The sequence below is a fragment of the Paenibacillus tyrphae genome (assembly GCF_024158745.1).
GTDB classification, from domain to species: domain Bacteria; phylum Bacillota; class Bacilli; order Paenibacillales; family NBRC-103111; genus Paenibacillus_G; species Paenibacillus_G tyrfis_A.
The window spans coordinates 1-57,343 of the sequence record NZ_JAMZAW010000022.1; the positions used below are offsets into that span (position 1 = coordinate 1).

Genomic DNA, 57,343 nt, shown 5'->3' on the forward strand with positions numbered 1-57,343 from the left:
CTCGCCCGCCTCCGGGGTAAGCTGCGTCGAAGATGGCGTCATCAAGCCGATTCACGGCTGCATTCACGACGCGAACGAGGTGATTTTCGGGAATGTCTTCTTCTAAGTCCATTGGCAAACAAGTTGATCCATGGTATATTGAATGTACAAAGAAACCGTCTCCTTTTGTAGTGGTTGGGTGGTACCTCCATTTTAACAAGGAACGGTTTCTTTTTGTATTCTTTGATACAAAAAAAAGTGTCCCTCAGCCATTTTCATGGCTTTTGGGACGGCCTCTTCAGCTTGTTGAGAAAGTGGTCAACTGAGATAATAGAGGTTACGAGGGGGTGGGGTATCCACTTCCGACCGATGCCCCACCCCGCAAAGTGAAGTTGAATCAGGGAAGCTCAGTCCGAGTACTTTGCGGGGACCCCGGTTCTCGGGAAATTTGATTGAAGCTGCTTGTTAGCGGACATTTCCCGAAGACAAAGGCGGCCGCTATCGCTTCTCCAGTGGATACCCCACCTCCGTTTGCATCTCTATTTTTGTAAAAGCCTACCTTCTCAACACTCTCCAAGGGCCCCTTTTTAGGGCCTGGCTTTTTTTCTGCGCGTTTTACAGCCTACTCTTCCTTCCCCAACTAGTGGCCTTCCGCCTCCCAATAACCGAGCGCTTCGCCGACGCGTACCTTGCTGCCGACATCCAGACCGTCGCGAAACGCGAAAGCTTCCTTCTCGATCAGCAGTACAACCGTCGAACCGAATTCGAAGAAGGCCAACTCCTCTCCCCGGTCCAACCGGACGCGCAGCGGCTCCGTATACCGAATGCTGCTGACGTTCATCGCTCCCACCTTGACGACCGTCGTCATTCCGAACCGGTGCCTGATGCAGGTAATCAGCCGTTCATTGCGGCTCAATACCTTGGGCATATGCCGCAGGCTGCGCTCGTGAACCGGATAGACCGATCCCGGGATGCGGCGCGTGGCGGTCACCTCTCCGGCGACCGGGGAATGGACGCGATGGTAGTCGGCCGGGCTCAAGTACAGGACGATAAAATAACCGCTGCGGTACCGGTCCTTCGTGGTCAAATCATGGAGCAGCTCGTCCAAGCCGTATTCTTGACCCTTGACGATAAAACGCAGCTTGTCGTTCATCGAACCGATACCGGTGACGGTTCCGTCCACGGGGCTAACCAACGAAGCGGCGTCGGGATCGACGGGCCGCAGCCCGGCTTTTAACCGACGAATAAAAAAGTCGTTCAACGACTCGTAAGCATCCAGCGGACGTTCGGCTTCCTCGACCCGGATGCCGTACGTTTTCGCAAAGCGCCGGATGAGCCGGCGGCTAGCTTTCGACCTGGTGAACGAACCGATTCGCTCGGACAGCCATTTGTGTGACGACAGCTCGGTTAGCAAACGAAATAATTGCCGATTCACTTTGTTCATCGCCAGCCTTCATTATAATAAATACGCGAACGAGACGAATTATAAAGGCGGCGGGCGGCTGCATCAATGACGAATTTCCTATCGTTACGATAGGCTTGCCGAATGAACGAATGGATGATTCAAAACAGCCCGGAGACGGTATCCCAATAGTAGCGGACCGGCAGCGCAATGCAGAGCAGCGTCAGGATGTAGCGGAATCCGGTTTCCATGAACGAACCCGTTTCGATCGCCATAAATTTCGGCAGCAGCCGGAATTTGAGCTTGATCGGCCACAGCAGCTCGACTCCCTGCTCGTTGAACAAATCGATGAAAGCATGGGACGCGTAAGCAAGCAGAAGGCTCCAGAACAGCGGTTCCGGAAGCGGCAGCAGCAGCGCGGCAATGCCGCACAGGAACAAGACGGAGTGCGTCAGCGTCCGGTGCCGGACGTCCATGAGCCGCAGCACGAAGGACAGCGGAAAAAATACTTTTGCCATCGTCGATCCCGGTTTGTCGATATCGGCCAAAGGCCCTGCCAAGCAGCCAAGCAGAAGCGCAGCGGCGGTGTCCCAGGACAGAAGCGGCACTTGGAAGTGCAGCAGCACCCCTTCCGCGGCCAGCAAACCGGCGACGCTGTGCGTTTTTTGCAGCATTCTTAGATCCTCCTCGTTATTCTGTGTTGTCGCGGCCCGGTCAAGAGCTTTCCCATTATACCAAACATATGATCGCATTTCTACATCTCTCACAACCGGATACAAATCCGTTCGCTGGCAGACCCGTTTTTCTGTTCCTCCCGCGCCTTCCTTTCGCAATTGTTAAGAAACCGTTAGCGCATGCGGTCCAAAACGCCGGGACAAGCTAATTTTTATCTAACCGAAATATGCTAATCTTTTTTTGCCCGGACATGAGGAATTTGTCGAATTTGAATCGTCTATGATAGAGGACACGCAACAATGCCCAACTTGGAGCTTCGTGCTGTCCCGTGCACTATTTCATCAGGAGGCTGCTTTATGCAAAAATTCATGCTGGTGCTCGCCGTTGTATTCGCCGTCAACTTTACCGCCGCAGGCTCGACGCCTGCTACGCGCGCGGACAACAGCGGCCTCGTTACCGCGCACCGCGGCAGCTCGCATGCCGCGCCCGAGAACACGGCGAGCTCAATTCGCCAAGCGATCAAGGACGGCGCAGGCTATGCCGAGCTTGACGTTCAGGAGACGGCGGACGGGGTGATCGTGCTGATGCACGACGACAGCGCCAAACGGACAACCGGAATCAACAAGCCCATGTGGGAAATCCCGTACGGCGAGCTGCGCCAAGCGAGCGCCGGGGATTGGTTTCACCCGCAATTTCGCCAAGAACGCGTCCCGACATTGGAAGACATCATCGAGATCGCCCAAGGCAAAATCAAGCTCAACATCGAGCTTAAAAATAACGGTCATCAAAAACGGCTGGCCGAGGAAACCGTCAACATTATCGAGCGCCGCAAATTCACGGCCGACTGTACGGTAACGTCGTTCGATCCAGCGCTTTTACGCAAAGTAAAGCAGCTCAATGCAAGCATCCGAACCGGCTTGATCGTAGGCCAGAAATCCGCAAACCGCGAAGCGCTCTTTACGGACCGTAACTACGAAGTGCTCAGCGCCGCTTATCCTTTGGTCGACGAAGAGTTTATGCGTCTCGCCGCGCAGCATCGCAAGCAAGTGTTCGTCTGGACCGTCAACGACAAAAAGACGATGAACCGCATGCTGAAGCTTGGCGTCGACAGCATCATCACGAACGAGCCCGCACAGTTGGTCGAGCTTCTGCGCCAACGCCGCGCCAAGTCCTGACTCCCGGAAAACGTCAAAACCCGCCTTACCGCAGTCCGTCCGGACCCGAAGGCGGGTTTGTTTTGTTCTTAGGCTTCCGACGTGGTTATGTCACGCTCTTGCGAATGACGAATTCGTTCTCCAGCATCGTCCAGATGCCGGGATCCTCCATACCGAGTCTCCACAAAGCGAGGCCCTGGATGCCCAGACGATGGGCAAGCTGCATTTTCGACCGGATGCTGGCCGCATTTTCAAACCAAACCTCGTGCTTATTGCCGGACTCATCCGTATAAGCGAACATCGGCGTCTGCGTTTTCTCGTCGAAGATGACTTCTTTGTTATATTTTTTCGCTAAATTCATCGCCATGGAATAGGTCGCATACGTGTTGCGCCCCGTCGTCAAATTGAAATCGAAGCCGAACACCGATACGGCAGCCGTAATTTTGGAGGCGGGCATTTTCGTTAACGCATATTTGACCACGCTTTCCATCCAGCCGATCGAGACGACAGGCCCCGGACCGCTTCCCGGCCAGCCATGCTCGTTGTACAGCATTAACACGAGCTCGTCGACCGCCTGGCCCAGCACGGAATAGTTGAACGGCGCGGAGAACGGGTTCGTCGGTTCGTCTGAGGTGCGCGAAGGCGTATCGACGGAATAAAAATACCCGTGATCGTGCAAAGCTTTGCCGAGCTCCCGGTAGAAGGCCGAAAGGCGCTCCCTGTCATCGTAACGGACATCCTCGAAGTCAATGTTGACCCCGTCGAAGTTGTAACGCTGGATCAGCGCGATCACGTTCGAGATGAACGCCTTGCGCGTATCCGGTGTCGCCAGCATCCCGTGGATGACTTCCTTGTTGACCTCCTGATGCCCTCTTTCGTACAACAAATTATGTACCGTCGGCAGCATTTTCACATTATGGCGATGTCCGTAATCCACGACCTGCCGCATGTAGGCGTCGGTGAACGTTGCCGGAAATTTCTCAATTTCCGTCGGACTGGCCCGGTTGATGCGAAAATGAAACATGCCCACGGCGGACAACTGCGCGGTATGCTCCACAAACACTTGATGCGAGCTGGGAAGCGTCGGTCCTTCCCTTTCCGTGTAAAAGCCCAGTACCTGCTGCACCGGGCGTTCCCCGCCGTGAGGAACGACCCGGACGAGGTCCCGGAGTACCCAGCCAATCCGTCCGTCGTACAGCCGCACCTGCACCCAGTCGCCTTCGATTCCCGTCACCGGCAGCCTGGCTCCCCGGTCCATCTGGTCGATGAGCGGCGAGGTCGTTCCCGGATATTTGCGGATATTCACCGTATTCACGTTGACAATGGCCTCCGTATAGACGGGAATACGCAGCCTTTGTCCGACCTGCAAAGCCGTTGACGTCAATCCGTTCAGAATCATGATCGCTTGGTACGTCGTCCCGAACCTCTGAGCGATCAAATAGAGCGAATCGCCGGCCTTCACCGTGTAAGTCCTTTGCCCGGAAACCGGAATGGTCAACGTCTGCCCCACATAAATGATATTCGAGGTTAACCCGTTCGCTTCCATCACCGCGTCTACCGTAACCCCGAACCTTTGGGCAATCGAATAGAGGGAATCCCCCCGCTGAACGATATATGTAATCATGGTCTTCTCCTTTGCGAAGCATGTTACTACTATTCGTATTCAGCCAAGGGACGCAATACGATCGGTGCGCATAATTTTTTTGAATGGTTAAATAAATCCGCCGTTGACGCGCAGCGTCTAGCCGGTGATCCATTGGGACTTGTCGCTGACCAGCAGTTCAACCGTATCGACAATGTCTTCGGGTTCCCCCGGAATTTTGTTTACCCTCTGGGGAATCCGTCAACACAAAGACGCATCAAGGGCCGGCTCCAGGTAAGAGGGAAAAAATAGCTCTCCGGGACGAATCAGGCTGCCGACATCACGGCGGCCTGATTGCTTTTTCCCGCCGGTTTACGAGCGGTGGCCGCGTCAATTAGTAAAAAAGCCCGGCATTATGGTATCGGGCTCAAAGTATTGAGAGAGTGGGCTTTTACAAAAATAGAGAAACATACGGAGGTGGGGTATCCACTGGAGAAGCGATAGCGGCCGCCTTTGTCTTCGGGAAATGTCCGCTACTAAGCGGCTTCCAATCAAATTTCCCGAAGACAAGAGCGGTCGGAAGTGGATACCCCCCCCCCCCTCGTAACCTCTATAATCCCGTTTGACCACTTTCTCAACAAGCTCAGCCCGGCACCTCAAAGGTACCGGGCTTCGTTTACCGCGCAATGCAATATGCTTCCTGCTCGCTTACATTCGTCGGCAGGCGATTAGTTTTTCCGGGAAGTTAACTTAGCTTGCGTAAACAGCAGCAAATAATCGTAGCCGCCCGCTTTGGAATCCGTGCCGGACATGTTGAACCCGCCGAACGGATGCACGCCGACCAAGGCGCCGGTACACTTGCGGTTGATGTACAGATTGCCGCAGTGCATCGTTTCCAGCGCTTCCTCAATCCGCTCTTCGTCCGAGGAGAAGAATGCGCCCGTCAAGCCGAATTCGGTGTCGTTGTACATCGCAATCGCTTCTTTCCAGTCCTTCGCTTTGCCGATGGCGAGCACCGGTCCGAAAATCTCCTCTTGCATAATCCGCGCTTTGCCGTCCACGTCGGCAAATACCGTCGGCTCGATATAATAGCCGTTGCCTTCCGCCTTGCCGCCGCCGGCAAGCAGCTTGCCTTCCGTCTTGCCGATCTCGATGTAATTCAAAATTTTATCGTAGGAGCCTTGATCGATGACCGGTCCTACCGGCGCATTGGTTTCCGGCAGCCCGACTTGCAGGGCTTTCGTCAATTCGACGACTTTCTCGACCACTTCGTCGTAAACGGACTCGACGATAAACGCGCGCGAGCCGGCGGAGCATTTCTGGCCTTGGAAGCCGAAGGCCGAAGCGACAATAGATTGGGCCGCCGCTTGAAGATCGGCCGTTTCGTCGACGACAATTCCGTCTTTTCCGCCCATCTCCGCAATGACGCGCTTGATCCAGATTTGTCCCGGAGCTGTCTCCGCCGCCAAACGGTTGATGCGCAGCCCGATTTCCTTGGAGCCGGTGAAGCTGACGAAGCGCGTTTTCGGATGCGTCGTCAAATAATCTCCCACTTCCGCGCCGCTGCCCGGAATATAGTTAATGACGCCGGCAGGCAGCCCCACTTCTTCCATCAACGCCACGAATTTATGAGCGATGACCGGCGTCGTTGACGCAGGCTTGAGCAGAACGGTGTTGCCGGATACGACGGCGGCCGTCGTCATGCCTACGCAAATCGCCAGCGGGAAGTTCCACGGAGGAATTACGACACCGACGCCAAGCGGAATGTACGTCAGGTTGTTTGTCTCGCCCGCGATTTTCGTCAGAGGCTGGGTTTCGTTGATGCGGCTCAGGCGCAGCATTTCCCGGGCATAAAACTCGATGAAGTCGATCGCTTCCGCGGTATCCGCATCGGCTTCCGCATAGTTTTTGCCGGATTCCAGAATCATCAGCGCGGAAAACTCGTGCTTGCGCTGACGCATCAGCTCCGCCGCTTTAAACAAATAGTTCGCGCGCTCCGCAGCCGGAACTCGTTTCCACGATTCGAACGCCTGCAAAGCAGTCTGCATCGCCTCTTCGGCCAAGGCCTGGTCGGCTTTGCTGACGCGGCCGATCACTTGATCCTTGTCTCCCGGGTTAATCGATACGATGCGCGCATCGGTCATCACTTTTTTGCTGCCGATATGCAGCGGGTAATCCCGGCCAAGCTCGGCCTTGACCTTGGCGATTGCGGCTTCCATCGCTTTCTTGTTCTCTTCCGTGCTGAAATCCGTAAAGGGCTCATTTACAAACGGGCTTACATTCATCAATGTATTCATTGGATTAGTCCCCTCTCAATTCATAAGAATGGATTATTTAAACATATTTTTCAGCACAAACCATACATTCGCCGGACGTTCCGCCAACCGCCGCATGAAGTAACCGAACCAATCGATGCCGTACGGAACGTAGACACGCACCTTGTAGCCTTCTGCGACCAAACGGTTTTGCAGTTCTTCACAAATCCCGTAAAGCATCTGGAACTCGAAGCGGTCGTTCGGGATGCCGTGCTCTTTAACAATTTGCTTGGTAAACTCGATCATGTTCTCGTCATGGCTGGCGACCGCCGTATAGTTTCCGTTCAGCAGGTGCATCTTGATGATCTTCTTGTAGTTCTCGTCGACATCTTTCTTTTCCGGGAAGGCCACCTTCGGAGACTCCTTATAGGCTCCCTTCACCAGGCGCAGATTCGCCCGCAGCTCGTTCAAATCCTTGATATCCTGCTCCGTGCGGAACAAGTACGCCTGAATGACAATGCCGACGTTGTCGTAGGTCTGACGAAGCTCGCGGTAAATATCGAGCGACACTTGACAGTGGGCGTAATCCTCCATATCGATCCGCACGAAATTACCATATTCCCGGGCTCTGTCCAAAATTCTGCGCATGTTGTTCGTGCACAGTCCTTTGTCGATATCCAACCCGAGCGAAGTCATCTTCAGGGAAAGGTTGGAGTGAACGCCGGATTCCGCGATCGCGTCCAAGGTTCGCAGACACATTTCGGTCGATTCCATGGCCTCGGCCTCGCTGGAAATAAATTCGCCCAAATGGTCCAACGTGACGACCCGGCCCGACTGATTCAGTTTACGGACCACCTCAATCGACTGCTTGATCGTTTCGCCTGCGACGAAGCGAGACGCGCCGAAGCGCAAGCCGTACTTTTTCGCCAACTGATTCGCGGAGCGACTCTTTCCTATCGCCTGAAACATATTCCGCATGAGCACTTCCATGGACACCCGAATCCTCCTTCTGAACCATACATTGTTGTCATATGAAAGCGTTATCTGTATTTACACTATACAATCAAAAGACGATGTTGTACACACATTTAACAATAATTTTGTTTGTTTTTAATTATATTGTCTATTTTTGAACACTCTTAGGCTTAATTCGAAAATAAATCCCTACGCCGAGCATGGTTAAAAGCCCGCCGGCCGCCTGAAGCCAGGTAGGCTGTTCGTTCAATAACAGATACGCCAAAATGATCGCCAATACCGGTTCACCGATGACCGCCATGGACACCGTTGTCGCACTCACATAGGCCAAAAGCCAATTGAACAGCATCTGTCCCATCACGGTAGGGATCAGCGCCAGCAGCACAAAAATGCCCCAGTCCGTCAGCGTATAATCGGTAAGTGTATAATGATTGAACACATTAAACACAAACAACAGCAATGCGGCAATGATAAAAACAAACAGGCTGTACAGCATGGACGGAATTTGTTTCATCAGCTTTTGCCCCGCCATCAAATAGAGCGAGTAACTAAGCGCTCCCGCAATCGACAGCATATCGCCGTAGAGAGCTTGCCCGGAGAAGCCGATATCCCCCCAGCCGATCAGCACCGACCCGACCAGTGCGACGATCAAGCTGGCGACGCCTTGAGCGGAAGTCCGCTCTTTAAATAAGAAGAAGGAGCCGATCATAATAAAAACGGGCTGCAGCGTCAACAATATCATGGAGCTGGCAACGGAAGTATGCTTTAGCGACTCCATCCAGAAAAGAAAGTGCAGGCCAAGAAACAAGCCGGACACCACCAGCAGCAAGCTGCCCTTAAAGCTCCAGGAAAACCGGCCGGCTCCCGTTTGCTTCCACGGCCTGAACGGAAGCAGCAGCACAATCGTGAACAAAAGTCGGTACATGCCCATGATCGAGGCCGGAGCTGACGACCACTTAATAAAGATGGAAGATAACGCCACGGAGAATACCCCGACAAACAGCAAGGCATACGGCGATACGGGCAGGCCGCCGCGTTTCGTCGTTACGGCCGGTTGTGACAGCGATTCTTCTAAAGAAGGAGCCATCAATGAACCCCAAGGTAAGCCTTGACCACGTTATCGTCCGCAAGCAGGTTGGCGGCGCTGTCTTCCATCGTAATGGAGCCCGTTTCCAGCACATAGCCGCGATGCGCCAATTTGAGCGCCGCCTTCGCATTCTGCTCGACCAGCAAAATCGTCGTGCCTCGCTGTTGGTTGATCTGTTTGATGATCTTCATAATGTCGATGACGATGATCGGGGCAAGCCCCATGGAAGGCTCGTCGAGCATCAGCAGCTTAGGCTCCGACATGAGAGCCCGGCCGATGGCCAGCATCTGCTGCTCCCCGCCGCTTAACGTTCCCGCCATTTGCTTGCGGCGCTCGGCCAGCCGGGGGAACATTTGAAAGACCATGTCCAAATTTTGCGCCAGCTTCGCCTTGTCCCTTTTCTTGATGAAAAATCCGAGCTCCAGGTTTTCCGTCACTGTGAGACCGCCGAACACCCTGCGCCCCTCCGGCACGTGCACGACGCCCATTTCTACGATCGCATGAGGTTCTTTTTTCGTCAGGTCTTCGCCCATAAAAGCAACGCTGCCTTGAGCCGGACGGATCAGCCCGGATATCGTCTTCAGAATTGTGCTTTTGCCGGCACCGTTGGCCCCGAGCAGCGCGACGATTTCACCCTGCTTCACCGTAAAATCGACACCGCGGACCGCCTGAATTTTGCCGTAAAAGGTTTCTATGCGCTTCACATCGAGAATGGTGCTCATCCCGCCTCATCCTCCTCTTCTTTGCCCAGATACGCTTCGATCACCCGGGGATCGTTCAGCACGTCCTGCGGCGTGCCTTCCGCCAGTTTTTGCCCGTAATTCAGCACCATAATGTGATCGGAAACTTTGTTAATCAGCCCCATATCGTGCTCGATCAAGACGACGGGAATGCGGTAAGCTTCGCGGATTCGTCCGATCAGCCCGATCAGATCCTGCTTTTCGCTAAAGTTGAAGCCTGCCGCCGGCTCGTCCAGAAAAAGAATTTTCGGCTGGATCGCCAAGGCGCGCGCAATTTCCAGATAACGCTGGGCGCCGTAAGGCAGGTTCTTGGCAAGCCGGTCGGTGTACGCTTCAATCCCGACAAAACGGATGCACTCCTCGGCCACCTGCCGAATCCAGGCTTCCTCCTTGCGGTGACCGGGCGTGCGCAACAGCGCTCCCACCAGCCCTTGCTTCGTTCTGGAGTGCATACCGGCCATCACGTTCTCCAGCACGGTCAGGTTCGGAAATACGCGCAGGTTCTGAAAGGTGCGCGCCATGCCCATCGACGTAATCTGGCTCGGCTTCTTCCCGACGATATTCACGCCGTCGAATAAAATTTCGCCGCGCGTCGGCCGGTAAAAGCCCGTAATCATGTTGAACAAAGACGTTTTCCCGGCCCCGTTCGGCCCGATGACGCTCATCACGGCATTGTCCGGAATGTCAAAGCTCAGATTGTTGACGGCCGTCAATCCGCCGAATTGGAGATGCAAATTGGAAATTCGCATGTTCGCCATTTAACTCACCTCGGATTGCTTATTCTTTACCCCGGCTCTCGGGAACGAGTCCTTGCGGGCGGAAAATCATCAGGATCACCAGCGCGACCCCGAAGACAAGGAAACGGTAACGGTCGATATCCACATCCAAATGAATGAGCTTATTCAGATCCCGAAGCGACTCGGGAAGCACGATGACGATGATCGCGCCGATCACGACGCCGGAAATCCGGCCCAGACCGCCCAGGATCACGGCCAGCAAAATCATGACCGACTGCATGAAGTTGAAGCTTTCGGGCGCAATTGCCGTCATTTTGACCGCAAACACCGCACCGGCCAGTCCGCCGAAAAAAGCTCCTACCGAATAAGCGGCCAGCTTGCTGCGCACCCGGTTAATGCCCATCGCTTCCGCCGCGTCCTCATCCTCCCGGATGTATGCCCAAGAGCGCCCGATTCTCGATTGCCCGAGCCGCTTGGAAGCCACGATCGCAATGACCGCCAAAATCAATATCGCCCAATAGCAGTACGTCAGGTTGTTGATCGTAATGCCCATAAAGGTCGTCGGGGCGGGAAACGGACTCAGGATGCCGTAGATCCCGGAGGCCCCGCCGGTAAATTCGAGATTTTTGGCCGATATTTTCACAATTTCGCCGAAGCCCAGCGTGACGATCGCCAAGTAGTCGCTGCGCAGCCGGAGGGTCGGAGCCCCGATAATGAGGCCGGCCACGGCGGCGAATATCCCGCTAAGCGCAAGGGCCAGGAAAAAATTCATGTGAAACTGCGTCATGAAAATGCCCGTCGTATAGGCGCCGACCGCAAAAAACGCGGAATACCCGAGGTCGAGCAGCCCGGCGTAGCCGACAACGACATTCAGTCCGAGCCCCAGAACGATATAGAACACGGCGAGAAAGCCGACGTCCAGCCAATAAGGTCCGGCGAAGAAAGGGAAAAATGCCGCCAGCACCATCAGCGCCGCGAGCGCTGAGGATTTGGCATTGAGCTTCGGACGATTTAAAACAACGGTTTGCTTCGTCGCATTTTCCATACGCTACATCCTCTCCGTCACTTTTTGGCCTAAAATGCCTGTCGGTTTGACAACCAGCAGGGCGATGAGAATAAAGAATGCAAAGACATCTTTCCATTCGCCGCCGAATTGGTACGTGCCTACCGTCTCCAGCACGCCCAGCATCAAGCCGCCGAGCATCGCCCCGCGAATGTTGCCGATTCCGCCGATGACGGCCGCCGTAAAGGCCTTCATGCCAAAAATAAAGCCCATCGTAAACGTAAGGCTGCCGTAATAACTCGCATTCATCATGCCGGCGGCAGCGGCCAGGAAGGAGCCGACGAAGAACGTCAACGAAATCACTTTCGTCACGTTGATGCCGACCAGGCTGCTGGCCGTCTGATCGATCGCAATCGCCCGCATCGCCTTGCCGTAAATCGTCCGGTGGACGAACAGCTGCAAAGCAACCATTAATATCGCCGAGACGGCGATGATTCCGATCTGGGCATACGTAATTTTCGCGCCGAGCAGCGAGAACCCGGTCGTCGGCAGCGTCACGGGCATGATATACGGCTTGGCGCCATAAGCCGCCATAATCGTATTTTCAAGCACCAGCGACATGCCGACCGCGGTAATCAATATCGATAAACGGGGAGCCTTCAGCAGCGGCCTGTAGGCGATCCGTTCGATTCCCATCCCCAAAAATCCGGTGACGATCATGGCAATCAAAAAAGCCAATCCCATCCCCAGCAAGCTTTCCCCCGTACCGGTCAGCTTGGCCAATACCGTGTAGCCGACGAAAGCGCCGACCATAAACAAATCGCCATGCGCAAAATTAAGCAGTTTGATGATGCCGTATACCATCGAATAACCAAGCGCGATTAAGGCATAAAAGGAACCTACGATCAAAGCGTTAATCAACTGCTGCACAAAAATGTCGGTGGTAAGATGAAATTCCATCGGACCGCTCCTTTTTGAAAAGATACGCGGCACGATCTTCACATGCCGCGCGTTGAAGTTCAAGGTTCAAGCTTACTTCGAAGGAGCAAATGTGCCTTCTTTGACTTGCAGTACGACAAAGTTTGACTTCGTCAACGTGCCCTGCGGAGTGAAGGAAACTTGTCCGGTGAGCGTTTTTACATCGGATTTGGCCAATGCTTCGGTAATCGCCTTTTTGTCCGTAGAGCCCGCCCGCTTGATGGCATCGGCCATCACCTTGATTCCGTCGTATTGCAGAGCGGAGTACGGACCCGGCTCCTGGGAGAACTTGCCTTTATAATCATCGATGAACTTCTTGGCATCCGGCAGGAATTCCGCCGTCGGACTGTTGGTGATGAACGTGCCTTCAGCCGCAGATTTACCGGCAATGTCGATCAGCATCTTGTCGTTCGCTCCGTCGCCGACTCCGATGATGCCGGAAACGCCTTGCTGCTTGAACTGCTTGATGAACAGGCCTCCGCCCTTGTAGTACGCCGTCCAGTATGTCGCGTCGGGCTGTGCTTGCTTCAGCTTGGATACCAGCGAGGAGAAGTCCGTTTCGTCCGGGTTCACGGCGTCGAATACGACGACTTTCGCGCCCGCGCTCTCCACCTGCTTCTTCGTCACTTCCGCCAAGTCTTTGGCGAAAGCGGAGTTATCGTGAATAATCGCAATTTTTTTCGCTTGTTTTTGGTTGACCATATACTCCGTCGCCATTTGCGCCTGGTGCACCCCGGTGCCGTTGATCATGAAAATTTCCGGAAATTTCTGATCGGCGATTTTTTGCGAGTTGGCCGCCGTAATGACCGTCGGAATGCCGTTTTGATGGAACACGCCGGTGGCCGGGATCGCGGCGCCGGAGCAATAGCCGCCGACGACGGCGGTTACGCCTTCGGATACGAGTTTGTTGGCGGCAGCCGTAGCGGTCTGCGGATCGCAAGCGTCGTCCTGGGCGACAAGCTTGATTTTGCTGCCGTTAATCCCGCCGGCGGCGTTGATCTCGTTGGCCGCCAATTCCGCAGCCTGTTTCATGTCTTGGCCCATTTTGGCCTCGTTGCCGCTTAACGCGAACATCATCCCGATTTTAATTTCCTTGCCCGAGGCCGACCCTTCCGTCGAACCCGTCGCAGACTTCGCTGCGTCAGGATTCCCTCCGCATGCCGTAAGCGCTAACATTCCCAAGATAACGGTTGCAATTCCAATTGAAGTTTGTTTTTTCATCGTTTTAGACGACCTCCCGAGATTTTATCTTTATGAAGTAACCGCTTTCACCAAACCTTTTGCAACGAATACGCTTTTCTTTTTATTTACCGTATACTTCGTCAGGTCGGTCGTGTTCGTTTCGCGACAATTCGCGCCGCGAACGAAGCGGATAAATCAACAATGGGGCAATAACCATGAATGGACAGTTGACAGCAGCATATTCAATAGACGGAGTGTAATGATTTCTTACGCGCATGGAGTTTCGAATCTGATGAATGGACGTTTAACTAATCTTGTTGGATCGCCGCCGTCATTCGGACGGCATGAGGAGCCTAAGCCGATGGGTTAAAGATGTGAACCGTTTACAAAAACTTGACCTTTTGTTTGTGAAAAGACATCGTTCCACAAAATGTGTTATTTTCGCCCCTTTGCAGTGTTAAATTTGTTTACACAGCCGATTATACACACGCGTTGTCCTTTTGTACATACTTTTGACAAAAAAAGTTTCGACGCTTGTTTTTATGTTCAAAAATGAACATATTAACCATGAAAAATAATCCAAAAGACCGCTTGCCTTTAGTTGTAACCGGTTGTTTTTCATGTTAAATTTAATTATAAAACTCATGCGAGGCCGCCTATGTTCAATGCTGAACAATTACCTATTCATCGACAACTGCATATGCTTCCTCTTCATTCGACAATCGGCGAAATTTCGACACGCCTGCGTCAGGACGCCGCCGTCTGCATCCTGAAGAATAACGGCGCTTACTTGTTTACCGCCGGGGACCTCTGGCTTTTCGAGCACGGGCACGAGAACACGATCGACGAATTGCCCGGAAGCCCGAATCTGCTATCATCCGTTCTCCCCTATTCGGAGGCTGCCGCCGGGAACTATGAAAGCTTCATGCGGCTGCCTGCCGCGACCCAGCGGCCTGTCGTCTTCCGGGAAGCGGACGGAACCGTAGTCGGCTACAGCTATATGGCCGAGCTGCTGACCTTCGTTTATAAAGAACGGGAGCGGCTTGCCTCTTACTTCTTCACGCTGGCCGAAACGGTAACCGATGCGGTCACGGTCGTCGACCAAACCGGCACGGTAATCTGCTGGAATACCGTCGCCGAAGAGACGTACGGCATCGCTAAGAAGGATATATTGGGGAGACGCATCGGCGAGCATTTCAAGCCGGAAGCGCTTATGGTGCTCCGGATGCTGGACGAAGGCCGGATGATCCGCAATACGTATCACCGACCGCGTCCCGGCAATCACGTGCTCGTTAACGCTTCTCCCGTTGTGGATTATAACGGCCATATTATCGGCGGGATTGCCACGGAGCAGGACATCACCCAATTGGTCCGTCTGAACGACGAGCTTTCTTCGACTCATATGGCGCGCTTCGACGAACAGGCGAGCCAAGAGGACCCCTTTTCCTTCATCAAGGGCAAAGGCGAGCTCATCGGCAATGCGATCCGGTTGGCGCGAAAAGTGGCCGGGGCCGAAAATCCTTTGCTGGTCATCGGGGAAGCCGGGGTGGGCAAGGAACAGCTCGCCCAAGTGATCCATCAAGCCAGCCCGCGGGCCGACAAGCCGTTTATTACGCTGCATTGCGGTTCCGTTCCGGCCGGATTGCTGGAAACGGAGCTTTTCGGCTTTCAGGGGGGCGCTTTCTCGGGAAATCAGACCGGCAGCGCCGGGAAATTGGAACTGGCCGATCAAGGCACGCTGTTCCTGAACGAGATCGACCGGCTGCCGCCCGACATTCAAGCGAAGCTGTCGCAGTATATTCAGACGCAAACGGTCGTCCGGACAGGAGGAACCGTGCCCACTCCGGTACATGCCCGCATCATCGCGGCGACCGATCAGGATCTCCAGAAGATGGTCGAAAAGCAGCTGTTCCGGTCCGATCTATATTACGCGCTGAACGTCATTTCCATCGCGCTGCCTGCGCTTCGCGAACGAAAGGAAGACATCCCTTCGCTGGTTCAAACGTTCGTCAGACAATTTGCGCTGCAGTATCAAAAGCCGGTTCCGCAGCTTGATCCCGAGGTCATGCTTGCGTTCTACAATTACGATTGGCCCGGTAATATTAACGAGCTGATGAGCGTCGTGGAGCGATGCCTGATTCTCAGCGAAAACGAACGCATTACGATGACCAATCTCCCTCCGCATTTGCAAAAGGAGCAGCCGCAGCTGGACAAGCCCAAGGCGGAGCAGCCCGACCAGCAATTGCGAATATTGAAAACGCGGAATACCGAGGAAGAGGAAAAATCGTTAATCGAAGACGCCTTGGCCAAGACGCTCGGCAACAAGAGCGCCGCAGCCAAGCTGCTGGGCATTTCCCGGGGAACCCTGTACAACAAAATGAAGGAGCTTCATTTGGGATAACCCGGCCGTCGGCTGAAAAATAAACGCGGCAACTCCGAGGGCATGACGATGCCGCCCTGCGGGGTGCCGCTTTTGCCGTTTTTGCGTCAGGCTTGACCTTCCTGCTTGCACAGGACAGAGCCGAGCCTGAGCCAGGTAGCGCCTTCTTCAATCGCGACTTCAAAATCGCCGGACATGCCCATCGACAGGTGCCGGATTTCGTATCCAAGCGCCCCCGCCTCGTTCAGCTCGTCGCGAAGCTGCCGCAGTCCGCGGAATACGGGCCGGGCCGCTTCGGCATCCCGGTCCAGCGGAGCCATCGTCATCAAGCCGACCACCTGCACGGCGTCCAGGCTGGACACCTGCCGCGCGAACGGAACAAGCTCCTCCGGCGGCAGGCCGTATTTGCTCTCCTCCCCGGACACGTTCACTTGAATGAAGCAGCGGACCGGTTCGCCTAAGGCGTCCGCTTTTCGCTGCATTTCCGTCGCCAGCGACATCCGGTCCAACGAATGGATATACGCGAACTTGCCGACGACGTCCTTCACTTTGTTTGTCTGCAGATGGCCAATAAAATGCCAGATGCCTCGGCCTCCCAGCGCCTCCCACTTCGGCTGCGCGTGCTGCCAGCGGTTTTCGCCGATGTGCGCCATCCCGAGCTGCAGCATCTTCGACGTCAAATCGGCGGCCCCATATTTCGTAACGGCGACGATCCCGACATCCTCCCGGCGCCGCCCGGCGAGAAGGCATGCAGCCTGAATGCGGCGTTCGACCGCGGCTAAATTAGATGATATGGTGTCCATCGCCCGCCCCTCCTTCTTCTTGGATTCCATCGACCGAATGCACCGCTAATCCGCGAAATACGCCTTGGCCCGGTACAGCCCTTCCGCCAGCCGGTCGACTTCCTCTTCCGTATTGTAGGCAAAAAAGCTCGCCCTGGCGGTTGCTTGCGCCCCGAGCCGTCTCATCAGCGGCTGGCAGCAATGATGCCCCGCCCGTACGGCCACCCCGTACGCATCCAGCGCTGTCGCCAAGTCGTGCGGGTGGATGCCGTCCAGATTAAAGGTCACCATCCCGATGCGCCCCGTCGTCGGGCCATAGATGGTCAGGCCTTCGATCCGCTTCATCCGGGCGACGGCATAAGCGGTCAGCTCCAGATCGTGCTTCTCGATCGCATCCATGCCGATTTGCTCCAAGACCTCGATCGCCGCGCCCAGGCCGACCGCTCCGGCAATGATCGGCGTGCCCGCTTCGAACTTACACGGCGCCTCCTTCCACGTCGCTTCCCGCAGATCGACATGACCGATCATTTCGCCGCCGAATTCGACCGGCTCCATCGCCGACAGCAGCGCCCGTTTCCCGTACAGTACGCCGATGCCGGTCGGACCGCACATCTTATGCCCGGAGAACGCATAGAAGTCGCAATCCAGCTCCTGCACGTCCACTTTCCTGTGAGCGACCGCCTGCGCTCCGTCGACGAGCAGCTTCGCCCCGCGCCGGTGCGCAATCTCGGCGATCCCCTTGACCGGATTGACGGCGCCGAGCACGTTGGAGATATGAGAGACAGCGACGATTTTCGTTCTTGAGGTAACCGTTCTTGCCACGTCCTCAAGCGAGAGAGTGCCGTCCTCCTGCAGCGGAATATAGTTCAATATCGCCCCTGTCGCCTTGGCCGCCTGCTGCCACGGGATGAGATTGGCGTGATGCTCCATCGGGGTAAGGACGATCTCGTCCCCTTCCCTGCATATCGCCCTCGCGTAACCGGCGGCGACCAGATTAATGCTCGCCGTCGTCCCGCGGGTAAAGACGATCTCTGCCTCCGAGGCGGCATTCACAAAACGCGCAACCTTGGCGCGCGCCCCCTCGTACGCCTCGGTCGCCCGAGAGCCGAGGGTGTGTACCCCGCGATGCACGTTCGCGTTGTCCCATTCGTAGAAGCGCTTCAGCGCTTCGATGACTTGAACCGGCTTCTGCGCCGAAGCCGCGCTGTCCAGATACGTCAGCGGATACCCGTTCACCTGCTGCTTCAATATTGGAAACCATTCGCGCAAGGCCGAAACGTTCATCCGGCTCCCCTCCTTTTTCTTTAAAAAATCGCGTTCGCTTCGACGATGACCTTGACCTCGCGCAGCGTCAAATCCTCCGGTCCCTTCACCGGAAGCCCGACCTCCAGATGGTCGGCGATATAAGCGATATGCCGCTCGCCGATCACTTCCCCGGGAAGCAGAATCGGGATGCCCGGCGGGTAAACGTAGATCGATTCCGCGATGATGCGGCCGGCCGATTCCCGAAACGGAATTTTCTCCGTATCCCCGTAGAACGCATCCCGCGGCGTTAACGAGAGCTGGGGGATATCCGGCAGACGGATGTCGCGCTCCGCCGCTTGGCGGCCGCTGCCCCGCTCCTTGGCAAGCTCCTCCAGCGACCGCAGCAGCACGGCAATCGATTCCTCCGTGTCCGCCGGGGTAATCAGGCACAGGATGTTGTACAGGTCGCTTAGCTCCACCTCCAGATTATGCCGGTCCCGCAGCCGGTTTTCCGCTTCGTACCCGGTCATGCCGAGCCCCCGCACATGGATCGTCAGCTTGGTCGGGTCGAAATCGTATGCCGTCTCCGTCCACAAAATCTCTTGGCCGAAGCAGAACAGCCCGGGAATCTCGTTAATCCTCAGCCTAGCCTCCTGGGCCAGCCGAATGGTCCGTTCGGCCATTTCCCTCCCGTGTGTGGCGAGATTTTTACGGGCGGCATCAAGCGATGCGAGCAGGATGTACGAGGTCGACGTCGTGGTCAGCATGCTGAAGAGCGTCTGCGCCCGCTTGACCGAGACGAGTCCTTCCCGCACATGCAGCAGGGAGCTCTGCGTCAGCGAGCCGCCCAGCTTGTGCATGCTGGTCGCCGCCATATCGGCTCCCGCCTGCATTGCCGACATGGGCAGCTTGTCGTGAAAATGGAGCAGCGCTCCGTGCGCTTCGTCCACCAGCACCGGAATGCGGTAGCGGTGGGCCGTCTCGACCATCGCCTGCAGATTCGTGCAGACGCCGAAATAGGTCGGATTGATGACGAGCACCGCTTTGGCGTCCGGATGCATCTCGATCGCCTTTTTCACCGAGCGGACGGAAATCCCGTGGTCGATCCCCAGCTTCTTGTCCCGCTCCGGGGACACGAACACCGGCTTGGCCCCGGAAAAAATAATGGCGGACAAAATCGACTTATGCAGATTGCGCGGTACGATGATTTTGTCCCCCGGTCCGCAGACGGTCATGATCATGGTCATAATGGCGCCGCTGGTTCCCTGCACCGAGAACAGCGTATACTCCGCCCCGAAGGCAAGCGCCGCCAAACGCTGCGCTTCCCCGATGACACCCGTCGGCTGGTGCAAATCGTCCAGCGGCGCAATGTTGATCAGATCGATGGACAAGGCGTTGTCGCCGATAAACGATTTAAAGCCGCTTTCCATCCCCTCCCCTTTTTTGTGCCCGGGGATATGAAATTGGTGCGGCTGCCTTTGCGCATGCTCCAGCAAGGCGGAAAATAGCGGCGTGCGCTGATGGTCGATCATGCAGATTCCCTTTCTTTCTCTCTGGATGTATACTTACGGAGTCCAGTATAAGCCTGCCAAATCTATCGTTCAATTCAATTATTTGTATCATAATCATAGCTTGAACCTATCATTTAACCCTCTTTGTGTACCGCAGCAGCCTTGCCGTCCGGGCGTCGTTTGACCTTACGATCGTTATTGCAGTATCATGGTATATTGTAATTAAAAGAATAGGGTTAATCGGAATGAATGGAGGAATACAGATGAGCCGTATCGCGAAAAACTTAACGGATCTGATCGGGAATACCCCGCTGCTGGAATTGTCCAATTATCATAAAAAGCAAGAATTAAAAGCCACCCTGCTGGCCAAGCTGGAATTTTTCAACCCGGCCGGGAGCGTCAAAGACCGGATCGGCTATGCCATGATCATCGACGCGGAAGAAAGAGGACTCATTCGCCCGCAGGAGTCCGTCATCATCGAGCCGACAAGCGGCAATACCGGCATCGCCCTCGCTTCCGTAGCGGCTGCCCGGGGCTATAAGCTGATCCTGACCATGCCGGATACGATGAGCCGGGAACGGATCAATCTGCTCAAGGCGCTCGGCGCCGAGGTCGTGCTGACGCCGGGCGGCGAAGGGATGCTAGGCGCGATCCGCAAAGCGGACGAGCTGGCGGCGGAAACTCCGCATTCGTTCATCCCCCAGCAGTTTAATAACTTGGCCAATCCGGCGATCCACCGGAAGACGACAGCGGAGGAAATATGGGCAGACACGGACGGCAAAGTCGATATTTTTGTCGCAGGCGTCGGGACCGGCGGAACGGTGACGGGCGTCGGCGAAGTGCTGAAGCGTCACAATCCGGCCGTACGCATCGTTGCGGTGGAGCCGCACGATTCGCCCGTGCTGTCCGGCGGCAAGCCGGGGCCTAACCGCATCCAGGGGCTGGGCGCCGGCTTCGTGCCGGAAGTGTTCGACCGGGCCGTCATCGACGAGATCGTCAAGGTACGCACGGACGACGCCTACCGGACCTCCAGGCTGCTGGGGCAGCAGGAAGGACTGCTGGTCGGCATGTCGTCGGGCGCCGCGGCCTTTGCCGCTACGGAGCTGGCGATCCGGCCCGAGAATGAGGGGAAAACGATCGTCGTGCTGCTGCCGGATTCGGGCGAGCGGTACTTGTCGACCGACCTGTATCAGGAAGAATAGCTGCGCATAATAAAGAAGACGTACGCGGAACGATCGCCAAGGCGATTGCGGTTCCTGCGCACGTCTTTTTTTAATATCAAAAGGCCTATTTGATAACAAGAACGGGAATCCGGGCATGCTGCACGACATGATGGCTCACGCTTCCGAGCACCCATTCGTTAAGGCCGGACAAGCCTCGGCTTCCGATCACGATGAGATCCGCCCCGATCTCCCCTGCATAATCCAGAACGGAGTCCGCAGGCTGACCTTGCAGCAAACTGGCTTTCGCGTTCGGAAGCCCGGCGATTTCCCGGTTCGCTTGGTCGATGAGAGATTGCGCATGCTGTATGTACTCTTCTTCATAGCTTCGCGGAGGAGATACGACCGCTTCGCCGAAGACGACAACGGGATGATGCAGCACATGGACGACCTCAAGCTTGGCGTTCGACTCTCCCGCCAGCTCTTTCGCTTTGGCCAAGGCTCTTTGGGACAGCTCGGAACCGTCGTAAGCAACCAATATACTTGTAAACATGGCAACCATCCTTTCGGAAATCGATAGCAGGCAACATAACAAGTATAGCACACCTGACGGACAAATTAGAAAAGCTTGTCCCAGCGCCGTCATCGGCATGACAACAGAGCCGGTAACCAGCCCAGCGGGAAACCCCCTCTATAATTCCGACTATTCCAAAATGATTTGTATGGTAAGCACAGACCTCTTGTTCTATAATGGATTCAGACCACGATACAAGCTTGCATTTTACACACGGGAAGGGGCTTTTTCGATTGACAGACCTCGCCAGGCACATTCAAGGGCAGGAAAAACTCGTGCCCGATTTTCACGAGCATTTAAAAGTCATTTTACTCGGGACCGGATCGCCGCGGGCGGTCTACGGGGTCGCCAAACCAGGGGTGGCCGTGCTCGTCGGCAGCAAAGTATTTCTCGTCGATTGCGGAGCGGGAACCGTCGGCCAGCTGCTTCTGGCCGGGATCATGCCCCAGCGCATTTCGGACGTGCTGTTCACGCATCACCACAGCGATCACAACTCCGGCTTTTTCGACGTGTTCATCAGCAGTTGGAGAACGCATGTCGTCCCGGGCGCCGTCTACGAGAACCGCACCGTTCCGATGCAGGTGTACGGTCCGGTAACGACCCGGGACATTATCGGTAAAATGGAGGCGTCGTTCGCCTTCGACGTCGATCTGCGAATCAATTACAACAAATCCGCCTTCGACGGCTCGCGAATCGAGTATCACGAATGCAACGAAGGCGTCGTATACGATCGGGACGGCATCCGGATTACGGCCTTTGAGGTCGACCATCGTCCGGTATACCCGGCCGTCGCCTACAAATTCGAATACAACGGGCAAGCGGCCGTCATCTCGGGAGACACCGTTCCGGTAAACAATATGGTTCGTTACGCCCAAGGAGCCGACCTGCTCGTTCACGAGGCTTACAACAAGGAATGGCTAGACGCCCTGATTGCCATGTACCCGGAGCAGGCGACAGGCCTCGGCAATCCGGCGAAATACCATACGACGACGCTGCAAGCGGCCGAAATCGCCCGTCAGGCGAACGTCAAGCATCTGCTGCTCACCCACCACATTCCGGCTCCGGCCAAAACGCCGGAAGCGGAAGCGGCCTACATCCGGGGCATGAGCGAGATTTATCGCGGACCGATTACGGTGGGCCGGGATTTGATGGAGGTGGATCTGGGCGAGCTCTTGCGAAAGCCCGAATAAATGCGGTGCCGTTTTCAAGCGCGCTTTAAAATGCCTTGCCTTCTCAGCTCGCGGATCATTTGCAAGGCCCGCTGCTTGTAGGAATGCTTCTTCACGGCCTGCAGTCCGGCTTTGCGGATCCGCTCGCGCTGTTCGGGATGATTTAAATAGTAGCGGACCAGCCTCATTGTTTGCTGAGGCGAGGAGGAGACGGCCAGATGTTCGCCGGGCTTAAACAATCGTCTGATCTCCGGCGTATCGCTAGTGAGAAGAAAGCCACCCGAACCGAGAATTTCATACGTGCGCTGCGTCACCTGGGTGAGCTTGTTTTGCAATCCGATATTAATTTTTGCCGAGCTGTATACTTGGTTTGCTTTGGGATAGGGCAAGTACCCGTGAATCCAGCTTTTGGGGATGTCGGCGCCGAGAAACCGCTTCATTTCTCCCCATTTTCTCCCCCAAAAATCGATGCGAATCTTCTGCCGGACAAGAGGGCTGATTAATTTGCGGAGCGATTGCTTGCGGTAATGCTTCGGATATTTGACCAGATTCCGGGGATACGCGTTGGCGACAACGGCGATGCTGCACCGGTATTCGCTGCGGGCTTTGACGGGCCTGTGCACCTTGGGGTGGTAACCGAAATCCAAGTGTGCGGACCGGATGCCCATCCTCCGGTAATCCTTCACTCGGGAACGGCAGATGGTAAACACAAAATCCGGCTTCACGGCCCGGATATACGGAAGGGTAAAATATTCCGTATGGGTCGGGTCCTCTGTCGCCCAATACACATGCGGAATTCCCGATCTGCCGACATATTTTCGAATCCACTTCCGGTTGTGCTGCCTGTGCTCAGGGGTCCACCCGAGGGAGACAATGAGATGAGGCCGGAAACGGGCAATCTGCGTTTGAAGGCTCCTTGGGGTCAGGGGACCGGATATTTTTACCTGATGTCCCGCGTCGCGGAAGCCGTTCGGGAGACCGTGAATCCACATCGGATGGCTTTCCAAAAATAATACGCGCATAGTCTGCTCACCTCTTATGGTCGAAATTGGCAGCGAAATGATGCCTTCGATAGGGTACCGAATGTAAAGCCGTTCCGCTTTAAGCCCCGGATGACAGCGGGCAAAGCCTCAAGTGACCTTTTATTGAAATCGTGAAAAAGAATGACGGCCCGCCGCTTGAATCGGCTGCCCTCGAGCACCTTGCGTACGATCGTACCGGCGGTCGGCGGCGGCTTTACCGCATCGTCCGAATCGACGTTCCAGTCAAAATGCCGGTAGCCTGCCTCTCGCATCCTCTTCACCAGAAGAGGCATCAGCCTCCTGCCTCCATATTTCCGGCTTACCCGGTTATTGGTTCCTCCGGGAAAACGAAGAATGGCCGCCGGTCTCTTCCCCGTAACGCGCACCAGAAACGATTCCAGCCGGCGGAAATCTCTTACATAATCGTCTACCGAACGGTAAATCAAGCGGTAATCGTGCGAAAAGGAATGATTGCCGATCGCGTGGCCTTCCCGTACCATTCTCCTGTACAGCCGGATAGCGTACCTCGCCCGATTGCCGACGACAAAAAAAGTCGCCTTCACCCGATGTTGGCGGAGCAGGTCAAGAATAACGCCGGTATTGCGGAACGGCCCGTCGTCAAACGTAAGAAAAGCGACCCTGCTTCTCCCGCTTTTCTCCATCTATTGCTCCCCCCTTTAATGAGAAAACAGGATCAGCGGTTTCCAATAATGCCGCGCCGCCGCAGCACACTTAACAACAACCTCGCCCGGTGCGTATAGCTATGCTTCGCAATCGCCTTTCGGCCCTGCCGCCGGATGCGCTCCCGTCCCGCGGCATCCTTCAGGTAACGGCGTACCGCCCGGACGGTTTGCGCCGGTGAAGAAGTCACGGCAACCTCGTATCCCGGCTTCAGCAGCTTTCGGACCCCCGGCGTATCGCAGGTAAGCAAAAATGCTCCCGAGCCCGCAATTTCGTAGGTGCGCTGCGTGACCATGTCCCGGTAATTTTGCAGACCGAGGACGATTTTCGCCGAGCTGTAGACCTTGCTTGCGTCCTTGTACGGCAAATAGCCGTGAATCCACTGACGCGGAATGCGCCGCCCCAGATAAGGCTTCATTTTATCCCAGTCCCGTCCGTAAAAATCGACGCGGAATCCGCGCTGCAGCAAGGGGCGGAGGAGCATCCGGATCGCCTCCCGGCGAAAATGTCCCGGAGCCTTCTGCAGAACCGACGGATAGGCGTTAGCCACGACCGCAATATCGCACGCATATTTTTTCGAAGGCTTCACCCGGCGATGAAGGCTGGGATGAAACCCGAAATCCAGATGAGCGGCGGCAATTCCTAGCTTGCGGAATTTCCGGGCCGTTTTGGCGGAAATCGTAAAGACGTAGTCGGGCCGCATTCTCCGGATGAGCGGAAGAGTGAACGCCTTCGTAAAATGAGGATCTTCCGTAGACCAATAAACGAGCGGAATCCGCGCGGCCTTGGCGTATTTTCGCATCCATATTTGTTTATTTTTGGTATGGTCTGGCCCCCATCCGACGTTGACGATCAGATTCGGACGGAAGGAAGCCAGGATGGCGGGAATGCGGCGCTTCGTCAGCGGTCCGGACATCCGTACGGTATGTCCCAGATCGCGCAGTCCATCCGGCAGACCTCTGGACCAGATCGTTCCGTTCTCGAAAAAGAGGATTCTCATACTCGGGCTCCTTTCGTTGACATCCGTCATGACAGACGCACGGTCAGGCTGTCCCCCCTGTGGAATATAGTATTGGTATAAGGAGGGATTCCGTGAAAAACCGCGACCAAGCGATTTATAAAATCGAAACCAAGCAAAAACGGGTTGCCTTGACGTTCGATATCGGATGGGGCAGCAAAGTACCGGGTCCGGTGCTCGGTATTTTGCGGAAAAAGAAAGTGGCTCAGGCTACCTTTTTCCTTTCCGCTCCATGGGCTGCCCGCCACCCCCGCCTTGCCCGCGCCATCCGCTCCAGAGGCTATGAGATCGGCTCCCATGGAGACCTGCATGTCAACTATACCGGGCATGGGAACCGGTGGATTCACCGGCAGGTGAAAAAGGCGGAGGGCGTCATCCGGAAGGCAACCGGGGTGAAGCCCGTTCTGTTCCGGCCGCCCAACGGCGATTTGAATGCCCGCGTCGTAAGAAAGCTGCGAAGGCTCGGGTACCTGACGATTCATTGGAGCGTGGATTCGCTGGATTGGAAGAAGCCGGGAGTGAATGCCATCGTACGGCGGGTGCTGAACGCCGTGGGACCGGGAGACATCGTCCTGATGCATGCGAGCGATTCCGCCAGCCAAACGGCGAAGGCCTTGCCGAAAATTATCGACCGCTTACGTGCGAGAGGCTACCGGCTGCTTACCGTATCCAACCTTCTTGCGGGCCGGCCCCGCGTCCATTCCGCAGCCCGGTCCCGCCCCGGCCGCGCTGTAGAATCCCGCGTTTCCTCAACACGCGCAAAATATACTGCGCACGATGCACGTAGGCGTGCGGAGCGGCAGCACGCACCGCGGAGCGGCGTATGCGCTCGCAGGCCCCGGGCTGCCGGGCGTATTTCCGGATCAGGCTTCGCGTCATCTTCTCGGAAGAAGTGACGAGAAGATCGCGGCCGGGGCGAAACCATCGGCGTATTTCGGGCGTGTCGTTTGTAACGATAAGCCCTCCCGAAGCCAGAATTTCATAAGTGCGCTGGGTGAGGCGGTCCCCCGCATTTTGCGGACAAATGACAAACTTGACCGAGCTATATACCTTGTTCGCTTCCGGATAAGGGATACATCCGCAGATCGATTCTTGGGGGAGGCGCGTCCGGAAAAAGCCTCGCATCTTGTTCCAATAGCGTCCGTACAATGCAACGTCAAGGCCGTTCGCCAAAAACGGGTTGACCAGCGTGCGGAGAGACTTGAACCGGAAATGGCCCGGTTTTTGCCGGTAAAGCTGTATATAGCCGTTGGCCACGAGAGCCGCGGTACTCCGGTACTTCTTGACGGCAGGAACTCGCTTATGGATGCCGGGATCGTAACCGAAATCCAGATGGGCGGCCGGAATGCGCATTTTTTGGTATTCTTTCAGCGTAGGCCGATGAATGGTAAAGACAAAGTCGGGCTTTATCCGCCGAACCAAAGGTCTGGAAAACTTCCGGTGATACCCAGGGTCTTCCGTCGCCCAATAAACGAGGGGAACTCCGGACTTCCGGACAGCCTTTGAAATCCGCAGCTGCTTTTTAGCCGTATCATTGGCCGGCGTCCATCCCATGACGATGACAAGATGGGGGCGGAAGAGGTCGATTGCCTGTGTCGTGTTTGCGTTCGGGAAATAAGTTTTGACCTGATGACCAAGCTGCCGAAACCCGTTAGGCAAACCGTGCACCCACATCGGATGATCTTCCAAAAATAAAATCCGCAAGCGATGCCCCCCTTTCAGGAAGAACGTATTCCTATCTATGCTATGTAGCACAAGTGCCGGGGTCATGTGCGAACGCCCTTTGGCGCAAAAAAACGCAACCCAAATTTGAACAACGCAAAAATGCCGGCCTCTCCTGATTGAACGGAGAAAACCGGCATTTTTCATGATTTATTCGACCCTACGCGGACAGCGCCGCGCGGATCAGCTTTCTTTCAACTTCCGCACTTCCTCGATGCTCGGATAAAAATCCGGGCTCGCGCTCAGCAGCCAGTTGCGGTGCTGCTTCGCCGTTTCATCCTGCTCCGGCTCGCCGTACGGCCACTCTTCCCCGATGCCGACCGCATAATCCTTCATCAGCATGAGCAGTGCGGCGCTCCATTGACGCGTGCCGCTGATCGTCGGCACAAGCGGGTAATACTCGTCATGAGCGGCGCGGATGAGCGCATGCGACACTTCCTGCAGCAGCGGCGGAACCTCCGCCTCGTCCAGCTTCTCGACGATCTCGGGCGGCAGTTGGACCTCGTCCGTCGAAGCGTACTGCTCGTACACCTCCGGCGTCACGAGCCCCTTTTCCTTGGCCGCCCACAGCTTCACGCGGTCCAGCGCAGGCTTGTAAACGGCCGGAACGGAAATGGTCAGCTCCGGCTTCGGGGTGTCCAAGTCGACGACGAACGATTCGTTGAACTTGTACAGCTTCGCATTGCCGCGGACGCCAAGCCAGCGGAGCGCCAGCAGCGCGTGCGTCCGAACCTTTGGCTCGATGGCGACGTTCCGGCAGACGCGGCGCAGCAGCTTTTCGCTTCGCGTGTCGGGCAACATGCAGAGCAGGCGCACCGCCGAGAGCGCCGAGTCCTTGTCCTCGAGCCACCACTGCAGCTGCTCGTAAATCGTATCGACCGGCGCTTCCAGCAGCCAGTCCAATTGAATCGGACGCGCCGCGTACTCTTCCAGCGTCAGCATGCCGCGGCTGTGCAGCGATTCCGCGCCGTACTTCGCGACCAAATCCTCATAGGCTCGCTCCGCGTCCTCCGCAATTTCCGTGAACGCCAGCTGGTCCTTTTCGGGGATGCCGTTGAATTGCACGATCCGGCGCAGCCATTCGGCCAAAGCGCGCGGATTTTGCTGCCACATCATGAAGACGAAGGTCAGCAGGTCGCGGTCGAAATCCAGTCCCGGCTGCAAGGCGAAGCGGGCGAGCGTCGTGCGGATCTCTTCCTCCCGGCGCATCAAACTCAGCGAAAGAATGAGTCCGTTCCACGCGTTTCCGTTGAATTCGTTTTCTTTTATAGCCCGATAAAAGCAAAAGGCGGCCGCTCCGTACGATTCCATCTGAAGATGATGGCGGCCATACCCGGTAAGTTCGTCGTTTCGACTCATGTTCTACCCCCGTGAAAATATGGATATCCCCAATATACTGGGAAACGGGCGCAGACTCAAGTTTTTTTGCAAAAGTTAACCGATCTCAATCGCGGCAGCTCGCAAACAGACCTCCGGACCTTCGGGCAAACAGATCTGCAGACGCGTCACAAACCGAATTCTCCGGTGTATCATCAAGACGTCGCCATCGATCGAAAGATCTGAGATTCGCCGCGCCGGTCGGGATTCCCAGCACATGCCTTGGCCGAACAAGAAAGGAGCATTTCACCATGCAGCAAACCACCATAAATAACATGGCTAGAGCCCCAAAATGGAACGCTTTCGAACGCTTCACCAAGAGAGCCGTATGGCCTGCTTACGCCGGCTGCGTCTGGGCGCTCATCTATGCGGTGTTCGTCCGGTTCTATCAAGCGGCGGAATCGTCACGAGAGCCCTTTTTCTGGCCGGTATCATCGCCATTAACCTGCCGGCGCAGCACTGGGGTTCGTGTGTGCTATCGCCTTTGATTTTGTCGATAAAATAAGCTTTTAACCGCCTGCAACGCCGGGAAAACGCCGCTGCCGAAAAAGCAGCTGCTTTCTTGTCCGCCTTTGCCGCACAAGGTTTTCACAGCAAATTTGGCATTGACAACGAAAACAAGCCCGGATTATGATACATATGATTGATATTCCTAGTATTTCCATCGAAATTATTAATCATCGACCAGTCCACTGGAGAGACATGATTGTGCCATGCCTTCGAAGCTTTTTCGCTTCGGCATCTGGTGCATTGATGTCTTTTTTTATGACCTTATTTATTTCATCTGCGGAGGGATTAGCATGTCGCTGGACAACATCGAAATCGACGAGCAATGGTTAAAGGAAATCGCCGAATTTCCCTTGGTGGAAGCGCTGTTCGGCCGCCGTTCCCGGCGTTTTTTCCGGGGAGCGGAAATTCCGGACGGAGCGCTCGCCTACAAATCCGAGCACGAGCCGCTGCCGAATCCGACCGGGCTCGAAGGCGTATTCGTCTCGTACACGCCGCCTCATTTCAAAGACATGCGCGCCGCCGTGGCACATATCGCGCAGTATGTGTACGACCCATTCGGCAAATTCCCGGCGACGGTGCCGTCCGTGTACTCGCTGATGTATTTGCAGACGCATCATCTCGATTTGGACTATTACGACAAGTTTTTCGGGCCGCACTCGTAGTTGCGCACCCATGCGGAGCATCTGGAGAAGCGGTACGGCATCAAGCGATAAAGCTCCCCAAAAACAAAACAAAAACTGCCCCCCTCCGAGCGCACACCGAATGAGCGCCAGGCTCCTTGAGGGGGCAGCCCATAATTTTATTCTGGGAAAATTTTGCAAAAACCACCGTTTTGCCTTATGATCAATAAGTATCATTCGACCATATCCATTCGGGAGGGACACGAATCATGTCGTCAACCCGTCTGCTTATTTTGGGCGTTCTGCTTAAACGTCAACCGATTCACGGATACGATGTGCGCAAGGAGCTGGAAATTTGGCATGCTGGCAAATGGGCGAACATCGCATACGGGTCCATCTATTTTGCGCTGAATAAAATGGCTTCCGAAGGGCTTGCGGAAACGGCCTCCTCCGAGAAAATCATCGAAAATAAAAAAGGGCCTGCCCGAATCGCTTACCAAGTAACCGAGAAGGGAAAGCAGGAATTCGAGCGGCTGCTGGACAAGGCCATATGGGAATACAAGCCGGAGTTCGATTCGTTCCACATCGCACTGATGTTCATGAACCGCATTTCCAAGGATCATCTGCTCGGCGCCTTCCGTCATCGGATCAACCTGCTCCGCGCCGATATCGAGAGCTTTAAAGCTACCGCCGATTTCAACCTTTTTCCCGCCAATACTCCTCATTATTTAAGCGAAAATTTGCGGCTCTTCTCGGCGCGGCTGGAAGCCGAGCTGCAGTGGATCGAAGGCATGGTCGGCAAACTCGAGCAAGGCTTGCTGTTCTGAACCGGACCGAACTTATTTGTGCTCATTTATACAATATTGCATAATCCGTTGTATTCCTTATCGAAACGATCGAAAAGGAACGGATGCGATGCCTTTTCATCTGCAGCAAGTGCAGGACGCCGGATAGCTCCCCGCAGCCGGCGTCCTAAAAACCCGCGTTTACGCATGACCCTGCTGCATCGTCAGCCGGCCGCAGCGATTTTCCGCCGGCCGGCGGCTTGAATCCTCACGGACATGAAAGCGGCGATGAAGCAAGTCAATCCCGCCAACATAAACGGCAGCGTGTAGCTGCCCAGCCAGTCGCGCAAAACGCCCGCCGAATAAGCGGCCGTCGACGCGCCGATCTGGTGGGCGACCACAACCCAACCGAAAATCATACCCGCGCGCTCCTTGCCGAAAGCATCCGTCGTAAGCTTCACGGTCGGCGGGACGGTCGCGATCCAATCGAGGCCGTAAAACACGGCGAACACAAGCAGATGCGTCGGACCCAGCCCCAGCGCCTGCGGCAGGTAAATAAGCGAAAGGCCCCGGAGCGCGTAATACCAGAACAGTAACCATCGGTTGTCGAAACGGTCGGAGAGCCAACCCGACAGCGTAGTGCCCACCAGATCAAAAACGCCCATCAGCGCGAGAAGTCCGGCCCCGGTCACCATTGAGATATCGAAATCGCCGCAGGCGGGGATCAAGTGTGTCCCGATCAAGCCGTTCGTCGTGAAGCCGCAAAAAAAGAACGTGCCCGCCAGCAGCCAAAAGGTTAAGCTGCGGGAAGCCAATCGAAGCGAGATCAGCGGCTCCAGAAACAAGTTTCCGCGAAACGGGCTCGGCTTCACCAACTGTTCCTCGCCATAAGGCGCGGCGCCCACGTCATACGGATGATTTCGCATCCAGATCACGACAACCGGCAGCAATACCAGCAGGACGGCCACGGCCGCATAGGCGGAATACCGCCAGCCGAGCTCCTCCGTGATTTTGGCAAGCAGAGGCAGGAACAGCAGCTGCCCCGTAGCCGCGCTTGCGGTAAGCATCCCCACGACCAGCCCTTTTCGTTTGACAAACCACCGGTTGGCTACCGTGACGCCAAGCACGTTGGCGAGGGTACCCGTCCCGATGCCCGCCACGATGCCCCATACCAGCTCAAACTGCCATAAGGAACTCATAAAAGGGGTCAATGACAGGCTCACGGCCAGCAGCAGCAGCGAGATCGCCATCGTCCGGCGAATGCCCAGCTTTTCCATCCATGCCGCCGCAAAAGGTCCGATTAAGCCGTACAAGAGAATATTGGTCGCTACGACCGTCGATATATCGGAGCGGCTCCAGCCAAACTCTTCTTGAAAAGGCAGCATAAAAAGGCTCGGCACGGAGCGGATTCCCGCCGATACCAGCAAGGTTACGAACACGATTAGGACGACGACCCACCCATAATACATTTTGGATGGTTCCGATCCGCTTTTCATCATCATTCCCCCTCCTTGTCAACAAAAATGCGTTTTATCGCCAGCCCCTTTGCAGGGTATTATTACGATACGACAATTCGCAGCATCGGTAAAATTGAAATTATCGAACCAATCCATTGATTTTTATGATAGTATGGAACCAGACCTAACCGTAAGGCTGGTGTAATCATGGAAATACGTCATTTTATCACCTTCAAAAAAATTATCGAATGCGGCAGCTTCACCCAAGCGGCCGAGCAATTGGGATACACCCAATCCACCGTCACCTCGCACATTCAAGCGCTGGAAGCCCATTTGGGCGCCCCTTTGTTCGAACGGCTGGGACGAAAAATTCGCCTGACGGAAACCGGAAGCCGCCTTTTGCAGTATTCGCAGGAAATGCTGAAAACGTATGAGAAAATCGAAAATATGGCTAACGAAACGGGAGAGTTGAAAGGTGAGCTGCGGATTGCCGCTCCGGAATCGCTGACCGTCTATCGCCTGGAGCCGGTTTTAAGAGAGTATCGAAAACGATTCCCGCACGTCAGCATCAAGCTGAGCAACGCGACGTGCGGAGCCAACAAAAGAGCGCTGCTGAGCGGGGACGCGGATGTCGCCTTTCTCATCGTTCCGGAGCTTCAGGAGAGCGATCTGGTCGTGCATCCGTTAGCGGAAGAGCCGATTGTTATCATCGGAAGTCCCGATCATCCGATCACCACCTTGGACAGCCGTTATCATAACCGGACGCTGGAGGAATGCCTCATTGCCAACGAGCGGGAATGCAGCTACCGGACGATGTTTGAAGAGTATTTGCGAGACAGACACATTACCCCCTCGCACATTATGGAGCTCTGGAGTATCGAAGCGATGAAGCGCTGCGTCGCCAGCGGCTTAGGCTTCGCCTGCCTGCCCCTGCTGGCCGTAATGGAAGAGCTGCGCGACCATAAACTCAGGCTCATTCCGTTCGAAGGAAGCTTCAGAAAGGTGTTCTCCCAAATGATTTATCATAAAAACAAATGGCTTTCCCCGGCCTTGGCCGCGTTTATCGAAATCACGCTGAAACATGCGAAGGATTGGTCCTACGAAGAGTATGCAGGTTAAAGCCGTGCACGCAAGCTCAAAAGCCTCATACCGGTGATACCGCCGGGCATGAGGCTTTTTGCATTTTATGTCATATCAAGCTTTGTGCGAAAATCCCGAGCCGGTGCCGGGGCTTCCCGCTTGCTCCAATTCCCGTTCGCGGCGCAAAATGTCTTCCATCGACGTATTCAGCGCAGCCAGCGGACCGGGGAAATGATTTTTGTAATAGGCCACATCCATGATCACGAGTAGGAGGAGCATAGCGGCGAGCGCATAGCCGGCCGTTTCGTTAGGAGGAATCACCATGACGATGCAGATGAAGACGATCCAGATCAAGGCCACCACGGAAACGAAATCGCTGTACTTGCCCAGGTTCCACGGGCCGAGATGCTTTTCCTGAAACCGTCCTTGCGCCTTCGCCCGGAGCTTCAGCCAAATCGGGATGCCGTAAGCCACGTACAAGCCGACGACGCTGACGGCGGTCAGAAACGCGATGGTCGTATAGGCCGCGTCCGGGTTGACCGTCTTGATGATATAATCGACGAATGCCAGCAGGAACGAAAGAATAATCGCAAGCCAGATCGCTTTGGCCGGCGTGCGGAATTTTTTGGAGATTTGCGCCCATTGGCTGCTGAACGGCATGCCTTTGTCGCGCGAGAAGGCGTACATCATCCGGGAAAACGAAGTAATGGAGGATAAGCCGCAAAACCACATTGCGGCGGTAACGAGCCACAGCACGACGGAACCGAACGTGCCGCCCAGCGCCTGGCTGATGACATAAATAAACGCGTTCTCCGAGCCGGCGGCAGCTGCGGCGTCCTTGATCGAGAGTGTGACGAAGGCGAGCATCAGGAAGCCGATGGCAAACGAATACGCAACCGAGGTGAAAATGCCCCAAGGCGCGCGGACGCGGGGATTGATCGTCTCTTCAATCGTATGGGCGGAGGCGTCGTAGCCCGTAAACGTCCATTGCGCTTGCAGCAATCCGATCAGAAAAGCGAACAAGTAAGGCTTGTCGGAGAACGTCTCGCCCACTTTGAACAAATAATCGACGTTGTTCAAGCCGTTTTTCGTAAACAAAGCCAAGGAGACGACAAGTACTGCGACGATGATAATGTGGTACCAAGCGGAAAAATCATTGAGCTTGGCGACGATACGGATGCCGATGTGATTGAGGATGCCGTGGGTAAGCAAAATGACCGTGAAGGCGATCAGGACGGTCGTATTGCTGGAGGTGTAGCCGAACACGCCGGCGAGCAGCGGATCGGCGAAGAGCGCGACGGAGTAATCGATCCCGGCGACGATGCCGATCTGACCGATCAGATTGATCCACGCCGTGTACCAGCCCCAGCGCTTGTTTTTGAGGATGGCCGCCCAGTGGTACAGCGCTCCGGCCGTCGGAATTGCGGAAGCAAGCTCCGCCATAGCCGCCGCTACGAACATGACGAACAGTGCAACGATCGGCCAGCCGAAGCCCATCATGCCCGGCCCGCCGTACGTTAAGCCGTGGCCGTATAAAGATACCGCGCCGGTCAAGATAGAGATGATCGAGAACGAAATCGCAAAGTTGGAAAACCCGCCCATGCTGCGCAGCAGCTCCTGCGCGTAGCCGAACTTGTTCAAGTCTTGTTTGTCCTTGTCGTGATGATGGAGATGTTCGCTCATGGTTCCCAGCCTCCTTCATAAGGATAACAACAGGATGACAGTGGAAGGTCCGGTCCGGTCGGCTTATTTTCCGAGGAAGCTTTCATGCTCGCTTTCGTCATAGGTCCGAATGCTGTTTCCGGCAAGCCGGACAATCCACAAAGCAAACAAGCAAGTGACGGCGATCAATACGATTCCGATCGTCATAGCCATGCAGTCTCACCTCCCTCCCCGGCGCGTTGGATTGGCAAGCTCTCTTTCACGGTTATGCGGGTTCGTCTGCGAACATACCTTTTTGGAAGCGTTTTCCCATTAGATTTCCAAGCGGACTCCGCTTGCTTGCTGTTCAATCATTTTTTTCAGGATCGTGCCGATGTGGGCGCCTGCTTCGACCGGAGGCGTGCCGCCACGGTGAATGTTGGAGACGACGGTGCGGTCGCTTTCAACCGTTCCCTGCCGTGGGCGGAAGCACATATAGGCGCTCATCGATTTCGACGATACGAGTCCCGGCCGCTCGCCAATCAAGAGCACGAGTACCTCCGGCTGCAGCAGCTCGCCGATCTGATCCATGACGGCCACGCGCCCGCCGCGCACGAAAAACGGGGTACCGGTTTTCAAGCCGTAGGCTTCGAGCGAATCCAGCAAGGACGGATAGACGTCGCGCAAATTGGCGTCGACTGCGTTCGCGCTCAAGCCGTCCGAAACGACCACCTGTACCTGCGGCTTCATGACGCACTGCTTGCGAATCAGCTCAATGCCCTCGTCCGTCACGATCCGGCCCATGTCCGGGCGCTTCAAATAATTTTCGGTGTTGCCGTAGCGTGTCTCCACGGTAAACATGCCGAATTCGTCGAGCACCGCTTGATTGACCTCGCCGTAAATGGAATCGACGGCAGCGGCGTGATCGCAGCGGAATTTGAGCATTTCCCGGGTCAACGGCCGCGTTCCCGCCCGCCATACGCCGATACGCGCGGGCGTATTGGCCAGCAGCTCGTTCATGCCCTCAGCCCACTTCGGATTCGGGACATTATGCGAGGCCGCATCGCCGAAGCCTAGGATACCGCTCTCCTCCGCATGGGACCCGGCGTCCGTCACAGGAGATTGGCGCGCATGCTCTTGGCTACCGCCTCCCGTGCTTGGGGCCGTGTCTTGCTGTGAATCGCCTGCGTCCGCGGTGCCTTTAGGAGCCGGCGCATCTTTTACGCCCGGCAAGCCGGCCGTGCCAAGCTTCTTCTCCAGCTCCGCCATCACTTGATCGACAAGCCGGTCCAATGAAATGGTCATCGCTTCTCTCCTCCTCTCGCAGCGCTATACGATTGATTACATAAACAGTGTCGGGTCCCCGGCCAGCGGGGTCAGGCGTCCGTTTTCCATAATGCCCATCTTGACCAGCCAGCGCTCGAATTCCGGCGCAGGGCGGCGCCCCGTCATTTCCCGCAGCGTAGCGATATCGTGAAAGCTCGTGGACTGGTAATTCAGCATGCAGTCGTCCGCCATCGCCACGCCGATGACGAAGTTGACGCCGGCGGCGGTCAGCAGCACGGACAAATTGTCCATATCGTTCTGGTCCGCTTTCATATGGTTCGTATAGCAGACGTCCACGCCCATCGGCAGCTGCTGCAGCTTGCCCATGAAATGGTCTTCCAGTCCGGCGCGGATGACCTGCTTCGAATCGTACAAATATTCCGGTCCGATGAAGCCGACAACCGTATTGACCATGAAAGGGTTATATTTCCTGGCGAGCGCGTAGCACCGCGATTCGAGCGTCACCTGGTCGATGCCGAAATGCGCCTCGGCGGACAGCTCGGAGCCCTGCCCCGTCTCGAAATACCACAGATTAGGACCGGTTCCCGTCCCGTCGCGCCGAATCAGGTCGTCCGCCTCGTCGAGCAGGGCGACATCGATGCCGAACGCTTTGTTGCCCGCTTCGGTGCCCGCCAGGCTTTGGAATACCATGTCGGCGGGAGCGCCCTGCCGGATCGCACGCATCTGCGTTTTCACATGCGCCAGCACGCAGTTTTGGGTCGGAATCTGCCACTTGGTCATCACTTCTTTGGTCGCGTTCAACAGTTCCTTCACGCTATCCGCCGAATCGATGACGGGATTGATGCCAAGGACGGCATCCCCGATTCCGTAGCTTAGCGCTTCGAACAAAGACGCTTTCATGCCTTGGATGTTATCCGTCGGGTGATTCGGCTGGGCTCGGCCCGCGAGCACGCCCTTCTGCCCGATCGTAATGTTGCAGTGGGTCGTCACTTCCATCTTGGACGCCGCCTGCATCAAATCGAGATTGCTCATCAGCTTGGCGGCGGCCGCTACCATTTCGCTGGTAAGTCCCCGGCTGATGCGGCGTATTTCGGAGTTGCCCGTCTCGTGCCGCAGCAGCGTTTCGCGCAGCTCGGCTACGGTCCAGTTGCGGATTTCCGCATAGATTTTCTCGTTGACGCCTTCCTCGATGATCCGTGACACTTCATCGGTTTCCGGCGGCAGCAGCGGATGGTTGCGAATGTCCGCCAGCGTCAGCTCGGACAGCACCAGCTTGGCCGCCATCCGTTCCTTGGCATCCTCGGCCGCAATCCCGGCAAGCTGATCTCCGGATTTTTCTTCGTTCGCCTTGGCCATCACGTCTTTTAAATCGCGAAATTGAAATGTTTTGCCGAGTAAAGCGGTTTTTAGCTTCAACGTCGGTCCCCCTCTCTGCCATGAAACGCCAGCGTCTTGACGACCACGGGAATCATAATGCCCGCAATCGGTTCCCCTAAATCGATATAATCTCCGTGCTCGACCTTGATCTGATCGATGCACACGATCTTCGTCCGTTCCTTTAGCCGTTTTTCGAGCGATTGGCCGAGCGCCTTGGCGATGTCGGTGTCGCAAACGACGACCATCACCCGGCTGTCCGGAAAATAGGCGGCGAAGCTTTCGCTCAACCGGTCGGCTAATCGCTGAAGCGAGGCGTAGCCGCAATGTTCGAGCCCGGCCAAAGCCAGCGCGAACGGCGGCGAGGCGTCCCGCTCGAACAAGGCTGCGCCGCTCTGCATCGTCTGCTCGACGGCTGCGGCAAGCGAGGCCGGCTGTTCGAGCAGCGACAGCGTCAGCTCCAGCTTGCACACCGGGAGGTTGCGGATCGGCAGCAGCGTAGGGTCCAGATGGACAGTAGCTCCGCTGATCTCCGTGCTCTGCATGCCCGCTCCGATGACCGTCGCCCGTACGGTCTGATCGGGCACCGCCAGCCGGATCGGATATCGTGCGGCGCACGCTTTGAGCGTATGCGCCAGCAGCGGCCCGATATCGCCGTGCTTGGCGGCTTCGGCCAAGCTCTGCGGCTTCGCTTCCTCCATCAGCCGCCCGATGCCGCCGGATACCGTCCATTCTTCGATCGGCGGCACTTGCGGCAGCGGAGCGCCCAGCGTCAGCTTGCGGACCGTATCGCGCTCTTCGGGAGCCGTCATGCCCGCTAAATCGTCGAGCATGGCGAGGCTCATCGCCCGGCACAGGTCCTCAAGCAGGGCGTAGCTGACGGTATGCCCCGGCTCCAGCCGGTATCCGGCAGCCTCCAGCCACGGCCGGATCGATGGCGAGACGTTCGTCACCGTTCCCCCGGCGTTCAGCTCGATCAGGCGTCCGCCGATATGATACGTCACTGTGCCGACCGCTTTTCCCCGGTAAAACACGGCTGCATTGGCCGTCCCTCCGCCGATGTCGATATTGACGACGGCGCCGCGCACCTCCAGCGAGCGGCGGTCCGCTCCGGCGCCTTTGCCGGCCAGCAGCCCTTCGAGATCGGCTCCGGCCGTCGCGACGACGAAGTCCCCAGACCGCTCGGCCAGCAGGTGCACAATCCGGCGCGCGTTCGCTTTCGTCGCGGTCTCGCCGGTGATGATCACCGCGCCCGATTTCAACTCTTCCGGCCGGACGCCGGCCTGATCGTATTCTTCGGTCAGAATGGCCCAGATCGTATCCGCATCCACTTCGTCTTCGCCGAGCAGCGGCGTGCTGTGGATCGGGCTCGCGTAGATCAATTCCCGCTGCGCGATGTCAAAGCGGGGAAGACTGAGCGCGCCCGACGTCCGCACCAGCTTCAGACGGCTGACGATCATTTTGGTCGTGCTCGTGCCGATATCGATGCCTACGCTGGTAATCCATTGTGGCTCCATGCATCCGCTCACCACTCTTTCAAGGACCGAACCAGCGCTTCGGCCCGTCCTTCAATATTCCATCCGCCAGCTTGATCAGCGGCATGCTTTCCGCCATCGAGACGGCGCGCATTTTCCTGTACGCTTCTTCTTCATCCAGCGCGAAAGTTTTCATGACGATCCCTTTCGCTTTCTCGATCCGTTTCCGCTCTTCGATCGACTGCTTGAGCTGCTCCAGGTCTTTTTTGAGCGAGTCGATTCTTTCCTTCTGACTGAGCGCAATTTCGACCGCCGGGATCAAATCCTCCTCCGATACCGGTTTGACCAAATAGGCGGCAACCCCCGCACTGCGGGCGTCCTGCACCAGTTCCTTCTGGCTGTACGCCGTCAGCAGCAGGACCGACGTTTCCGTGTCATGCAGACTGCGAATGATGCGGGACGCTTTGATGCCGTTCATCACCGGCATTTTCACATCCATAATGACCAGGTCGGGCTTGAGCGCGGCGACGAGCTCGATCGCTTCCTCGCCGTTCTTCGCTTCCCCTGCCACCGCATAGCCTTCTTCCTCCAGCATTTCACGGATATCCATTCGAATGATCGGGTCGTCATCCACGACGACGATCGAGTTCTGCATCTTGACACCTCCTCATAAGTCCGACGAATATGACGCCGCTTGATCGGCGGCAGAGTTGAGAAAGTGGTCAATTGAGATAATCGAGGTTACGAAGGGGTGGGGTATCCACTTCCGACCGCTGTTGTCCTCGGGAAATTTGATTGAAACCGCTTATTAGCGGACATTTCCCGAAGACAAAGGCGGCCGCTGTCGCTTCTCCAGTGGATACCCCACCTCCGTTTGCATCTCTATTTTTGTAAACGACCACTTTCCCAACAATCCCACGCCGCTTGATCGGCGTCGTTTAGACCGGTTTCGGCTCCGCCGGGAAAAGCGGAAACGTAATCGTGACCTGCGTGCCTTCCCCGGTGGAAGCCATCTGCAGGAGGCCTCCGAGATTTTCGCGCACAAGCGTTTCCGTAATTTTCAACCCGAGATGACCCTTGCGGGCGCTATCGGCCGCGGCGGGCAGCCCTATGCCGTTATCCGCTACCACCATGCGGACGATCTGTCCGCTGCAGTAGAGCGAGATCCGAATGTCTCCCTGCTCGCGGTCGACGAACGCATGCGTCACGCAATTTTGCACAAGCTCGTTGGAGACGAGCGCCAGCGTGGTGGCGATGTCGGACGGCAGCGTCAAGGTGTCCCCCGAAATGGAGACGCGAATCGCTTGATCCGGCTTGACCGTGGAGGAGACGACGTTCTTCGCGATACGATCCAGCACATCGTTGAACTGGATCGTTTCCAGCCCGTCGTAGGCCAGCATCTCGTGGATGACGGCGATGCTGTTGATGCGGTTGATGCTGTCGCGATATATTTTCTCGACTTCCTCCAGCTTCGTACGGCGCATTTGCAGCCGGAGCAGGCTGGAGACGGTTTGCAGATTGTTTTTGACCCGGTGGTGAATCTCCTTGATGACAGCCGATTTAATGACGAGCTGCTTCTCTTTTTCCTTCAAGTCCGAGATGTCCCGGATCAGCATCAGTCCGAGAGCTCCCTGCTGCTGCCGGTTGATCGAGACGGTTTTCAGCTCCAACGCGACATGCCCGATCACAAGCTCCTGACGGACGATTCCGGTTGGTGCGAGCAGCGAAGCGCGATCAAGCTTGCCGTAAAACAGCTCGACCAGGCTTGAGCCTTCCGGCGCGCCGCCGTGCCCGATCTCCTGCAGCATTTGCCGGGCTCGCGGATTCGCATAGGTGATATTCGCCTGCCCGTCGAACAGCACGATGCCCTCGTGCATGAGTGATTGGACGCTGCTTTCCGACAAGGCGACCGCAAGCAGCGTTTCGCTGAGCTGCTCCGTCGTTTCGCGCAGCCGCTCCACGTTTTTTTCCTGCTCGACGATCTCCGAAATGTCCTGCTCCATGATGAGCACGCCGATCACGCGGCCGGTTTTGGCCCGGATCGGGACGACATTTTGTCGCATCGCGATCTGCTCCTGGGATATCCCCCGGGAACCGATGACCGGCTGGCCGGAAAGCAGGCAAAACATGACGGCCGGCTCGTTGTGCGCATAAGCGTGCATCCCGACCACCGATGAGCGGTAGAGCGACGGGGCCGTCGTGGGCCTAGCCTCGGCTACGACAAGCGCCGTGCCTTGATCCGTAAGCGGACAGTCGATGAATACGTCCGACTGGAACACGTCGGCGAACAATTGCAAATGTCGCGACAAATCTATAATAACTTCCACTTCTTCTGCAGATAAAAGGGTGCGCTCCGCGCACAGTTCGGCAATCGATGGCATAAGCAATCCCTCACGACGTCTCGATTTATACATGCATCGATTTTATTGTCACACAAACCGCGCTGCGAAGAAAGCCCTTACACAAGGTAAATTTCTTCCTGTAACCTGCGCTTGCCGGTAGGTTTCCCTTTCGTATCTATTGCTACACGTTCGAAGCTACCGGTTCACGATGCCCAGCAGCAGTTCCTTCAGCTCGGCGATTCCTTCGCCGCCGGCCGCCGACGTCAAAAGGATCTCGCCTTTAGGCAGCGATGACCGGAGCAGCGAGACTGCCCGGTCCGGATCGGCCTTCGGGTGATCGATTTTCGTAACGGCCCCGATGGCCGGAATCGGAAAGCCCCCTGCAAACCCGGGCGGAAAATAGTTCCGCTCGCGGGTCGCGTCCTGTATGAGCAAAATCGCCGCCGCTTGATGCGATGTCGCCATCAGCGAACGATAGTAAAGCGGATTCTCGCTGTACTCGCCGGGTGTATCGATCAGCCAGTCGTGGAACACGAGGCTTTGCGTTTTGACCGCCGCTTGCTGCTCGCCCATCAGCGCTTTGACCAACGTCGATTTACCGGCGCCCACGGCGCCGATGATCATGACTTTACGCATGGCTTACGACCTCGTCAAAGGAGCGATTGAAAATTTCAGCTTCTCGTGCAAAAATTCGTTGACCGATTCGATCGCCATTTCGACCGCGGATACGTCGCCCACGATAACCAGAGAGCCGGTGAAGCGGTCCAAATAGCCGATATCGACGTTCGCGGCTTTCGTGGCAATATCTGCCGCGATGATCGCCGTTTCCGTCGGCGTCAACGTCAGAATGCCGATCGCGCTCGCCTTCTCGATCCCGAGCTTCGTATACAGTACGGGATCGGGGTTGGCGATCACATGCGCGAGCGTAAGCTGTTTGCCGGGTACATATTCCTGAATGACCCGCTGTTTCTCCTGTTCCATACGCCTCCTCCTAACCGCCGCTATCGTCGCCGACTTCGAAGCTGTCTACAATGCCGACGATCATGGCGTCGATGGGCACCATTTTACCGCTGAACAGCACGCGGGCCGGACTTCCCCGGGATACGATCACATTCTCGCCGACGCCCGCTCCGATGCGGTCTGCGGCGATGACCGGCTGCCCCGCTTCGCGGTCCTTGAAATCCATCGGCTGGACGACCATCAGCTTCAGGTTGTCCATGCCCTCTTCCTTCTGCGTGGCCCACACGCTGCCGATCACTTTCCCCATAAACATAGGACTTCACCCTTTACTCCGCATACTGGACCGCGACGTCTTTCTCCTTCAGCAAATCCGCCGCCAAGGGAGAAACGATCGTACCTTTGCCAAGGATCAGCTTTCGCACGTCCGGCGAGGTATCCGTTTGCCGCTTAACCCATTCGGCGGTCAGCAGCTTGCCTTCGAACACGGCGCTGTCTGCCGCTGCCTTACTACCGTTCGCAGTTCCGGCTTGAGCACCTGCCGCTTCCGGCGACGACGTGCCACGAGCCGGCGCCTCGTTACTCGGCTGGCGCTGCTCCACACCGCATTTGCGCACAACCGCTTCCGCCAGCAGCTTCTGCGGAGCGAACTCCGCGCCGAGGGCAGCAAGCTCGCGCTTGTAGCGCTCGAACAGCTTGACGTAAGGCTTCGGCAGCGTCAGCGTTTTCAGCGTACGCCGGTCCGCCCGTTTCAATCCGGGTATATCGTCCCCGATCAGCACGAACTTATTCAAAACGAGCGCGGAAAACAAAATCTCCGCCTTCACCGTCCCTTTCAGCCCCTGCGCAGCACGTGCGGCGTTATCCACATCGATCTCGGGAATGACGATCCCGTCGTATTCGAGCGGCAGCTCCAGCGGCGCGGGCGCATATTCGTCGGCAGCAATGATTTTTCCCGGACCGGCGCATTCGATTTTATGCAGGCCGAGCCATGAAGATGTTTCTCCGTCGAGAAAAAGCATATCGTAGCAGATTCCGCTGTTTTTGAGCAATATAAAATGGTCCGTGAACGCCTCGTGCGCAGTGCTGTCGCAAAACAGATACAGCACTTTGGGCTTTTTCACCTGCTCCGCCTGCATGGCCTGCACGAGCTCACGGACGATCGATTCGATCATCGGTTTGATCTCCATGCTTCGCTACCCCCTTTCCGCACGAGTGAAGACGCCGTTTTTGCCGATCATTTGCACCGTATCTCCGGTATTCAATTGAGCGGCGTTGGCTTCATCCGTATCGAGATGAACGTCAAGCGCATAGCGCGGGTTCACCCGGACTACAACGTCCGTAAACGCCAGCGGCCGGTCGCCGCGGGTCTGCAGAATGATGCGGTCCCCGTCGGACACCTCAAACCTCTGGGCATCGTCAGGCGACATATGGACATGGTTTTTGGCGACGATCAAGCCCTGCGCCAGCACGACCGCGCCCTTCGGGCCGGCCATCGTAATGCCGGGCGTGCCTTCCAGATCGCCCGACAGCCGGACAGGGGGCTTCACGCCGAGCGCAAAGCCGTCCGTCCGGGATATCTCCACCTGGGACGCCCCACGTGAAGGTCCAAGAATGCGCACGTTCTGCAGAACGCCTTTCGGACCAATCAGCGTGACCGTTTCCTGTGCGGCAAATTGTCCGGGCTGCGACAGCTCCTTCAGCGGAGTAAGCTGGTACCCCTCGCCGAACAGCGCCTCGACATGCTCCGGAGACAAATGCACGTGCCGGCCCGAGACGCCGACGGGAAGGAGCGGCGCTTCGGGCGCCGGCTCCGCAGGCAAGGCCGCCGGAGCTTCGGCCTTCAGACGCTGAATGTCGATGCCCCGGCTTTTCAGAAAATCATTGGCCGCCGGCGTCAGCAGGTCCCCGGCCGCGATCGGATACGGATTCGGGAGCCCTTGCGCCAGCCGGCTGCGCAGACTCGTTTCCGTAATCAGCGCCATAGGGATTAGCCTTCAAGCTTCGGCAGAATGAATTCAATATCCGTGTGAGGACGCGGAATGACGTGTACGGAGACCAGTTCGCCGATTTTTTCCGCAGCTGCCGCGCCGGCATCCGTAGCCGCTTTCACTGCGCCTACATCGCCGCGCACCATTACCGTTACCAAACCGCCGCCGACATGCACTTTTCCGATCAATTTGACATTTGCCGCTTTGACCATTGCATCTGCTGCCTCAATCGATCCTACGAGTCCTTTCGTTTCTACCATTCCGAGTGCTGCCAATTCTCCTGCCATTGTCTATTCCTCCCTGGAATAAAAGTTTAGTTGATGATTTAAAATTGAACTTAACGGATTAAACTTACCGGATTAAATTTGCTGAATTAACTTACTTGGCTTCCAGCTGCAATTCAGATAGCACGCTGCGGACGATCTGCAGAACATCCTCCCGCGAAATTCCCGGATTGCCGGAGGCTTCCGGCTGCAGCTTTTCCATCGTCCGCTCTACCGCCTGCGACGCCACTGGGGCGATATCCATCTCGCGGATGCCGAAGGCGACGCGCTTGATGTTGAGCAGATGCTGCGGACCGATGTTGTCCGACGTAATATTGTTGCCGAACGAGCCGCAGCCCAGCGTAAACGACGGCGTAATGCCGGTCGTGGCGCCGATGCCGCCGAACGTCGTGCCCGAGTTGACGACGATGCGCGAGGCCGGCTTCTCCAACCCGAACGCTTCGATGACGGATTCGTTCTCGCAGTGAATGCCGAGCGTATGCCCGAGTCCGCCGAGCTCCAGCAGCTCCATACAGCGGCTGCAGCCCTCCAGCCAATCTTTTACGGTGTAGAGCGCCAGCACCGGGCTTAACTTCTCTACGGAGAACGGATACGCGTGTCCGACGCTCGTTTCTTCTGCAATCAATACCCGCGCCTCCGGCGGAACGGTAAAGCCCGCCATCTCCGCGATCACCTGCGGCGATCGGCCAACGACTTTCGGGTTCAACCCTTTACCGATCGTCAGAATCGAGCCGACTTTGCGCTTCTGCTCTTCATCCAGAAAATAGGCGCCCTGCCGCTTCAGCTCTTCAACCAGCTGCGGCTTGATCGACGCGTCGGCGACAATCGCCTGCTCCGAAGCGCAAATCGTGCCGTAATCGAACGTCTTGCTTTGCAAAATCAAGCTGACCGCGCGGGACAGGTTCGCGCTGTGGTGCACGTACACCGGGACGTTGCCCGGCCCGACACCATACGCGGGCTTGCCCGAGCTGTAAGCGGCCTTGACCATCGCCGTGCCGCCGGTCGCCAGGATCACATCCGTCCGCTTGTGCCGCATCAGCTCGTTGCTCGCCTCGACCGAAGGCTTTGACAAGCAGTGGATCAAACCGGCGGGAGCTCCCGCCTTCTCCGCCGCCAGCCGCATTACCTTGGCGGCTTCCAGCGAGCAGCGCAGCGCCGACGGATGCGGGCTGATGACGATCGCATTGCGCGCCTTCAGCGCGATCATGCACTTGAACATGACGGTCGACGTCGGATTGGTCGACAGGATGATCGCGGCGACGACGCCGACCGGCTGCGCCACTTCCCACACCTTACGCTCGTCGTCCTTGCGGACGATCCCGACCGTCTTCATGTCTTTCATCGACCCGTACACGTTTCGGGCGACGAAAAGATTTTTGGCCGTTTTATCGGCCACTTTGCCGTACCCGGTCTCTTCCACGGCCATTTCGGCCAGCCGTACGGCTTCCGCCTCGGCCGCCCGGGCCATCGCAGCGACGATGTCGTCAATCTGCGACTGGGTCATTTTTTCCAGCAGCTTCTGGGCTTGACCCGCTTCCTGCAGAAGGCTGCGCACTTCCTGTATCGCCTGCAAATCGGCGTCCAGCTTCATATCGGGTTCTCACTCCCTTCAGTCCTTCTTCTCCGTAAGCATCCGGATCAGTTCGGCCTTCGCCGCCGTGCCGATGCCGGAAGCGTTCAGCGGGAATCCGGGGGTGGTGCGGGCAAGCTCCCGCAATTGCTGGAGCGAAAGCTTTGCCAGCGCCTCTGCGGATGCCACGTCCCCGCCTTCCGTCCCGGAAAGGCCCGCCGCTTCGTCCGCTGCCGCCTCGGCAGCAGCCGGCTCCACAGACGGCTTCGGCTCCGCCGGGGCTTCCTTCCGCCATATGCTTTCCAGCATGGCCGAAACGGAAAGATCCGGCCGCGGAATCACATGCGTTCCGACCAGCTTGCCTACCTTGCGGGCTTCCTCTGCACCTGCCTCCACCGCCGCCCGGACGGAGGCGACATCTCCTACGATATACACGGTAATGAGTCCGGCGTCCGCTTTTTCATACGTCATGACCCGAACGTCCGCCGTCTTCGCCGCAGCATCGGCCGCAGCGATCAAGGCGGGGACGCCGATCGTCTCGATAAGTCCCAGCGCTGCTGTTATCGACTGTGTCATCTCCATCACCCGCTTTCGTTAACAGATTATTTCGGATCTCGCGCAACGCTGAGAACCGCATCGGCAAAAGCGCTCGCCGCCGCGCTACAAGCGGACTGGCTGCCTGTCAGCAAGCCGCCGCCGAAGTTCGTCTCCGTCGGCGGGCCGTAAAATTGGCACAGCCTGACGTCCGCCGCCTTCAATGCGGCATCCAAGCCGTACACCGCTTCGAGCGGCGGCGCGATTAAATACGCGAGCGGCTCGCCTTCGGCGATGCCCGCCACCTGGGACAAGTAAGAACCCGTTCTCGAAATGACGTGAGCGTAGTACGCATGCGTGCCCTCGCTGTTCAAGGAATAAAAGCACGCGCCGTTCTCCATCAAAGCGATAGCCGCGTCCAACCCGCTTTTCACCTCGGCCGGCGTCCGGCCGCCCAGCATCCCGATAAATTCTCCGGACAGCGGGCCCGAGGCATGCGCCGATCCCGCGTAAAAGGAACGGGCATACACCACTTCCACCGCCGCCTTCTTCGTCGCCTCGTCCATCGCCGTATAGCCGACGTCGTCGATACTCGACGTTAACATCCCCAGACTCCGGATTTCCGGCTTCAGCTCCAACTTCCGGGCCAGCTCCGGGTCCACATTCGGAATGATGCGGACGGCCAGCGGTACGGCTCGAATCGGCTGCTTCACTTGGTTCACCTCCGCTGCATACATCAAAAGACGACAAAAAGGCGCCCCGGACCGAAGAACGTGCGAACGCGTTCTCCGATCCAAAGGCACCGTTGCCTTCATGCTATTTTTTTATTGGTGCTCATATTTGAATTGTAAAACAAATCACTCGATATTGCAAGCGCTGTCATCGAAGTAGGCCGTCACAATTTTTACCTCGACCGCTCAAAACGGCTTATTCGCCTATCTTTCTTCTCCCGTTCGGCCGCCTCGTCTTCAAGCTCGGACATCCACAGCAGGCCCATAGATAGCACGAACGTTATACCTACCAGCGCGATTCCAAGCATCAGCTCGCCTATGATTTGCAGATACATCAGCACGGCGGCGGAGGCCAGCATGCAGCCGAAGATGACCCAACCGATCCGCCGTGCCGTGATTCGCTTCATTTTCGTTCCTCCCCTCGCATCCGAATCTCCATACTACAGCTTATTCGGGGAAAAGGGGCTTTAGAAGCATATCAAAGCTTAAAGGTATTCACCTGCCGCTGCAGCAGAACCGACATTTCCTTCAAATGGCCGGAGGCACTGGAAATCTCCTCCATAGCCGCCAGTTGTTCCTCCGAGGATGCCGCCACATTCTGCGTATTGTCCGCGGCCTCTTGGGCGATGCGGGCGAGCTCTTCCAGGGAAGCGGCGACTTCTTCGGTGCCTGCCGACATTTCCTCGGAAGCCGCCGACACCTCCTGCACTTGACCGGCCACCTGCTGAATGGCATGCAGGATGCGTCCGAACACTTCGCCGGCTTGCCCCGCGGCCGCCGTTCCTTTGGACGTTTCGTTCACGCCCGTTTCCATCGAAGCGACCGCCCGCTTCGTGTTGGCTTCGATCTCCCGCAGCAGAGCGGCAATATGCTCGGACGATTCCTTGGACTTCTCCGCGAGCTTCCTCACCTCGACGGCGACCACCGCGAACCCTTTGCCGTGCTCTCCCGCCCGGGCCGCTTCGATGGACGCATTGAGCGCCAGCAGATTCGTCTGATTCGCGATGTCCGCGATCAGCGTCATAATCTCGCCGACTTCCTCCGAGCGGCTCCGCAGCTCGTGGATGACGCCGCCGGTCTCGGTCATGACCGACTCGATGCGGTTCATCTGCGCGATCATCTGCTGCACGACCTCGTTGCCCTGTGCCGCGTCCCGCGACGTCTCGGCGGACAGATCGGCGACGACGCCCGCCGATTCGGCGATCCGTTCGATGCCTGTGGCCATCTCCACCATCGCCCGCTTGCATTCCTCGGCGCTCTGCAGCTGATTCTCCGCGCCCGCCGCGACCTCTTCGACCGCACGGGCCGCTTCGCCGGTCGCCTCGGCCGTTTGCTTCGCGCTCACGGTCAGCAGATCGGACGATTCCGCCACTTCGTCGGAGTGGGTTTTGATACTGGCCACCAGCTTGCGGATACTTTCGACCATATGGTTGAAATGCTCGGAGACAAGCCCGATCTCGTCGCGTCCGTTCACCGGCACGGAAACGGACAAATCCCCTTCTGCGGCAAGCTTCGACACCTCCGCCATCCGTTTGAGCGGACGGACCGTTCGAATCAGCAGCCAAATCATCAGCCCGATAAACAGACCGCCAATGGCAAGGCCGATCAAAATATTGAGCAGCAGCGCGTGGTTCAAATCCGATTGAATCAAGCCGTAGTCGAAGTCGAGGCCGAACACGGCGACCGTCTCGCCCTTATCCGTCCGGATAGAGCTTAGAATGGAAATCCATGTGCCCGAGGCATCCGTATATACGTCGGTCATGCCCGTCCCCTTCTTCAACGCATCCTCATACGCCCGCTGAAACTGAGCCGACAGCTCGTAATCCTCCAAAACCTTCGCTCCGTGTTCGTTCAAGGCCCGATTGGCCTGCATCATCTTCGCATAATGCTTATTGTCCTTCGTCGTCATCTCGGTTGACATCAAGTAGCTGTTGGTAACGATTTTGCTGGTGAGCATTTTCTCCAGCTGCGCCTGAATACGAACGTTCGCCGGGTCGGCCATATACTTGTCGTAGCTCATCGACATCTTTTGTCCGGCCGCCTGGATATCCGCGCTCTGCAGCTCCAGTTGAGCGTCCTGCGCTTCTTCAATATTCAATAACGATTCGAAATACATGGATCTTTCACGAAGGTACGACATCGAGGTAAATGCCGTCGACATGGCGATCAGCAGGATCACCAATACCCATCCGGCTTTCACGACTAAACTGCGATTTTTCATAGCACGCACTCCTTATTGCTCAGATGTATACGCCCGCTGTGAATTGCCCGGGGTTCCCCGGCTCGGCTCGCGAACGCGATTTACTACTATATATCGTTGAAAATCGGATGGAATTTTAGATGGAAGTCGATGGAATTTAAAAAAAATTTATCCTGAAGCCCGGACAAAACAAAAACAGGCCGCCCCGGCGTCAATGCCTGCGAGCAGCCTGTCTTCATTCAGTTGGGCAAAAAGGACATTCCTTCTTCCACATCAACTTTGGTTCACGTAATTGTTCAGTACGAGCGATGCCGCGCCGATGACGATGGACTGCTCCTTCAAATCGGAAGCGAGGATCTTGAATCCGCCCCGGAACGGCTCCCAGACGACCTGCGCGCACTGCTCCTCGATCAGAGGGACGATATCGCTGTAATTCTCCACCATGTTGCCGCTCAAAATGACGGCGTCGGGGTTATACATGCATACGATATTGTTAATCGCAATGCCGATATACAGCGAGGTCCGCGAAATAATCTCCTTCGCCCAGCTCTCGTCGCTGCGGGCCGCTTCGAACAGTTGTCCGATATCGCCGATCTCCACAATCCGATTCGCTTCGTGCAAAATGGCCGATTCGTCGATGTACGTCTGCAGGCAGCCCCGCTTGCCGCATTCGCATAAATTGCCGTTCGGATCGAGCGTCGTATGTCCGAGCTCTCCGGCGCTGTTGGAGCCGCCGCGAAAAATCTCCCCGTCGATGATAAGCGAGGAACCGACTCCGGTGCCAAGCTCGATCAGCGCCGTCTTCTTCGAGCCTCGGGCGGAGCCGCACAAGTACTCGGCCAATATTTTGACCTTCAGGTCGTTGTCGATCACCGTATCGATCCCCGTCCGCTCTTTTATACAGCGGGCAAGCGGCACGTTTCTCCAGCCAAGCGTGGACGAATACTGCACGACACCGCGCTCGTGGTCGATAACGCCGGGCACGCCGATGCCGATACCGATCAGCTTCGAGCTGTCCAGCCCCTGCTCCTTCACCAGCCGGTTGATCGTGTCGGTAATGAGATTGATCGTTCGGTCAGCTTCCGTTTCGATGGCGGTATGCCCAACCGGAATCTCGTACAGCAGCTTGCCGCTGAACTCCATCACGCCGAAGCGCACGATCTTCTTGCCGATATCGACGCCGATCGAAAAGACGGCCTGCGGATCGATATCGAGCATAATCGCCTTGCGCCCGACGCCGCCGGACGAGAGCTCCGTTTCCCGCACCAGCCCCTGCTCGCACAGCTCGCCGACAATGCGACCGACGGAGGTCGGACTGAGCTTGGTTATCTTCGTGATTTCCGCCCGCGAAATGGGCCGCTTTTCCTTAATAATATCAAGGATCATCTGCTTGTTATGCTGCCGGATGACGTCTTGATCGTGCTTCACAATTTTTTTCATACGCCAAAACCTCTTTATTCCACCCATGTTAATTAGAGTCTTAACAAGCTCAGCTACCAAGTCATTGCAAGACATAAAAATGTGGACCGCCAAACTGAAAGCGGTTAAAATTAATTGGACTTCTATAATTAATCCATCGGTGTTAATAATTGAATCATAGCATGGATTTCTCATTTGTCAATATTTGTTTGTAAATCATGGAAGATGTCAAAAGGCCCCAGCCCTAAGTGACGATGAGACAATGCCTAAGACTGGGACCTCTTATTTTATCTCATATGATTCCGATCATGCCGGGAGCGGACACGGTCCTTGAAGCAGCTTCAACCGGGCGCGGTAAAGCCGGCTCCTTACTTCGCTCTCGTCGACGTTCAAGAGCGAGGCGATCTGCGGAATCGTGAGCTGCTGGCAATACGTTAGCGCCATGACGATACGGTACCGTCATGACGGACCGCAGCAAGTCGCTATGCCCCGGATGAGCGCTGTCGGCGTCGGTCAACGTCTCCTGCCACAGCCGCTTCCCGGCGGCGTCCAAGACGGAGCAGGCGATCCTGTCGTCCAGCCAAGCGCGGAACGGGTGAATGTCCTTCCGCTTCAGCGTACGGTACGTCTCGACGAATACGCGCTGCACCGCTTCCTCGGCCAACGGCTGCGAGCCCAGAATCGCCAGCGCCGTGCTGAAGGCCCGTTGCTCGTACGGACGAACCAGCTCCCGGAACGCCTTTGTATCTCCTGCTCTAACCTTTTTCATCAAGCTTAATTCATCCGTACGATCCATGGTGTGCCTCCTTTTCATTGCCTTCTCATATTATTAGACAAATAACGGATGCATTTGGCTTTGAAATGACGAAAAATTTTTTGAGTTAAAAAAAATCGATCCGGATCCCCGATAAGGGAACCGGACCGATCGGTTACGGCGTTACGGCTAAGTCCTCGCTTAATGCAAAGTCGACAGCACATTCCGCATGGATTCTAGTTGTATCGTACAGCGGGATACGGCAATCCTCCTGCGATACAAGCATCGTGATTTCCGTACATCCCAGAATAATGGCTTCCGCTCCTTGTTGGCTGAGACTATCCATGATCCTTAAGTAAGATTTCTTGGATGCTTCGTTCACGATTCCAAGACAAAGCTCTTCATAGATGATATCATGGACAATCTTTCTATCCGCTTCATTGGGCACGATAACTTCAAGCCCGAATTTTTCCATGAGTCGGCCTTTGTAAAAATCTTGCTCCATCGTAAAAGAAGTCCCCAGCAAAGCGACTTTCTTCATGCCATCCTTCACGATTTCTTGCGCCGTTGCATCTGCGATATGAAGCAGCGGGATCGAAACCGATTCCGCCACTTCTTGCGCCATCTTGTGCATCGTATTCGTGCATATGACGATGACATCGGCACCGGCCGCTTCCAGTTTACGCGCCGAATCGATCATGAGGTTGGTAGCTTCATCCCATTTCCCTTGATGCTGAAGCGTCTTGATTTCTTGGAAATTGACGGAATACATGAGACTTTTGGCAGAATGATGCTCGCCAAGCTTTTCTTTCACGCGCTGATTGATGATTTGGTAATAGAGCAAGGACGATTCCCAGCTCATGCCTCCAATAAGACCTATGGTTTTCATCAGATTAAGCACCTCTAACTATAGATATCGTTTACATGACCCCTCAACATCTTAAATCTTACTCCGCCAATGAGCAAGACCGTGCCGTTGATTGCTTGCCGTAACCGCTTTTGTCTTGAAGGCCGAGAACAAATAACATCCGATGATCACCACGCAGCCCCCGACCCCTTGGATCCACGTCATTTGTTCCCCTAAAAATAAAAACGCTAAAATCACCGTGAATACCGGATTGAAATTCAAAAACATCCCCGCTGTGGTCGCGCCTAGCTTTTGGACCCCGATATTCCATAACACGATACAAACTACGGTAGAGATCACGCCTGTATATAAAATCGATTGGATAAACGAACCGTTGATATTGGACACGGTGAAGTCGAAGAAGTTGAACGGAAGAAGAACGATAAGCCCGAATATCCCGGAGTAAAGCGTACACTTCATGGGCGATGTGTTCTTCATGGCCCATCTGCTGCAAACGGAATAGATTCCCCACACACATACAGAGCCCATCATCCATAAATCGCCCGTATTCAAATGAAAAGTTCGAAGCTGATCGACATTTCCTTTGGAAAGAACAAGAATGACGCCAACCAGCGAAAAAAGCATAGAAAATATTTGCGGCATGTTGATTCTTTCTTTTAGAAATAAAAAGGAACAAACGGAAATCGAAATCGTATTCAATGCGGAAATTAATCCGACATTTGTAGCTGTTGTCCGTTCCAATGCCATAAATTGAAAAAGATTAAATAGAACGACGCCTGTAATTCCCATGAAAAACAACGGAAGAAGGGCAGCCCGCGAGGGGAGTATCGTTTTTTCCTTCCACCAGACGATGGGGAAAAGACACATAACGGCAATGATCCATCGGATGCTCGTCAACGTCATCGGAGAAGCATGACCCACAAGCGATTTTCCGACGACAAAATTTCCTCCCCACAGCAAGCTTGTTAATAGCAGCAGCAAAACGTACCTGTTCGGCATGTCATTAGCTCCTTTACCTTTTCGCCGTGACAGCGAAAAACGGAAGCCATTGTGCACAATGACATTTACATCGAATTCATTAACGATCATATCATTTTTATTGATCGGACTGTAGATCATTTTGTAAGATATAAATAAATCAAAATAATATAAGTTAAGAATGCCTTCTCGTTGAATTATATTCGTTTTCCAAATCGAAACCGTCCTATTTTCCGAATATTGTAAAGGGAGAGAAGAATCGCATGGAATCTCTTGTAAGCAAAGTCCTGGACGAAGTGGATATTCAAATTTTGGATCTGATGCAAAAAGAAGCACAGTTAAGCAATGCCGAGCTGGCAAGGCGGGTGAACTTGTCTCCGCCGGCTACACATGCAAGGGTGAAACGGTTGGAAAGCGAAGGGTTCATCAAGCGCCAAGTCGCGATTTTAAATCAAGAAAAGCTTGGCTTTGATTTATTATGTTTTATTTTTATGAGCACGAACATCCATCAAGCCGAACAACTGGAAGTGCTGGAGAAGGCATTAAGCTCCATGCCTGAAGTATTGGAGTGTCATTGTTTAACAGGAGAGTATGACTATCTACTAAAGGTAGCGAACAAAGACCGCAAGGAATTGGAGAGCTTTATCCGAAAGCTGAATAAGCTCGGCATCGCGCGAATCCAAACGAGTCTGGCGTTAAGAGAAATTAAATATTCTACCGTTTTGCCTATAGTGGACCAATAATATGTCAAAAAGGCTCCGGCCCAAGACATGATTGCCCGAGACCGGAACCTTTCCTTTTTCTAACCTTTCAACAAGCCTAATTCTGCTTTCCAAACTCCGTATTCAAAGACAATCTGTACAACTGACCGCCACTTGTAAAGTTAGCTACGATGGTATCCTTGCCCTCGCTGCTGAACTTATAGTCTCCCCAATCGTCATCTACGGTTAGCGTGTAGCCTGTCAGATCGGTTCCGTAAATTTGTTGAACGGCGGCCTGTACGATAGCCGTAGCTTGTTCCTTGGTCAACGATTTTTTCGTTTTGTCGCCCAGTGCCTTCAAAAATTCCACCCGGTACACTTTTCCCGTCTTGGCGCCGATCGTTGCAGACGCCACCCGCTGCTTTCCGTCTTCATCCATGCCTAACGCTTTGTCATTTCCGGTTACAAGCCGCTTCAATTCCCACACTTCTCTTTCATCGTCACGCTGGAACTCGGCATCGGTGAAAGGCTGATCATCCGCCTTCGACAGCAGCCCCACCGCCTGCTCGGCCGTCGAAACGGCCTTCGGATCGACATCCGCCAGCTTATATTGGAGGAAGGCGGCTGTCGCTTCATTCTTCACGGCATCCACCCTTACAAATTGGCGGTCGTTCGTGGAAAAATGGAAGTCGTTCGTACCCAGCGTCTCATCCCTGAAAAAGGAAGCCTTCTCGAACTTCACATCCGCGTTCCCGTACAATTGCCGAACGGCCGCTTCCGCCATCGGCAAATATTTGGCATATTCCCCCGTCATTTCGGCAAGCTCGAATTTCACGCTAACCTTCAGCACTTTGTTCGAGTCGGCGTCGACCGTGACAATCGCATCGCGGGTTTTCGACTGAATGATCCAGTGTACTTTTTTCGTATGATCATCTGCAAAATATTCGTCCTTTAACGCCTCTTCCAGTTGGAACGATTTGCCGTTGCCGTATTGCTCGACGGCTTTTTGGGCTGCCGTCACATAGCGCTGGTCCACTTTTGCGATCTGGATAAGTCCGGGATCGTGGAAAGGTTTCTCCACATTTGCGGCGATTGCCGGTGTGGCGGAAAGGATGCTTAAAGCAAGCATCGGTGCGAGTAATTTTTTTGTCGTTTTCATAGAAAAATCCTCCTCTTTAATCGCTCTAGCTTTGCTCGGATTCCATTCGGTATTCCCAAAACTCGCCTTTGGCATTGATCTTCGCTTTGACGGTCGCCGCCCCTTGCTTCGTAAACGTGTACTCGTTCCATTGAACGTTCGCCCGATAACCCTCCAGATCGAGTCCGAACAGCTTCTTCACCTCCGGACCGACGGCTTCCAGAGCTTTCTCCGCCGTATAGTATGGGGTCGCGAAGAGCGTCCGGGCTTTTGCCTCGTTGCCGTATACATCGTCCTTATAGGTTAGGCTGGCCGACGTCACTTGATGGGTTACCGCTCCGATATCCGCAATGAAACGCCTTCCCGGACCAGCGAGCTCCCATACGTCTTTGAGCGGCGTTTTTACCCGCTCCACGCTTCTTATCCGCATCTCCTTGCCGTTCGACAGCGCTGCGTACGCTTGCTCGGCGGCTGCTTTAATTTGCGCGTTCACCTCCTTGGGAGAATATTTTAAGGCAGCTTTCGTCACGGCCCCCGTGACCGCATCGATAACGACTTCGGCACGCTCGCCGCGAATGATCCATTCGTTCTGATCCTTCGTCTTGAGCCGTTGTCCTTGTTCGAACCACCCGTTCTGTCCGGGGTCCAGCTCCTGCATCGCCTGCTCCGCTTTATGCCGCAGCGCATCATCCAGCTTGTCGTACGCATAATTGCGGCGAAGAATAAACGGCTCGCCTGTTGCTTTATCTACGATGGCCATGCCGGCATCCTCCCCCTTCAAATGGAGGAACCACCGGTCGTTCAGCTCGGTCACCCCATACATTTCGATAAGCTCGCCGGGAACCAGCTCGCGCATGGCTTTCTCTGCTTTGGCTACGATCTCGGGCTTGTTCAAGTCCTCTACGGTCATATCGAATGCCCTGGGGACTTCCGACAGCGCCGGATCGGACGACGGTTCGAGCGGAATGCTCCAGCTTACCGGATTGGCCTTCGTATAGCGGTTGTAGGTCATCGTCACGCGATCGGGAACGGCAACGACGTCCTGAAAGAAAAACAGCGTTCGGTTGCGGTAATTGCCCTTCTCGTCCTGCGATAGCAAAGCCACTTGTTGCCCGGGAGTCATTTCCTGGCCTTGGCCGTCTTGCAACGCCCACTTCAAATCAAGCGTATCCGCGCCAAGCTGCTGGTCGGCTTCAATGACCCAGCCTTGCCCCTTGAACGCTTCACGGCCGTCGGACAAGCGCTCCTGGGCTTCCTCCGTTTTCAAACGCGCCGTAAAGGCCAGCTTTTTGCCCTCGGTCTCCTTTGTCAGCGGCTGCTTCATGACTTCCTTCAGGTCAAACGAGACGGAGAAATCCTTAGCCATCCGCTCCACCGTGTACACCGTCGTTAATTCAAGCTTCAAGTCTTTGGCATCGCTGAAAGGCAAGAAAGGATGCCAGAAGCGCATTTTCCCACTGCTGCCCTGCCCGTTTGCAAATTGTGGAAGGGTGTTTTTGCTTCCGATGGCCAGGTCATACAACGGTAAAAAATCCTCCGCTGCAATCACGCGGCCTTGCCCGTCCTTAATCTGGTAACGGAAGGAAGGGTCGACTTGATACGATCGTTTCCACTTCTGCGTTTCATTGACTTGAACAAGCATCTCCGACTTGCTCGGTCCGTGGCGGAGCTGAAGGAAGTCGAGACTGAATCCGAACGGCGACTCATACCGTTTGTTCAGTGGGATGACCGCGGACGACGCCTTCGCCTTTGCCAGATCGATCGGCACGTTCAGATGCCATTTCCCCGAAGTCTTTCCGATTAGCGTTACATTGAAATCGACGAAGAGCTTGTTCGGAATATCCGCCAAGGACTTCACTTCTTTCCCGGGTGCGACTTCATCGAGCGAAATGTAAAGCATCAGATCGTTCCCGACTTGTTTCCACTGCTGAAATAGATTTAACTCCTTCCCGTTCTCATCCGTAAACGTATATTCGTTCACGTACGGGTCTTGCTCGGGATCGGTCGGCGTAAAGTTCTCGAACAACAGGTCCGTATCCAGCGGCTTCCCGTCCTTTTCCAGTCCGTACACAATCGACAGGCGGAAGACGTCGTTCACCACTTCCTTGACCTTGAGCGTAATGCCCTGATCCGTCACCTCGCGGTTTACCGGCTCGGCGAAGCCTTCGTCCGCCGCTTTCTTCAAGCCCTCGTCCACGTTATAGAAAGTAAACAACGATTTGACATACGAGGCGAAGGTCGGAGACGTAGCTGCCCC

At 55.7% G+C, this 57,343-nt stretch carries 54 protein-coding genes and 2 pseudogenes (1 of these 56 cut by a window edge); 10 read left to right on the plus strand and 46 right to left on the minus strand.

Annotated elements, in window-relative coordinates; translation table 11 throughout:
- The 3 genes and pseudogenes from NI000_RS37325 to NI000_RS27280 all read right to left on the minus strand — a co-directional run.
- Nucleotides 1–150: pseudogene (locus tag NI000_RS37325) on the minus strand (IS5/IS1182 family transposase); the annotation flags it as partial.
- Between the two features lie 469 nt (nt 151–619).
- The gene (asd, locus tag NI000_RS27275; RefSeq protein ID WP_253414525.1) at nt 620–1,423 is read right to left on the minus strand and encodes an archaetidylserine decarboxylase; all 804 of its coding nucleotides are present in this window, start codon (nt 1,421–1,423) and stop codon (nt 620–622) included.
- 119 nt (nt 1,424–1,542) lie between these two features.
- The gene (locus tag NI000_RS27280; RefSeq protein ID WP_253414526.1) at nt 1,543–2,055 is read right to left on the minus strand and encodes a metal-dependent hydrolase; all 513 of its coding nucleotides are present in this window, start codon (nt 2,053–2,055) and stop codon (nt 1,543–1,545) included.
- A 357-nt stretch (nt 2,056–2,412) separates the two neighbouring features.
- On the opposite strand from NI000_RS27280, the gene NI000_RS27285 reads away from it, so the two are divergent.
- A complete protein-coding gene (locus tag NI000_RS27285) occupies nt 2,413–3,231 on the plus strand; it encodes a glycerophosphodiester phosphodiesterase (RefSeq protein WP_253414527.1) in 819 nt (272 codons plus the stop codon).
- Between the two features lie 85 nt (nt 3,232–3,316).
- On the opposite strand, the gene NI000_RS27290 is transcribed toward NI000_RS27285, so the two are convergent.
- The 9 genes from NI000_RS27290 to NI000_RS27330 all read right to left on the minus strand — a co-directional run bounded on the left by NI000_RS27290 (nt 3,317) and on the right by NI000_RS27330 (nt 13,788).
- Entirely contained in the window at nt 3,317–4,834 is a 1,518-nt protein-coding gene (locus NI000_RS27290; RefSeq protein ID WP_253414528.1) for a LysM peptidoglycan-binding domain-containing protein, read from the minus strand.
- A 686-nt stretch (nt 4,835–5,520) separates the two neighbouring features.
- Nucleotides 5,521–7,089 carry an L-glutamate gamma-semialdehyde dehydrogenase gene (pruA, locus tag NI000_RS27295; protein ID WP_253414529.1) on the minus strand — a complete coding sequence of 523 codons (1,569 nt, stop codon included), beginning with the start codon at nt 7,087–7,089 and terminating at the stop codon, nt 5,521–5,523.
- Between the two features lie 33 nt (nt 7,090–7,122).
- Complete coding sequence (locus NI000_RS27300) at nt 7,123–8,037, minus strand: proline dehydrogenase family protein (protein ID WP_253414530.1); 915 nt, start codon at nt 8,035–8,037, stop codon at nt 7,123–7,125.
- 133 nt (nt 8,038–8,170) lie between these two features.
- A complete protein-coding gene (locus NI000_RS27305) occupies nt 8,171–9,109 on the minus strand; it encodes a DMT family transporter (protein ID WP_253414531.1) in 939 nt (312 codons plus the stop codon).
- The gene (locus NI000_RS27310; protein ID WP_253414532.1) at nt 9,109–9,831 is read right to left on the minus strand and encodes an ABC transporter ATP-binding protein; all 723 of its coding nucleotides are present in this window, start codon (nt 9,829–9,831) and stop codon (nt 9,109–9,111) included. The genes NI000_RS27305 and NI000_RS27310 overlap by 1 nt, the downstream gene beginning before the upstream one ends.
- The gene (locus NI000_RS27315) at nt 9,828–10,607 is read right to left on the minus strand and encodes an ABC transporter ATP-binding protein (RefSeq protein WP_253414533.1); all 780 of its coding nucleotides are present in this window, start codon (nt 10,605–10,607) and stop codon (nt 9,828–9,830) included. Before NI000_RS27315 ends, NI000_RS27310 begins: the two co-directional genes overlap by 4 nt.
- Nucleotides 10,608–10,626: 19 nt before the next feature.
- The gene (locus NI000_RS27320) at nt 10,627–11,631 is read right to left on the minus strand and encodes a branched-chain amino acid ABC transporter permease (RefSeq protein ID WP_253414534.1); all 1,005 of its coding nucleotides are present in this window, start codon (nt 11,629–11,631) and stop codon (nt 10,627–10,629) included.
- A gap of 3 nt (nt 11,632–11,634) precedes the next feature.
- Entirely contained in the window at nt 11,635–12,549 is a 915-nt protein-coding gene (locus NI000_RS27325; RefSeq protein WP_253414535.1) for a branched-chain amino acid ABC transporter permease, read from the minus strand.
- Between the two features lie 72 nt (nt 12,550–12,621).
- Entirely contained in the window at nt 12,622–13,788 is a 1,167-nt protein-coding gene (locus tag NI000_RS27330) for a branched-chain amino acid ABC transporter substrate-binding protein (protein ID WP_253414536.1), read from the minus strand.
- A 619-nt stretch (nt 13,789–14,407) separates the two neighbouring features.
- Here NI000_RS27330 and NI000_RS27335 point away from each other — a divergent pair.
- Nucleotides 14,408–16,150, plus strand: coding sequence for a sigma-54 interaction domain-containing protein (locus tag NI000_RS27335; RefSeq protein WP_253414537.1), 1,743 nt, complete (start codon nt 14,408–14,410; stop codon nt 16,148–16,150).
- A gap of 86 nt (nt 16,151–16,236) precedes the next feature.
- On the opposite strand, the gene NI000_RS27340 is transcribed toward NI000_RS27335, so the two are convergent.
- Genes NI000_RS27340 through NI000_RS27350 form a run of 3 tightly spaced genes read right to left on the minus strand, consistent with a single transcriptional unit; the run spans nt 16,237 to nt 19,685 of the window.
- Nucleotides 16,237–16,932 (minus strand): YggS family pyridoxal phosphate-dependent enzyme, encoded by a 696-nt coding sequence (locus tag NI000_RS27340; protein WP_253414538.1) that lies wholly within the window; start codon nt 16,930–16,932, stop codon nt 16,237–16,239.
- Between the two features lie 45 nt (nt 16,933–16,977).
- On the minus strand, nt 16,978–18,195 hold the full coding sequence (locus NI000_RS27345) for a cysteine desulfurase (RefSeq protein ID WP_253414539.1): 1,218 nt from the start codon (nt 18,193–18,195) through the stop codon (nt 16,978–16,980).
- Nucleotides 18,196–18,215: 20 nt separating this feature from the next.
- Nucleotides 18,216–19,685: an aminotransferase class I/II-fold pyridoxal phosphate-dependent enzyme gene (locus NI000_RS27350; RefSeq protein ID WP_309247941.1), complete on the minus strand. Its 1,470-nt coding sequence runs from the start codon at nt 19,683–19,685 to the stop codon at nt 18,216–18,218.
- A 245-nt stretch (nt 19,686–19,930) separates the two neighbouring features.
- On the opposite strand from NI000_RS27350, the gene cysK reads away from it, so the two are divergent.
- A complete protein-coding gene (cysK, locus tag NI000_RS27355) occupies nt 19,931–20,869 on the plus strand; it encodes a cysteine synthase A (RefSeq protein WP_253414542.1) in 939 nt (312 codons plus the stop codon).
- Between the two features lie 85 nt (nt 20,870–20,954).
- Here the strand turns inward: cysK and NI000_RS27360 are convergent, their stop codons facing one another.
- A complete protein-coding gene (locus NI000_RS27360; RefSeq protein WP_253414543.1) occupies nt 20,955–21,380 on the minus strand; it encodes a universal stress protein in 426 nt (141 codons plus the stop codon).
- A 254-nt stretch (nt 21,381–21,634) separates the two neighbouring features.
- On the opposite strand from NI000_RS27360, the gene NI000_RS27365 reads away from it, so the two are divergent.
- On the plus strand, nt 21,635–22,591 hold the full coding sequence (locus tag NI000_RS27365; protein WP_253414544.1) for an MBL fold metallo-hydrolase: 957 nt from the start codon (nt 21,635–21,637) through the stop codon (nt 22,589–22,591).
- A gap of 14 nt (nt 22,592–22,605) precedes the next feature.
- Here NI000_RS27365 and NI000_RS27370 read toward each other — a convergent pair whose 3' ends face one another.
- Genes NI000_RS27370 through NI000_RS27380 form a run of 3 tightly spaced genes read right to left on the minus strand, consistent with a single transcriptional unit; the run spans nt 22,606 to nt 25,273 of the window.
- The gene (locus NI000_RS27370) at nt 22,606–23,592 is read right to left on the minus strand and encodes a CgeB family protein (protein WP_253414545.1); all 987 of its coding nucleotides are present in this window, start codon (nt 23,590–23,592) and stop codon (nt 22,606–22,608) included.
- Between the two features lie 14 nt (nt 23,593–23,606).
- Nucleotides 23,607–24,254: a polysaccharide deacetylase family protein gene (locus tag NI000_RS27375; protein ID WP_253414546.1), complete on the minus strand. Its 648-nt coding sequence runs from the start codon at nt 24,252–24,254 to the stop codon at nt 23,607–23,609.
- 32 nt (nt 24,255–24,286) lie between these two features.
- Nucleotides 24,287–25,273 carry a CgeB family protein gene (locus NI000_RS27380; protein ID WP_253414547.1) on the minus strand — a complete coding sequence of 329 codons (987 nt, stop codon included), beginning with the start codon at nt 25,271–25,273 and terminating at the stop codon, nt 24,287–24,289.
- Between the two features lie 92 nt (nt 25,274–25,365).
- Between NI000_RS27380 and NI000_RS27385 the strand changes: the two genes are divergently transcribed.
- Nucleotides 25,366–26,187, plus strand: coding sequence for a polysaccharide deacetylase family protein (locus tag NI000_RS27385; protein ID WP_253414548.1), 822 nt, complete (start codon nt 25,366–25,368; stop codon nt 26,185–26,187).
- Here NI000_RS27385 and NI000_RS37195 read toward each other — a convergent pair.
- Both NI000_RS37195 and NI000_RS27390 read right to left on the minus strand, forming a co-directional pair.
- Nucleotides 26,111–27,160 (minus strand): annotated as a pseudogene (locus NI000_RS37195) (CgeB family protein); the annotation flags it as partial. The gene NI000_RS27385 and the pseudogene NI000_RS37195 overlap by 77 nt on opposite strands.
- Before the next feature lie 36 nt (nt 27,161–27,196).
- Nucleotides 27,197–28,372, minus strand: coding sequence for a HEAT repeat domain-containing protein (locus NI000_RS27390; protein ID WP_253414549.1), 1,176 nt, complete (start codon nt 28,370–28,372; stop codon nt 27,197–27,199).
- Between the two features lie 293 nt (nt 28,373–28,665).
- Here NI000_RS27390 and NI000_RS27395 point away from each other — a divergent pair, with 293 nt between their 5' ends.
- The 3 genes from NI000_RS27395 to NI000_RS27405 all read left to right on the plus strand — a co-directional run bounded on the left by NI000_RS27395 (nt 28,666) and on the right by NI000_RS27405 (nt 30,347).
- Nucleotides 28,666–28,878, plus strand: a complete 213-nt coding sequence (locus tag NI000_RS27395; RefSeq protein ID WP_253414550.1) for a hypothetical protein — start codon at nt 28,666–28,668, stop codon at nt 28,876–28,878.
- 312 nt (nt 28,879–29,190) lie between these two features.
- Nucleotides 29,191–29,562 (plus strand): hypothetical protein, encoded by a 372-nt coding sequence (locus NI000_RS27400; RefSeq protein ID WP_253414551.1) that lies wholly within the window; start codon nt 29,191–29,193, stop codon nt 29,560–29,562.
- A gap of 227 nt (nt 29,563–29,789) precedes the next feature.
- Nucleotides 29,790–30,347, plus strand: coding sequence for a PadR family transcriptional regulator (locus NI000_RS27405; RefSeq protein WP_253414552.1), 558 nt, complete (start codon nt 29,790–29,792; stop codon nt 30,345–30,347).
- Nucleotides 30,348–30,529: 182 nt separating this feature from the next.
- Here NI000_RS27405 and NI000_RS27410 read toward each other — a convergent pair whose 3' ends face one another.
- Nucleotides 30,530–31,804, minus strand: coding sequence for an MFS transporter (locus NI000_RS27410; protein WP_309247939.1), 1,275 nt, complete (start codon nt 31,802–31,804; stop codon nt 30,530–30,532).
- Nucleotides 31,805–31,969: 165 nt separating this feature from the next.
- On the opposite strand from NI000_RS27410, the gene NI000_RS27415 reads away from it, so the two are divergent.
- The gene (locus NI000_RS27415; RefSeq protein WP_253414553.1) at nt 31,970–32,881 is read left to right on the plus strand and encodes a LysR family transcriptional regulator; all 912 of its coding nucleotides are present in this window, start codon (nt 31,970–31,972) and stop codon (nt 32,879–32,881) included.
- 75 nt (nt 32,882–32,956) lie between these two features.
- Here the strand turns inward: NI000_RS27415 and NI000_RS27420 are convergent, their stop codons facing one another.
- The 22 genes from NI000_RS27420 to NI000_RS27520 all read right to left on the minus strand — a co-directional run bounded on the left by NI000_RS27420 (nt 32,957) and on the right by NI000_RS27520 (nt 53,268).
- Complete coding sequence (locus NI000_RS27420) at nt 32,957–34,525, minus strand: amino acid permease (RefSeq protein ID WP_253414554.1); 1,569 nt, start codon at nt 34,523–34,525, stop codon at nt 32,957–32,959.
- Between the two features lie 63 nt (nt 34,526–34,588).
- Nucleotides 34,589–34,717, minus strand: a complete 129-nt coding sequence (locus NI000_RS36820) for a hypothetical protein (RefSeq protein ID WP_010499887.1) — start codon at nt 34,715–34,717, stop codon at nt 34,589–34,591.
- A gap of 99 nt (nt 34,718–34,816) precedes the next feature.
- Nucleotides 34,817–35,788 carry an ethanolamine ammonia-lyase subunit EutC gene (gene eutC / locus NI000_RS27425; RefSeq protein ID WP_253414555.1) on the minus strand — a complete coding sequence of 324 codons (972 nt, stop codon included), beginning with the start codon at nt 35,786–35,788 and terminating at the stop codon, nt 34,817–34,819.
- A gap of 36 nt (nt 35,789–35,824) precedes the next feature.
- Nucleotides 35,825–37,186, minus strand: a complete 1,362-nt coding sequence (locus NI000_RS27430) for an ethanolamine ammonia-lyase subunit EutB (RefSeq protein WP_253414556.1) — start codon at nt 37,184–37,186, stop codon at nt 35,825–35,827.
- Complete coding sequence (locus NI000_RS27435; protein WP_253414557.1) at nt 37,183–38,661, minus strand: ethanolamine ammonia-lyase reactivating factor EutA; 1,479 nt, start codon at nt 38,659–38,661, stop codon at nt 37,183–37,185. Before NI000_RS27435 ends, NI000_RS27430 begins: the two co-directional genes overlap by 4 nt.
- A 19-nt stretch (nt 38,662–38,680) precedes the next feature.
- On the minus strand, nt 38,681–39,274 hold the full coding sequence (locus NI000_RS27440) for an ANTAR domain-containing response regulator (RefSeq protein WP_253414558.1): 594 nt from the start codon (nt 39,272–39,274) through the stop codon (nt 38,681–38,683).
- Nucleotides 39,275–39,557: 283 nt separating this feature from the next.
- Nucleotides 39,558–41,000: a sensor histidine kinase gene (locus NI000_RS27445; protein ID WP_253414559.1), complete on the minus strand. Its 1,443-nt coding sequence runs from the start codon at nt 40,998–41,000 to the stop codon at nt 39,558–39,560.
- Between the two features lie 156 nt (nt 41,001–41,156).
- Nucleotides 41,157–41,597, minus strand: coding sequence for a EutP/PduV family microcompartment system protein (locus NI000_RS27450; RefSeq protein WP_253414560.1), 441 nt, complete (start codon nt 41,595–41,597; stop codon nt 41,157–41,159).
- Between the two features lie 3 nt (nt 41,598–41,600).
- On the minus strand, nt 41,601–41,942 hold the full coding sequence (gene eutS / locus NI000_RS27455) for an ethanolamine utilization microcompartment protein EutS (RefSeq protein WP_036676849.1): 342 nt from the start codon (nt 41,940–41,942) through the stop codon (nt 41,601–41,603).
- Between the two features lie 10 nt (nt 41,943–41,952).
- A complete protein-coding gene (locus NI000_RS27460; protein WP_010499897.1) occupies nt 41,953–42,234 on the minus strand; it encodes a EutN/CcmL family microcompartment protein in 282 nt (93 codons plus the stop codon).
- 13 nt (nt 42,235–42,247) lie between these two features.
- Nucleotides 42,248–43,108 carry a hypothetical protein gene (locus tag NI000_RS27465; RefSeq protein WP_253414561.1) on the minus strand — a complete coding sequence of 287 codons (861 nt, stop codon included), beginning with the start codon at nt 43,106–43,108 and terminating at the stop codon, nt 42,248–42,250.
- A gap of 6 nt (nt 43,109–43,114) precedes the next feature.
- On the minus strand, nt 43,115–43,903 hold the full coding sequence (pduL, locus tag NI000_RS27470; protein WP_253414562.1) for a phosphate propanoyltransferase: 789 nt from the start codon (nt 43,901–43,903) through the stop codon (nt 43,115–43,117).
- 5 nt (nt 43,904–43,908) lie between these two features.
- On the minus strand, nt 43,909–44,196 hold the full coding sequence (gene eutM, locus NI000_RS27475; protein WP_010499900.1) for an ethanolamine utilization microcompartment protein EutM: 288 nt from the start codon (nt 44,194–44,196) through the stop codon (nt 43,909–43,911).
- 91 nt (nt 44,197–44,287) lie between these two features.
- Nucleotides 44,288–45,784: an acetaldehyde dehydrogenase (acetylating) gene (locus tag NI000_RS27480; protein WP_253414563.1), complete on the minus strand. Its 1,497-nt coding sequence runs from the start codon at nt 45,782–45,784 to the stop codon at nt 44,288–44,290.
- Between the two features lie 18 nt (nt 45,785–45,802).
- Nucleotides 45,803–46,339: a BMC domain-containing protein gene (locus NI000_RS36825; RefSeq protein WP_301292722.1), complete on the minus strand. Its 537-nt coding sequence runs from the start codon at nt 46,337–46,339 to the stop codon at nt 45,803–45,805.
- Nucleotides 46,340–46,365: 26 nt separating this feature from the next.
- Entirely contained in the window at nt 46,366–47,010 is a 645-nt protein-coding gene (gene eutL, locus NI000_RS27490) for an ethanolamine utilization microcompartment protein EutL (RefSeq protein WP_253414564.1), read from the minus strand.
- A 191-nt stretch (nt 47,011–47,201) separates the two neighbouring features.
- Complete coding sequence (locus NI000_RS27495) at nt 47,202–47,435, minus strand: hypothetical protein (RefSeq protein ID WP_054973853.1); 234 nt, start codon at nt 47,433–47,435, stop codon at nt 47,202–47,204.
- Between the two features lie 71 nt (nt 47,436–47,506).
- Nucleotides 47,507–49,249, minus strand: coding sequence for a methyl-accepting chemotaxis protein (locus NI000_RS27500; RefSeq protein WP_253414565.1), 1,743 nt, complete (start codon nt 49,247–49,249; stop codon nt 47,507–47,509).
- A 252-nt stretch (nt 49,250–49,501) separates the two neighbouring features.
- The gene (locus NI000_RS27505) at nt 49,502–50,668 is read right to left on the minus strand and encodes an ROK family transcriptional regulator (RefSeq protein ID WP_253414566.1); all 1,167 of its coding nucleotides are present in this window, start codon (nt 50,666–50,668) and stop codon (nt 49,502–49,504) included.
- 271 nt (nt 50,669–50,939) lie between these two features.
- The gene (locus tag NI000_RS37330) at nt 50,940–51,443 is read right to left on the minus strand and encodes an RNA polymerase sigma factor (protein WP_253414567.1); all 504 of its coding nucleotides are present in this window, start codon (nt 51,441–51,443) and stop codon (nt 50,940–50,942) included.
- Between the two features lie 133 nt (nt 51,444–51,576).
- Nucleotides 51,577–52,290, minus strand: a complete 714-nt coding sequence (locus NI000_RS27515; RefSeq protein WP_253414568.1) for an aspartate/glutamate racemase family protein — start codon at nt 52,288–52,290, stop codon at nt 51,577–51,579.
- Between the two features lie 51 nt (nt 52,291–52,341).
- Nucleotides 52,342–53,268 carry a DMT family transporter gene (locus NI000_RS27520; RefSeq protein ID WP_253414569.1) on the minus strand — a complete coding sequence of 309 codons (927 nt, stop codon included), beginning with the start codon at nt 53,266–53,268 and terminating at the stop codon, nt 52,342–52,344.
- A gap of 242 nt (nt 53,269–53,510) precedes the next feature.
- Here NI000_RS27520 and NI000_RS27525 point away from each other — a divergent pair, with 242 nt between their 5' ends.
- Nucleotides 53,511–53,990: an Lrp/AsnC family transcriptional regulator gene (locus NI000_RS27525; RefSeq protein ID WP_253414570.1), complete on the plus strand. Its 480-nt coding sequence runs from the start codon at nt 53,511–53,513 to the stop codon at nt 53,988–53,990.
- Nucleotides 53,991–54,066: 76 nt separating this feature from the next.
- Here NI000_RS27525 and NI000_RS27530 read toward each other — a convergent pair whose 3' ends face one another.
- Nucleotides 54,067–55,107, minus strand: a complete 1,041-nt coding sequence (locus NI000_RS27530; RefSeq protein ID WP_253414571.1) for a hypothetical protein — start codon at nt 55,105–55,107, stop codon at nt 54,067–54,069.
- 25 nt (nt 55,108–55,132) lie between these two features.
- A protein-coding gene (locus NI000_RS27535) for a DUF4179 domain-containing protein (protein WP_253414572.1) crosses the window boundary here: on the minus strand, nt 55,133–57,343 show its 3' portion. It continues 177 nt past the right edge of the window; the window shows 2,211 of its 2,388 coding nt (coding positions 178–2,388); the start codon falls outside the window, past its right edge; its stop codon occupies nt 55,133–55,135.

Bases quoted from the DNA above. Each gene is read 5' to 3' on its own strand.
- asd (WP_253414525.1), bottom strand. From the start codon at position 1,423: ATGAACAAAGTGAATCGGCAATTATTTCGTTTGCTAACCGAGCTGTCG.
- NI000_RS27280 (WP_253414526.1), bottom strand. From the start codon at position 2,055: ATGCTGCAAAAAACGCACAGCGTCGCCGGTTTGCTGGCCGCGGAAGGG.
- NI000_RS27285 (WP_253414527.1), top strand. From the start codon at position 2,413: ATGCAAAAATTCATGCTGGTGCTCGCCGTTGTATTCGCCGTCAACTTT.
- NI000_RS27290 (WP_253414528.1), bottom strand. From the start codon at position 4,834: ATGATTACATATATCGTTCAGCGGGGGGATTCCCTCTATTCGATTGCC.
- pruA (WP_253414529.1), bottom strand. From the start codon at position 7,089: ATGAATACATTGATGAATGTAAGCCCGTTTGTAAATGAGCCCTTTACG.
- NI000_RS27300 (WP_253414530.1), bottom strand. From the start codon at position 8,037: ATGGAAGTGCTCATGCGGAATATGTTTCAGGCGATAGGAAAGAGTCGC.
- NI000_RS27305 (WP_253414531.1), bottom strand. From the start codon at position 9,109: ATGGCTCCTTCTTTAGAAGAATCGCTGTCACAACCGGCCGTAACGACG.
- NI000_RS27310 (WP_253414532.1), bottom strand. From the start codon at position 9,831: ATGAGCACCATTCTCGATGTGAAGCGCATAGAAACCTTTTACGGCAAA.
- NI000_RS27315 (WP_253414533.1), bottom strand. From the start codon at position 10,607: ATGGCGAACATGCGAATTTCCAATTTGCATCTCCAATTCGGCGGATTG.
- NI000_RS27320 (WP_253414534.1), bottom strand. From the start codon at position 11,631: ATGGAAAATGCGACGAAGCAAACCGTTGTTTTAAATCGTCCGAAGCTC.
- NI000_RS27325 (WP_253414535.1), bottom strand. From the start codon at position 12,549: ATGGAATTTCATCTTACCACCGACATTTTTGTGCAGCAGTTGATTAAC.
- NI000_RS27330 (WP_253414536.1), bottom strand. From the start codon at position 13,788: ATGAAAAAACAAACTTCAATTGGAATTGCAACCGTTATCTTGGGAATG.
- NI000_RS27335 (WP_253414537.1), top strand. From the start codon at position 14,408: ATGTTCAATGCTGAACAATTACCTATTCATCGACAACTGCATATGCTT.
- NI000_RS27340 (WP_253414538.1), bottom strand. From the start codon at position 16,932: ATGGACACCATATCATCTAATTTAGCCGCGGTCGAACGCCGCATTCAG.
- NI000_RS27345 (WP_253414539.1), bottom strand. From the start codon at position 18,195: ATGAACGTTTCGGCCTTGCGCGAATGGTTTCCAATATTGAAGCAGCAG.
- cysK (WP_253414542.1), top strand. From the start codon at position 19,931: ATGAGCCGTATCGCGAAAAACTTAACGGATCTGATCGGGAATACCCCG.
- NI000_RS27360 (WP_253414543.1), bottom strand. From the start codon at position 21,380: ATGTTTACAAGTATATTGGTTGCTTACGACGGTTCCGAGCTGTCCCAA.
- NI000_RS27370 (WP_253414545.1), bottom strand. From the start codon at position 23,592: ATGCGCGTATTATTTTTGGAAAGCCATCCGATGTGGATTCACGGTCTC.
- NI000_RS27375 (WP_253414546.1), bottom strand. From the start codon at position 24,254: ATGGAGAAAAGCGGGAGAAGCAGGGTCGCTTTTCTTACGTTTGACGAC.
- NI000_RS27380 (WP_253414547.1), bottom strand. From the start codon at position 25,273: ATGAGAATCCTCTTTTTCGAGAACGGAACGATCTGGTCCAGAGGTCTG.
- NI000_RS27390 (WP_253414549.1), bottom strand. From the start codon at position 28,372: ATGAGTCGAAACGACGAACTTACCGGGTATGGCCGCCATCATCTTCAG.
- NI000_RS27395 (WP_253414550.1), top strand. From the start codon at position 28,666: ATGGCTAGAGCCCCAAAATGGAACGCTTTCGAACGCTTCACCAAGAGA.
- NI000_RS27400 (WP_253414551.1), top strand. From the start codon at position 29,191: ATGTCGCTGGACAACATCGAAATCGACGAGCAATGGTTAAAGGAAATC.
- NI000_RS27405 (WP_253414552.1), top strand. From the start codon at position 29,790: ATGTCGTCAACCCGTCTGCTTATTTTGGGCGTTCTGCTTAAACGTCAA.
- NI000_RS27410 (WP_309247939.1), bottom strand. From the start codon at position 31,804: ATGATGAAAAGCGGATCGGAACCATCCAAAATGTATTATGGGTGGGTC.
- NI000_RS27415 (WP_253414553.1), top strand. From the start codon at position 31,970: ATGGAAATACGTCATTTTATCACCTTCAAAAAAATTATCGAATGCGGC.
- NI000_RS27420 (WP_253414554.1), bottom strand. From the start codon at position 34,525: ATGAGCGAACATCTCCATCATCACGACAAGGACAAACAAGACTTGAAC.
- NI000_RS36820 (WP_010499887.1), bottom strand. From the start codon at position 34,717: ATGGCTATGACGATCGGAATCGTATTGATCGCCGTCACTTGCTTGTTT.
- eutC (WP_253414555.1), bottom strand. From the start codon at position 35,788: ATGACCATTTCATTGGACCGGCTTGTCGATCAAGTGATGGCGGAGCTG.
- NI000_RS27435 (WP_253414557.1), bottom strand. From the start codon at position 38,661: ATGGAGCCACAATGGATTACCAGCGTAGGCATCGATATCGGCACGAGC.
- NI000_RS27440 (WP_253414558.1), bottom strand. From the start codon at position 39,274: ATGCAGAACTCGATCGTCGTCGTGGATGACGACCCGATCATTCGAATG.
- NI000_RS27445 (WP_253414559.1), bottom strand. From the start codon at position 41,000: ATGCCATCGATTGCCGAACTGTGCGCGGAGCGCACCCTTTTATCTGCA.
- NI000_RS27450 (WP_253414560.1), bottom strand. From the start codon at position 41,597: ATGCGTAAAGTCATGATCATCGGCGCCGTGGGCGCCGGTAAATCGACG.
- eutS (WP_036676849.1), bottom strand. From the start codon at position 41,942: ATGGAACAGGAGAAACAGCGGGTCATTCAGGAATATGTACCCGGCAAA.
- NI000_RS27460 (WP_010499897.1), bottom strand. From the start codon at position 42,234: ATGTTTATGGGGAAAGTGATCGGCAGCGTGTGGGCCACGCAGAAGGAA.
- NI000_RS27465 (WP_253414561.1), bottom strand. From the start codon at position 43,108: ATGGAGATCAAACCGATGATCGAATCGATCGTCCGTGAGCTCGTGCAG.
- pduL (WP_253414562.1), bottom strand. From the start codon at position 43,903: ATGGCGCTGATTACGGAAACGAGTCTGCGCAGCCGGCTGGCGCAAGGG.
- eutM (WP_010499900.1), bottom strand. From the start codon at position 44,196: ATGGCAGGAGAATTGGCAGCACTCGGAATGGTAGAAACGAAAGGACTC.
- NI000_RS27480 (WP_253414563.1), bottom strand. From the start codon at position 45,784: ATGAAGCTGGACGCCGATTTGCAGGCGATACAGGAAGTGCGCAGCCTT.
- NI000_RS36825 (WP_301292722.1), bottom strand. From the start codon at position 46,339: ATGACACAGTCGATAACAGCAGCGCTGGGACTTATCGAGACGATCGGC.
- NI000_RS27495 (WP_054973853.1), bottom strand. From the start codon at position 47,435: ATGAAGCGAATCACGGCACGGCGGATCGGTTGGGTCATCTTCGGCTGC.
- NI000_RS27500 (WP_253414565.1), bottom strand. From the start codon at position 49,249: ATGAAAAATCGCAGTTTAGTCGTGAAAGCCGGATGGGTATTGGTGATC.
- NI000_RS27505 (WP_253414566.1), bottom strand. From the start codon at position 50,668: ATGAAAAAAATTGTGAAGCACGATCAAGACGTCATCCGGCAGCATAAC.
- NI000_RS37330 (WP_253414567.1), bottom strand. From the start codon at position 51,443: ATGGATCGTACGGATGAATTAAGCTTGATGAAAAAGGTTAGAGCAGGA.
- NI000_RS27515 (WP_253414568.1), bottom strand. From the start codon at position 52,290: ATGAAAACCATAGGTCTTATTGGAGGCATGAGCTGGGAATCGTCCTTG.
- NI000_RS27520 (WP_253414569.1), bottom strand. From the start codon at position 53,268: ATGCCGAACAGGTACGTTTTGCTGCTGCTATTAACAAGCTTGCTGTGG.
- NI000_RS27525 (WP_253414570.1), top strand. From the start codon at position 53,511: ATGGAATCTCTTGTAAGCAAAGTCCTGGACGAAGTGGATATTCAAATT.
- NI000_RS27530 (WP_253414571.1), bottom strand. From the start codon at position 55,107: ATGAAAACGACAAAAAAATTACTCGCACCGATGCTTGCTTTAAGCATC.